The sequence below is a fragment of the Gimesia algae genome (assembly GCF_007746795.1).
In the GTDB taxonomy this organism is placed as follows: Bacteria; Planctomycetota; Planctomycetia; order Planctomycetales; family Planctomycetaceae; genus Gimesia; species Gimesia algae.
Genome location: NZ_CP036343.1, coordinates 544,480 through 602,150 on the forward strand (window position 1 = coordinate 544,480; position 57,671 = coordinate 602,150).

Consider the following 57,671-nt stretch of genomic DNA (forward strand, 5'->3'; position numbering starts at 1 on the left):
CAAAAAAGCCTGAGTCGCTTCCACACTTTGGCATACTGACCACCACGTTACCCCACGTGGTTAACCCAACCCCAGGTGGGTCCCATTTCCGCGCCAAAGTGGGTCCGCTTTACACGCCAATCTCCACCCTTATATTTCAACTACTTACGATAACACTGATCGGCGAAAGATGTTGTGGAAAAACTATATTCTTACGATTCGAGCTCATTATTTTAACCAGGCTTCCCCTATTTTAACGATTCACTATTTCTGTGAAACATCCGCATTTTAATTAAGTACGGTTACCATTGCTACTGACGAATAAAAGTATTTTGATTTCGCTGTCAGCGATAACGAACGGGCGTGTTGAAAAAGTCTGTTTGATATGTTCGGTTCAACGGGTGATTGATCTTGATCTGTGATGCGGTTTGGCAGTATGAGTAGACTCGCTATGTTATACAATTTTCCTTTTTTCCATCATAGGGACGCTTATCCAAGGATTGCATCTTTTTGAGCCCAGGACAGTTATTCGTCTGGAGTCATTCATCCCACAAGTTCACTTGCTTCGGCAGATCGACTGAATTGTCGAACCGGACCTTCTGCTGTTCTTATGTAGTTACTTTATCGTTGAAGATCGTGTCGCATGAATTCTCGACCAAGAAAGTCAAACTTTCGTTCAAATAGTGAAGCAAGCTTGTCATTTGCCGTAGCGAAGACGATCTGGCGTTCGCCTGTGAGGGCCACTTCCCGCAGGTAGTCGAGAAATGACAAACAGTTTAGATCGTCGACATGAGCAATCGGATCATCAATCAGCATTAGCGGTGGAGCTGAACGAAGTTGTGCGTTTTGTGCAAGAAATAGAGACAGTGCCAACGCTGCACGTTGCCCAGTGCTGATCTGTTGCAACTTTGCTTCTTCGCCTGTCTTGCGAACCAATGTTGTCATGTTCTTTAAGTGTGAGAACTCAGCTGGGCTGTGAATGCGTCGGAATATTTCGTCAATCGCCTCCTTGTTTTTCTGAAGAGCCGCTTCCATCGCACTCTCCAGCGAATTTTTTTCAAGAATCTCCTGAAACACGGCTTGGGCATCACGCAACCGTTTTATGCGTGGCTTCCAGCCACTCAGTTGATCCAAAATCTCTTCCTTGCGTTTAGCTGATTCGAACACTACCACTACAGCTTGCTGCTCGTTTGTCATTGCGATCTGGACGTCAGAAAGTACCTTCCGGATCAGCTGTATTGTTGTCAGAAGCTCAGGAAGCGGTTGATCTTCCTGGAAGATGAAATGAGTATTCTTTTCGTCGAGGCGTTTGAGGATGGCTTGCGTTTGGGCTATTTGGCCCTTTTGTTTGGTAATACTCGACTGACATTCATCTAAACTGAGGCTTTCTTCTCCAAGGAGTTTGGATAGCTCATCAAGTTTCGCTGAAATCTGCTTTTGGGTCGTAGTGAGCGACGCCGACAATTCCTTTTGACTCTCTACGAGTTCGGTAAGCAAAGAGTTCAGCAAAGCGGGGGTAGGCCGTTCTAACGTTTCGTCCACAAAGAGAGACGAAGTCAGCGAATCGTATCGCTCAATTGTGAGTCCTTTCTGCTGGAGAAACTGAAAGTCGGTTTGAGTAATTTTTAATTGGAGCTGGAGATTTTCCTCCTGCTCAATCAGCTCATTCAGTGCCTTCTTGATCAAAATCAGTTCATCATTCCGATTCATGCCGATACGGTCGACAAAACCGAGCAGCCATTCCGAGACAGCAACTGTATCCTTGGACTTGGCATAATTGTCCTCTGCTTCTCTTACGTTGTCCCGCAGTTTGAGAGACTGAGTTTCGAGTTGAGCATTAACATCCTGATAAATCCGATCGTTCAATTTGCCATCGGGATACTCCGCATGGCAGAGAGGGCAGGCATCTTTCACCTCTGCTTGAGCTAGAATCTGTTTAGCGATGTCACGAAGTTGCTGCGAAAGAGCCTGGGCCTGATCTCGCAACTTTATAAAATTCGCGAGCTGTTCACGAAATTGGATAATTTCGGCATCGGATTTCTTGAATTTCTCAAGATTTTCGTCGTGGAATTGAAAGAGTGGCAAAGCGAATTCTGGTATAATGTCTAGAGAAGAAGGTCCTTTGGTCTGCCCGGACAACGTTTGTTGTACTTCTCGCAATTTCTGCTCAATAGCAAGAAGACTCTCATGCTTTTGGACGAATTCGAGTTGGACATACGGTGAGAGTTCACGAATTGATGTTACTCGCCTATCCAAGTGTTGCACGGCCCGTTGATTCTCTTTGACTTTTCGCAGCAACTGCTGAATGCCAGTAAACATAGCTTCGATCTCTACGATGAGGTTGCCAGATTCGGAGACGTATTTCCGAAGTTTTTCAATTGTGACCGGGGTGCCAGTCCATTCACACCTCAATGCTTCTTCCACGATTGGAGAGCGCGTGCCAAAAGACGAAATTAGCTCCGAGACGTTTTCTGGAAGTGTCTCCGACGGTTCCTTCCAACCAGCCTCTGCAAGAGTGGTTGCAAGCGATTTCAGCAATGCATCTGATTCTTTGGGAACAGAGGTTGCGGCTGAGAGTTGTCGCTCTACTGCATGCAATTCCAGTTCTATCTGTTGCTCAACAGAAGTGAGTTCTTTGAGCTCCTTATCTAATTGTCCAACAGTTCGTTCAATTTCTCGCCAAGTCTTCGAAGCTTCCGGGCCGACCAAAAGCTTTGACAAATCTTCTTCAAAGTCCTTTTTTGAATCAGCAAGACCCACAGCAGCATCCGTATCGAGAAAATTGTACCTAGAAAAACTTTGGTAGAGCGTGTTGGTCCGAATGTCGGTTTGACTATACCAAGCAAGATTTCGTTCTCGCAGGCGGGAAGCTGTTGGTTGACCTAGTTTCGCTAATTCTTCAGTACCGTCTTGGAAGGATGCATTAATGGAATAGCGAGTCTTGGATTTGGGATCACGATTGTTAACCCCACAGTAAAGGAGTTCGATTGCCTCCAACAGTGAAGTTTTTCCGGTTCCGTTTGGACCGGTTAGCAATGTGACGCTTCCCAGATCGAAAAATCGTTGCCGGGGCCACGATCGGTATTCTTTGAGGGTCAAATTTTTGATAAAGGGGGGGGCTTCTGCTCGAGGAATTTTGACAGCTGAGGGTTTCGAGAGCCCTTTGTGGCCAAAGTCGGCCTCAATGAGTTTGATACGATTCGGCAATGATTCGTTGTTGAAAATGGCACGGTCGAGATTGGACTCCGCCAGAATTTCTGTCCACGTCGACATCACGCTGGTGTCAATGACACCCTCGGCAACCTGAAACCTTGGCGGAGTAAGAGCCGAAGTTAGTTCTTGTTCATTGACGACAAATTTCCGAGCATATTTGCGGTCCCGTTCTACAAGCGTTCGTAGCTCGGGTGCAACTTCTTCCGAAATCACGAAGTACAGATATTGGCTCCACTGTAAACTTTTGGAGCCATCGAAGTATCGCGAAGCGACAATACGGTCCTGGTAGGCATTGAGCTCATCGACAGAACCGGGAATCGTTTCAGAAATATCGATATAATAAACAGCGAAATCACGTCCCTGCGTACTCCGAATGCATCTGACCACAGAATCTTCGATCGGCTCAAGACTAGTAAAGTGTTCCGAGAACTGAGTTGTAATGGCGTCGAGTGAAAGAATCAGTATGCCCTCCCAATGTCAAAAGAGGATTCAGCAGGGGTTTGGTCATAGTGAGTATATCGGTGGGGATCATACAAAATGTCACCCTTCTCGTCATCCTGATACCAGACATGCAGACGCTGCTGGGCCTCAAGAGAGTCGTTTTCAGTCTCTGCCTTTCTTCTCATATATTCTGCCAACGTGTCCCGTATTTTTTGAGCATCTTCACGGGTGCGGGTGTTATCCAGAGCGATGACGGTTGCGCAGCGCCCGCTCGTCGATGTGATGTTGGCATGTGGATAACGCTCATTCCATTCGAACCGATAACCAGTCTGCAAATCGGAAAGCGATGGTGGAAGGGATTGACTGATTATGCGTGCTGCACGTTGACATGCTCGAACTCGTGCCTGACGAAATTGGTCTGCTTCTATTATCGTATCGTGGCAAAATGTCACTCTTTTGATGATTTCCGTTGCTTCGATCCTACAAGAATCCAGTTTTGTGACCCTGTACCAATCTTCTTCCGTTATTGATGACCCATCACACAATGCCAAAAGACGTTCAACAGCAAGTGGATTCGTCTGTACAAGAGCCTTCAGGTCTCCCTCTGCATTACCAGCGTTTGAGACAATTCTCACGAAGCCGTCGTCAACCTGAGGTGTTTCCTCCCAGGACAGAGATTTAGAGTTCCATCTCAGAGTTGCCTCCATCTTAGGGCCGATTCGTCGTGAGAGAGACGCAGTTACTGCGACGTGCGCGACTTTCGTTGCCGTCAGTAGGAAGACCGCAGGTTCATATGAAAAGAAAAGTGCGTGGCATTTCTCCGGATCGAGCCAGGTATAGTAAAGCCCCAGCCTGTGATTGTGTTGAAGTTTTTGATCACCCGTATCGAACCTATTTGGCCGCAAATACCACCCAGTACCGGCGATGTTTTGCCAGCACTTTGGACCTTCTCCAATGTCGGCGTAAATATCACGCGCCCAGTTGAGCGTAATCAACTCAGTTTCGTGACCATCATATTGGAAAAGATGAGTCCGATAGGTCCGAAACTGATGCTGTCTTGGGTTCTGATTGAGCTGGATATGAATAATGAGCGTTCGGTCGTAGAGCTCCCGAGCATGCTTATCCGTGAAGTCAAAGGCATCCGAACAGATCAGAGTAATGAGCCGCAATTGATTTTTCGCTCCTCCGAAAAAATAGAGGCGGGTACCCAAGAGTAGGTGATCGACTTCATAATTCTGGTTGTCCCCCAAGGCGCAGGTCTTGAATTGAATCAGCGCGACCGTCTGCGAGTCGGAGGTGCCATCAATTGATGGTACCTGAAACAGGTACACGACAGGATTCAGAAACCTTGATTGGTCTCCGTCGCATTTTTCATATATGAAGGTTACTTGCCCTGACAGTCTGTCGGCCAAAGCAGCGAGTTCATTGGGTTTGAGGCTTTCGCATCCCAGCACCCAAAGTTTGCCGTCTGCTGGTTTTGTTCCTCCTCGAACTGCATCTTCCAAGACCTTCCAAGGAAGCGAATATTCCGGAGTAACGGCCAGGTCAACGTCATTCTCAACCGCAATATGGAGGTATGCAGAAAATTGCTGTTGTGCAATGTCTGGATCACTATTGCGTACACCATCCGAATCAGTAGTGATATTTGCTCCTGGCTGACAAAGCAAGACTTTGTAATTTTCTCGATTGGGGATCAACGCTCGAAACTGGGGCGGCGCAAGCCCACGTTCTCTTAGAATGTCATCTACGGAAGCAATATCCATTGAATATTTGGCCCAAATTGCTGTTCACCTCTACAGAATTCATAAATCATTCAATCGCATCGGTTGGTTTACGTTTGATCTCGTTTATTTACATATACATTCTTATTTATGCTACAGAAATTGGAGTCCTGCAACCAGCCTGTGAACATCCGCACCAATCTTAATTTCACACCAAATTTTCCTTTACAATCACTTCAAAGGTGTTCGATTGATCCAACATAGACTGAGCATTATCTACATTGTTATATATAGTGAAAAAGCCTTTTATTATCATATCCGGTTGTCGTTCATCAGGTTCTTCTTCTGTCGCTTTCCGAACTTTGGGAATTAACTGGTTTCCAAAGTAACAAAATATCTCGGAACGACTCCTAGTAAAAGATTCTCACACGATATATGACGGTATTGAATGATTCCTTTAATTTCTTCAGGTTTTGCATTCACCGAAAATACTCTTTTTTTAAAAAACAGTTTAGATTCCGGGAGACGATTTTGCTCTTAGTTGAAACTAATATGGAAAACAACACGATCAACAATATTTGAAGAATGATCTTCCCGTTGGTTCTGTTTGATCGGATCAGCTGAGAAAGCAGAAAAGGAATATGGAAGGCTTATTATTTTGAATCACGGTGAAATCCAAATAGAAGGTGGAAAGCCTGTATTAGCTGAGATGTATTCTCCAGCTGCAGCGAGCACGGATTCAACGGGTTGGCTTAGTTTTGATGCTGACAATCCAGGTTGAACCAAACAGATTCGATACTCAAATTGCTTATTGGCTGCGTTATTCATAATTAATTCAAACTGCTCGACTGTTCCCCGTATCAGCTTTGAGCCGGTACCTATACGCCGAATCAGTTCTCTTTTGAGATCCTCTGGATGGCGGTTAAAAGGAAGGCATTTTACAACCTGCCCAGCGACTTCATACACATCATCAACGCGTGTTGCGGCCTTCTTCGGTTTAGACGTCTTCTTGCCGCTCGCTCCTTTGCAATGGGCTAGTGTACAGACAACTGTGTCATCAGTTTCAAACAGAGATATATAGTCAGCAACTTCACCAGTCCGGTGATCGTAGATAACGACATCAGGTCCCTGCGACAATAATTCGGATTCCGTAAATGCATGGATAGTCTTCATGCCAGGTTTGGCATTCTCAAATTCTCGTTCGATATCAACCGTCACCCCAAACTCATCAAAAGTTCGTATCCATTCATGATTAAGTGGCTTAATAGACAAGCAACGATACCAATCATTTCCGGTAATTGTTGAAAAATCAGCGAGAAAGAAAGTAGGAGGGCGGATTTTGAGAAAATCTTGGAGGGTTCCATCAGCAATTGAACCACGGATCACCACTTCTGGTCCTGAGTCTATGCGATCAATTATATTAGGTGTCCCAGGAGAGAAAATGAATCTTCCGATCAAAGAATCGTTTAGTAGTATATCAAACTCAACTTTCTGTAAGTCGTATGAGCTTCTATCAATAACTAGTTCCAGTTCCGTTAGATCATATTCATCGGAGTTGCCATCAACCAGAATTCGCTGTGGATATTGGAACACATGCTCATGCCATACCATCGAGATTGGTGGAGAGGGAATTTCTGAAACCTGCTTTCCAGTATCCAAGTTGTCAATGTTAGAATTGGTAACAACTGGATTTGAGTTTGAGATCTCTATTGCTAGACGATTGCACCAATCTACCAAGCGCGGCACAAGACCATTTTTATTACTCCAGAGTTTTGAAAGCGTACTCACGCCAAGGGTGACCGATTCTTCTTCACCGCTACTCCCACCAAAGACGTGACCACGTGATCGTGTGTTTCCATCTGACCTACTGACGTGTCGATCTGCTTTTGGACCAGTTAAGGTTCGATAGCTTTCATATTGCCCGCCAAGCTCCCGATTCCTCATTCCGACATTGTAAAAACTCGGTTTTTTCAAGATTCTAAGTGCCCGACTGACATCTCCATGTGAGAGCGGAGTACATACGACCTCTAATTCGTCAGAATAAAGTCCCTCAAGAATGCTTTCGTATAGATTCTCGCCGTGTTCTTGAGAGTTGATAAACAATAATTGGTGCGAACGGTTGTAGTGTGAGATGATTAAAAGATTCTTTGTGTCTAGTAAGGATGAATTTTGTAACCATTTTGGTTTTGTCCGACGCTGACAGACCATTACTGAGGAAGCGAGATCATTTGACACTGCATGAAAGATCAGTTCGCAACCTTGAGGTACAAACGGCTTCAATTCCCAATCGGGCTCTCGGTCTGACCGAAATACTTTTACATGGAAATTTGGGGCTAACGAATCAATTGTTACATCAATTTCACCCACTTCGGTTGAGTGTTCTGTATTAAATGATGAAAGTCCATCACGAACCATTTCCTCCTCTTCAACACGTGCATCGGCGAGATTTGCGACAAGCTCTTGCCAATTTGCCCCACTCTTAAAGAGCTCACGAACTTCCGCATCGATTTCCTGAGGTACAGCGATGAATTTGGCCGATCCAATGTCACACGCGTTGGTGCGTGCAAATCTTCCAATAAATTGTAAAGTCACGGACAATGATTTATGTGGAGCATGAAGGGCAGCCAATTTGAGTCGAGGAAAATCTACTCCCTCGCCAAACATGTCAACACAAATAATTCCATCAAGTTTTCCTTGATTGAGTTTATTTATCACCGAAGAGACGTGCCTTATTGAGTGTCGCCCGGTCACAAGGCGCAAACGTAATTTGGTTTCTGTTTTGTAAATTTTAACTAATTCCTCTGCGCGCGTGACTGAGTCAGTACGGATCATCATTCGATGATCTAATCCTTGTTCAACATCTTTTAAATATTCATACTCGGCCATTTTTGCAATTGCGATGTCGTGGCTCACCCCGTCGTTTGGAACGCATGGTAAATACTCAACCTTTCCGTAGGTTCCATCTTCAATCGCGGCACGGAGTGGATAGTTATAGATAAGTCTTCCAGTAATGGTTCTCTTGTCTCTTCGAAATGGTGTTGCTGTAAAAAAGGCTTTTCGGGCATTGGGAAAAGAGTCAAGCAAGGCTGCATAAGAGATAGCAGGAGAATGATGTGCCTCATCCACCATTATTAGAGCAAATAGGTCGGATGGAGGAATTGCAATTCCTTCAATTGAAGGCGACGCACTCATAGGTGTGGTAACCACGACATCAAATTCACGCAATTCTTCCCACTCTTCTGGTAGTGCGATGCGTTTCTGGACTACTTTGACGGATGGCGTTTCGAGACTTTCTGGTACGACTCCTAGTTCTTTTAGCAATCTCAGCTTAACGAATCCTTCGGCGATTTGATCTCGTACAAGTCGGCTTGGAGTTAGTACCAAGACTCGACCGCTAGCCCATAGAAACGGAGTCAGCTGCAGTACTGCAGTTTTTCCAGTCCCTGTTGGTAATGCTACTACAGCAGGTTCATCACGCCGAGTAGCGTGTGATAACAATGAACTCGCAGCACCGATTTGAGGGAGTCGAAAGCCCGGCTTACCATCTGGTAATAGATCAATCTTCCTGTGATTTGATTTAAAATATGTGGACATCCTTTACCTCGTACGGCTGGGCTGCCTGGGGCGATTTCATAAGTTCGTGTATCGCTAGGGAATCCCATGTTAACATGTAGAATAAATGGAAAAGTAGTTATGAAATTCAATGACGAATCTAGGATTGAGAACCCAACGCCCTCACAATTCTCATAATCAGGAACCAACTTGTACAGCATTACTCATGCCGATTAAAAATAAGTACATTGAGAGGTTTTAGTTAAGGTGTGGGCGGTATGGCAGGCTAACTTAAAGCAAAGTTGACAGGTTGCAATACTTATAAATGAGAATCAGGTGTCATATTGGCAGTAGTGAATATTTAGAATATGTTCTCGATTGTTGACCTAAAACTTATCAACTTTACTTTTGACCACAAGTAGATTGCTCTTTAGGTTCCATAATACTATGAATAGTAGCATCAAGACTGCAATGATGATCTCTTCATCCGTTTGGTGTTGATGGATTATAGACATGCAAATTCGATGTCTCGGACCTGAGCAAACCACATCTTGTGATCGTTACGAGCCATCTTGGTGAAAACACTAACAGGTATATGCATAAACCCCATGCTAATACTGGGGTTATAGCCTACTTGATATGATTGGAGGTGTTTTTTGTCGAAGCTGGATAGTTCCGTAAAAGTTACTCTTGGTCCTGCAAGCCAAGTTTATGACACCAATTGGAACGGTGAAATAATTAAAGATTCTAAGGAAGTTCTTGCCCAGTTAAATTCCACTATCGACATTGATAGTGAGCGTCGAGTTGCATTTAGTATCGTCTCTTCATTACCTAAGCAAAAACTAAGAATGCCTGATGAAAAACACATTGGCGATAGGATCGGGTTTCTTACCAGAAAAGCCATTTCCTATTATTTATCAGATTGCTACAGCATTGAGTTGTTTCAGATTCATAGAATCTCACTCATAGATTATTTTGGGAATCGCCTTCCCCAAACGCCCAAAAATCCATCCAAATATCTTGATCCATTTCGCTCTACTATTTCTACAGAAGGATTCAACTCTTTAAGCAGTCAGTATATCGAATATTCCGCAGCTCGCGAGTCGTTTAATCATGCTGTTAAAGAGCTTCGTTCTCTGGCCGATCTTTCGCCTGCCGGACTGAAGCACCATAAGTCCAAAGTATACTCACTTCTTGATTTTATTGGAGAATCATTAGCTTCCGCTGAAGTTGGTCATATGGGAGGGTGGTACAAAGAAAAACAGTCTGGTATTTGCAGTTCATTTGAAGACATGTTTCGTCGAAAACAAGCCAATCACCCTGGTTACAAAAGCTCCCAAGATTATATCTCTAGAACTTTATTCTCATATCGTGCTCCAGAGGTTTAGCGTGATCATCCACCAAGATTAAACGCGATTGATGATTAACCTAAAGCATGACCTTGTAGAATTCGAAATACACAATCGATAAATTCAAAATGCTATATCGTTAGAGATGGTCGTTTAAATTTACAAGGAGATCAAATGCAAGAAGTTTATGAACGTGTTTTTGTGACAAATGAAGAATCATGCCAATCCGGCTCGGCTAAGTTTGCAGTGATACATGCATGCAAGACCCCATGTCATCAACTCGCAGTCGGGTATAAGGGAAGTTTGCCAAAAACTCATCCTAACTATTTGGTTTTGGAACAGGAATATGATTTATACCTAAATATTATTGACCCTCCTGTGCCACTGTTTAAGCCTGGCTTGTTTAGCAGCTTTATGACATTTGCAAATAAGCATTGGACTGAACAGAGAACAATTATTATTCACTGTAATCAGGGACAGTCCAGAGCACCATCTCTTGCGTTATTGTTTCTCGCTAAATGTTTATGCGTAATCAACAATGACTCCTATCATACGGCCCGGACTGAGTTTGAGGCAATCTACCCAACCTATAGACCGGGCAAAGGTATTGAAACTTACTTTGAAAAGAACTGGAAAAAGCTAGGAGGTGCTTTTTAACAAGAACTAGCATTGAAGCAACCACTTCAAAGGATTATTGGATACGGTCTAGATACTCCCAAAGTCCCAGCACCTGACATTGCCTTTCTGTCGTCCTCATCAAACAGGACGCTAACAACCTTCAAATCAACTTAACCAGTTTTTGAAAAGCAGGTCTCCTTTACCACTATATTTAATTTGCAGCATTCATCACACGGAGGTCAATTGAAATTAGGTAGCAGCATTAAATCCACCTAAAGATGGATTCTAATGGCATATGACTGGCCATTCACATGATTAAAGCAAGTTCACCGATGAAACCTATAATTTCTTCTTGAGGAATCCTCTCTTGCTCGAGACGCAGTTTTTTATGAAGTAGAAAATGGTAAATCTCTTGCTCTGAATTTGACAGCTTTGTTGGAATAGAACCTGGTTTATTTGGCCATGTAATTGCCAAGTCGGAATGCGTATTAAATGTTGTCATATCCATCAGCATACTCTCAGTATGTTCAAACACCTCTCTAAACTGGCTAAGTATTTCAAATCCTTCAACATCCAGATCCCCCCAGTAGTAAATATTGGATCGATGAAGCCAATCAACATCGCGAAACAATGAAATCGACTTACCCAAGCCTCCGATTGCAATCGAATTTGAGATTGGAGGTAGTGTTAACAGGTTGACTTTATTTTCAACCACAAAAACATTTACTGGAGGTGGTTGAAGTTCGTTGATTGAATTAACAGGTAGTGAAAGTTCGGAGAATCTTAGGCCCAGTCGCTGTTGAAGTATGGGGTCGAGGACTCGAAATAGTAGATGTTGCTGAATGAACCGGAGACCATACCTGCGTTCAAATTCGGTTCGACTAAATTTGAAATCAATTTTGTCTCGTGGCAGGAGTAGATCGAGCCATGACGCCAGCAACTTTTTATTTTCTTCAATTAGTTTTGTGGAGACGGGCAGGGCAATCTCCCGAGCAAAACAATTCGGACGCGGATGGTCTACTAGATATTGTGTCAATAATAGCAACTCATCAAGCTTCCCAGCAGCTATAAGTAGATCCTTCCAGTGAGTTGATTCTAGAAGCCAAGGTTCAAGGCTGGGTTGAAACCGTCTTAATTTCTCAACAGAATTTTGTAGAGTGCGAAATTCTTCAACAGCATTCACTAAACGGAGAAGATCCATTTGTGTTTGTAAAACAATAGCTACTGGAAAATCGTTAAGACCGTGTGAACGACTCTTTATCGGTTCCCAATCAATACTATAACCATAGCCACGATTCTGCTTGGAACTCGCACGTAATAATTCAATCGCTTGCTTTGCTTTACTAAGTTCCTTTGGTAACTTCAAATTAGCAGGCACACGGCGAGGAAAGAACTGTTGACCGGTAAGCCATGACTTTACGAACTGAGGATATACCCGAAGCGATTTCTTTCTGATTTCTGATGGTGTGATCATTTATTATTTCTGAGTCATGCTTGCATGCGAATGTACAAATTCTTCATTGTGCTCGGATGAGTAGCTCAGGATTTCGCTTCGATTCGTCTCTCCATCTTTGACAACATGCGCATGTAAACCGACATAAGACTCACAAACACGTGCTTTCGCATCAAGCGGCGCTACGATTAATAATTGCAAACCAAATTGTTCAAATAATTCTAGAGCGTACTTGGCATATTTTGAAGCGGTTCGTGAAAACATTTCGTCGACCATAACAAAGTGGTACTTATCACTACGTGATGCATCTGGGTCGATATCATATTGATAAACTATAGCCGCAACTAGAACTAAAAAAGCAAGCTTTGCTTTCTCACCTCCGGATTTTCCAGCGCCTCCATCATAATAGCTGCGTGGTTCCCCGGTTTCTTTCACCAATTCACGGGCAGAGAAGCTAAACCATCGCCTGACATCAATTACTTTTTCACGCCAACGAATATTACTATCATCACTCAGCTTGTTGACCAGTTTCTGAATCCGTAGGAATGTTTCTTCGTCTGCTTGCATCGTCCCATCAAGATATCCGGTAAGACACGCAGCCAGATCTCTTCTGAAATCGCGGATTTCTGCATCTTTACCATCTTCTGGTTCAAGTCTTATGTAAGTTCCAGGGTTCCATTCAATTCGACGCAATCCATAATTAATTTCTTCAATCTTTCCAATAATTTCTTCCCGTTCATTTTCCAGGTGTGAGTTCAGCACTCCAACTTCATGTAGTACCTTTTCGTTGAGCCGTTCTTTGAATCTATTCTCATGTCGAGGAAGATCATCTTGTTCAATTTTTTTATGCAATTCAATAAATTCAAGCAAAGAGTCTATGCTACCGCTCATATCACTTTGGAATTCTGGAAATTTAGACAAGAAACGTGACATCTTTGTCATTATTGGTTTAGCAATAGAATTCGACTCTTTCTCAAGACTGTCTACTTCTTCAATACGGTCTTGCGTGAAATTTTGTGGTAATGTAGTGATATTATCAAGTGTTAATGGTTCATCAACGAGTAATGACTCTATTGATTCAAAATGAACTTCAAGACTATCGTATCGCCCATCTTGTTTCGCTTCATTTATTGCTCCTACTGCGTTTTTACAACATTTAATTCCATTCTCTAATTCATTTTCTTTTTTTGAACATTCATCTGAAAGAGTCTTAGATTGCAAACGGTCTCCTTCTTGCTTTACTTCTAGATCTTTCTTTTTACTTTCAAGTTCACGTATTTTGTCATTGGAATCTTTAAGTTTATGCAACTCCACTTGATATTCAGCTATTTGTTTTCGATGCTTGGGTTCATCGATTAAATCATAATCATTGAATTCAGAGATTCGATTCAGGTAACTAATTTGATTTGTGGCCTTATTTATTTTATTGTTTAATTCGGTCTCTTTTAATTCTAACTGATCTAAAAGAAGTTCTGTATCTGCGATAGAAGTTTTGAGCGCGAGGATTTTATCACGATTCTCCCATCCTAATACGAACTGTTTTCGATCACCGAATCGACCACGATCGTCCTTACTATGTTGTTCCTTCGTACGTTTGATGTGACGATTCTTTGTCATTGCTGCATGATTCGCCTGTTGAAACTGATCAATCTTATCACATGCTAGAAAGTCAAATCTATCAGCGATCTTGCCCCTTACCCATGCTGCAAGATCATGACCCTCACGGAATTTGAGCATAGAGAACAATGTTTTGCTATCTTGATTAAAATGTTTTCCCGGCGTCGCAACATTTGTAGTTTTCTCAGCTACCACGCGAGTATAATTGAGTCGTTGCCCTCGTCCGTCTTTGCCAGATAAACGTTTATGATCGATGTATCCTGATACTTTGGCATAGTGTTGATCCTTGACTAAAAGATCTCGAGCAAAACCACTAAGAACCTGTTCAATCGATGCTTCCCATTCACGATGCTCAGGCACTATAGCAATCAATTCTGCTGCAAATGGAAGATCTTTTACCGGGATCTTTAATGCACGGCATATTTCATCTCGTACAAAGACGAGTTCACGTGGCATATTACCTTTGCGAGTTTGTAGAGATGTAAGTTCTTCTTGGTCATCAGAAATACGTTGACGAAGCAGCCCAATTTCGTACTGGATTCGAGCTGCGTTTTTTTGCGCATCTTTTCTCTTAGTTTCTATTGCCGATATTTTATGAGTCACCTTGCTTTGTATTTTGGTGATTTCATTTGCTGAATTAACAATGGCTTCGATATCTGCTTCGTGGAGCAGTGATTCGAACTCGATTCTCGCTTTCTGCTTAGTATCTGCCCTTTCTTGCTCGATAGAAATCAAGCCAGGTAATCGGCTCATTCGCTCCCCACCCGCACCGATAATTTCAAGATCGATTTGAGCAATTTCACGAGTAGTTTCAAAAATGTGTTTATCTAATTCATTTATTTTCGATTTGAATGAAGTGATCTTATTTGCCCACAAGTCGCACAACGGTTCCAACAATCTCTCAGTAGCAAAGTTGAAGTATAGTGAAGTTGCTTTAAGTTGGTTCTTCGCCAGTATGAGTTTTGCATTTAACTCACGAAACTGCATCCCTTCTTCAACGATCGGTGTAAGCATTTTGGCCTGATCACGAATGATCACAAGCGAACGATGTGCCTCATTAAGTTCAGAAAAGTGTTTGAGTAACTGAGAGACTTTCTCGTCCCAAGGGCGTTTTTCGAGCATCTGGTCTCGTACAAACGAGTCTAGCTGACTGACATCTTTTACCCACGCTGCCTGATTGAACATATCCATAGCTTTGGGAAGGCAACTCACTTTACGACGTAACCATTCAAAGTATTGTGTATACGTCTCAGTCGCTTTGAAGTTTCTGTTTTTTAGTGTTGTCAATACACTGGAATATTCAGATATATTTCCGAAATCTTCTGCAATGCCTCGTTCCTTCTTGTCATCAAATGCGTAGAACTTCTTCGGCTTATTATTGGAATCCAGGTAGAGAATTTGACCGACCGTAAACACCTTCCCCGTTTGATAATTCTCAAAACAAGCGAGCAGTGCCGAATAATGCTTGTTTCCTGGTCGTAGATATTTTAGTTGAGGAGTTCCGGTAGGTCCTAGGACTTTGTCATAAGCTCCTTGGATATAAGTACGCTCATCGCGTTCCGTTTTTGCCGCACCTGATGCGAAGTTATATTTTCGTGTGTTTGGACGAACAAGTAGTGTCAGTAACGCATCGACTATTGTAGACTTACCTGTGCCGTTTTCTCCAACAAGTAGAGTCCATTCACCGCGCGGATGAAAGCCGTGGATCGTATCATCGAAAGTCCCCCAGTTATACAGTTCCATCTTTGATAGGCGATAGCCTGCGGTTTGTTGAATCCCAGTCAATATGTTCATGCTCCACCTCTTCTGCGCTTAGCCATTTCGACTTCTAGTTCGTTACGGATCGTTTTAAGTGCCTCTAGTGGCAAACGCGCTTTCAGGATTCGTCGAATTTCCCAAGAAGGTGGATTCTTTTCAAATCGTCGCACATATTTCATTTTTTCAAGACGAATTAGATGTGTTGAAAGTGCATCATTCAAACGAACTTCATCTGAGTTTTCAGGAAAGAACATTTGCCAAGTCATAAATAATTCAGATTGTTTTACTACGCAGCGATCATTTTGAAGGTCTTCTTCCTCGCTCCGACGTAACTCATCACGCAACACTACGCACAGTAAAGTACCTTCAAACCCCAATGTTTTTTTGTGAAATAACTTGGGGATCGTCTCGTAATCGGAGGGCAATTCATCATCCTCAGGTTGGTGAAGCCAAGCCATGCCATCCTCTTCATTGATGATTAGAACGACTCCCAGTCGACCAAATAAATCAGTGAGTGGTGATACATTTGCCAGAATTTCGTCCCAAGTGTTTCCCTTGTCATCGTGATACACTATTCCTTTGAGCAACTTAATGGCAGCAGAACTCCAAGGTTCCCGTTTGGGAAACTCAAACACACTAGTGGATTGTGTTATTTCTAGCTCATCAGTCTCACTCATAGTGAATTACTCTCATATTTCATAAAACTAACCTTTCGAAACACAACTTGAGGGATTCGTACTCGTATTTGATTACTAGTTGCAGCGTCAGTGATGACAACTACACAGTGATTTTCACGATTAATAATGTGACCATCTTCAAATGCAATTTGAAAATAGCCTACCAGTTCCAATACTCCTGATTCTGGTGGAATGGCCACAATGATGTTTTCAAGTGTCAGATGTTCGTTTGTTTGCAACATCATTTGCACGTTTTGACGCAACTGTTCTAAATCTAGATATTCTAAATTCGCAAGCGATGTGCGTTCACGTGCAGTTCGTTCGAGGTCTATAACATGCTCTTCTGGTTGATCCGCAAACGTTTGTGGAGTAGTCCAAAATGTGCGAGTAAAAGGTGAAAACAAGTCGAGTGACGTTTGGACTACTGCTTCACAGGTGAAATCCGAAATAGTTTTATCACGCATTGACACAGCCAATTGCTTAATTTCATGAAGGACTTCAGAAACTTGCCTTCGATTTTCTGCGGCTTCGACGTTGAGTAGTTTTCGCAATGACGTTGAAAGATGAGCATTTTTTGATTGTACTTTGTCCGCCTCATTCAAGAGTAATTTGACCATTGATCTTAAACGCATGATTGAATCTCGTTCGTCCTGAACTGCTTCAAGTCGAATCACTTCATCAATCGTTTGACGTAATGCTTGCTGGCTATCCGGAGTGAACAAAAATGCGATAAATGCATAAAAACTGATACCTTCATCCTCAGTTTTCAATAGATCCTCTGAGTCCATCGCATTACCTAGTATCTGCCCACGCGTTTCCAGAGATTTTTGTTGATCTTGTTGGACTTGTAGAGCGATTTCATGGAATCGTTCCTCAACTGCGCGGAAATCACTCTGTAATGTTTTTAACAGATTAACTGCCATCTGAAATCGTTCACGGATTTGAGATGGTTTATAAACCGCAACAGGAAGACCATGTTTCAAAGCGTCAATTTCATCCAGAATGTTTTTTTTCTGGTCTTCAAGATAAGCAAGTCGTTTGTCTGGGTCGCTTGAAGATCCTTGTACAAGGTCTGAAAGAGTATCAATGATCAATCGCAGACGGCTTTCCGTCCCAACCAACCCAGTTCTTTGGGAAATTAGAAGATCTACAAATTGAATTACATCTTCAGAATGCCTCGTCAATTGATATTGAGGGTCATTCGAGGATGACTTGAGATGACGGTTTAGCCAACCACTGTCAGACCAGTTGACCAAATATCGATCCATGGCCCCCTTCAAACACTCCGGATCGGTTTCGTGCAATTGTTCCGTATAAATCAGTAATTTCTGTTTTAGATCCTCTTGTCCAAGTGTTAGAATTCCTGCTTTTTTGAACGTTAGATTAAGAAAATCTAGAATGAAAGGAGCAGAGTCTGATCGCAACAATCGTATCGCTGCTGAAGAGTCAAATAAGGTGCGAATTTGCTCAAGATGCATATATGACTCACGTTGATACGAACTGATTCATTAATAATTGGTGTAAAATCTCCAGAATATGTACATATTGTATGACATGATGACCGAAATTCGAGTTTTATTATCGAATGTAAGATGAAATGTCCATCATCGGGTTCGAAGACATAGGACAGATAATGGAGCCAATCTTCACAAAGAAATCAGGTCATATCGATAAAAGTTAGAATAATGGCATTTGAAATGAGTTATACTCTTATGATATTAGGAGTTACTGAAATCAATAATTTATGAAACTGATCTATCTAATCATTTTTTTCTTCTTTAGCAATGATTCAAGTGTGCGAACAAAATTACTCAATGTTGTTCCCAAAACTTCACAAACATCATAAAGCTCCAGAATGTCCAGTCGGCGTTCGCCAGATTCATATTTACTGACGAATGATTGGGGGCGTCTCAGGCGTTCCGCCACATCATCCTGCCGCAGGCCTGCTTCTTCCCTGGTTTTCCGCAACAAATCGAGCAGAATCCGCTGTCGTTGCGTGTATAGATTCTTCTTCAAACTCCCTGTACCTCCTAAAAAAAGTACAGGGAGATTACATCCCACTTGAGGATATCCCATTACAGGATATAATGAGATGATCAAAGTAACCTTTTACTCAAGGGGAATTAATGTTTGGAGTACTAAAACCGCAACGTAAACTATTGAGTCCGACTGAAAGCAGACGCCATATGTCGGCGTACTGTAGCCTTTGTGGGCTTTTGCGCAACCAATATGGGCTGAAATCACGCATGCTGGTTGTACATGACATTGCCACCCTGTGGTGGTTACTGGAAGCACCTTCCAGTGAAAACGAGCAAAAACTGCCCATTGGGAATTGTGTAAGAGGTGGGGCTGTTAAGTTAAGAAAGAGAGGAGTTTCTGAACTGCAGAAGTTTTTAGCTTCGATGAGTACTTACACCATCGGCATAAAGGTGAAGGACGACATTACTGACGACGGTAATTGGAAAACACGGATGGTAAGTTGGGTGTATTCAGGTCAATTCGTGAAAGCCAGGGCTGATCTGATAGCTGTGGGTTTCGATGTCGAGTATTTAGAACAGATTCTGAGTACTCAGTTTGATTTGGAAAGAAAGGGAGAGAAAGATTTCAAGGTCGCATCAGCACCCACGTCTCAGGCCTATGGTCTGGTTGCCAGAGAAATCGTCAAAAGATGCCATTCTCATTTTACCGAAGAGCAGGCACAGCAGGTAGGAGAATCTCTGGGCCGTGCTGTTTACCTAACGGATGCGATTCGAGATTTCTCTCAAGACCAGGAAATATCGTTTAATCCTCTTTGTATCGAGGCAGGTCCGAAGAACCATACGTTGCCACCTGATCTAAAAGACAAGGTTTTGACCTATGTCGGTTCGCACTTGAGTGAAGCTGGCATCTTTGTAGCCCAGGTTGGTGAAGAACTGAAGCGATCTTGGCATGCTGTAGAGCGTTCACTCTTGGCAGCTGCTGGTATCAATGACCAGAAGAGTGTCACACTCTATTCCAGTTGTTGTATTCCATGTGGTGATGGCGCCATCATTGTTGATGGTGATGAATGTGGTAAAGCGATTTCTGGTTGTATTTGCGGCAGTATTTGCTGCTGCTTCGCTTGTAACTGTATGTGAATCAATATTGGCACAAAGAATCACCTAAATTTTGGGCAAAAACGTGTCATAATAAATAGGATTATATGCAGCGTGTTAGCATTCAGGTGGAGCGGTTTTTCGGGGTACTCAACACGCGGCATATGATCTATTGGACTGAACCGCAGGGGCGTTTTCGACTATGGGGATTGAATGACCGCAGGGTGAAAACAGCGTTCTGTTTTTTCTGTGATTGCGGACGTTTTTTCCCGACGAACTCGTTCGCTCGTGTTTCGTGACAAGTAGCCAGGACAGGTTGTAGTTGCGAGGACGGTTGTGCGGGGACTCCCGGAGGCGGTGCCCGCTACCGGCGCAGACCTCGACCGAAACACTCCGCGAAAAGAGATCGAAACAACGAACAGATTCTCTTCCTGAGAGTTCATGATGTGTCACAGACCTCCCAGAGTTCGGAAGCCGGCAGCGAGGCACGTACCGCAATGGGAGCAGGAAGTCGCTCCCAGCGGGAGGGCAGTTCCTGCGACCTGTGGAGCGCGGCCTGGCCACAGGATGGACAGATTGCAGGCAACTCCCCCGCCACCGGGGAATCTTCAAGGGAATGTTTTTCGGTCGGAGACGCCGCTCCTTCCAGCAGTTCGCGGCACAGCGCGGTCTTTTCTGTCCGGAAGCGGTTGGCCAGAAAACCGTAATGCCGAATCCGCATCAGTCCGTCCGGAAGCACGTGCTGCAGGAACCGGCGGAGAAACTCTGTGGCGGCGAGCGTCATGGTCCGCTTCCGACTGCCTTGGGCATAGTCTTTATAGCGAAACGTGACCTGGCCGTCTGCGACGTTCAACAGCCGGCTGTTCGAGATCGCCACGCGGTGCGTGTAACGTGCCAGGTATTTGAGTACCGACTCGGGGCCGCCGAACGGCGGCCGGGCATACACGACCCATTCGGTCTGCACGGACCGGTTGAGAAGACGCTTGAAGTCCGCAGAATCGGCGGCGGAAGCCAGCCGCCCGGGGAATTCCAGTTTCCCCGCAGCAAATGCCTGCTTGAGCAGATCCAGAAACTTGCCGCGAAACAGCCGACTGAGTACGCGCACGGGCAGGAAGAAATCGGCCCGTCCCGCGACCCAGCGTGTGCGGTCGGGCGCCAGTCCGCCGGAAGGGACCACGCAATGCAGATGGGGATGCGGCATCAGGGTTTGTCCCCAGGTATGCAACACGGCCAGGAACCCGATCTCCGCCCCCAGGTGCCTGGGATCGGCGGCGACTTCCAGTAACGTCTGGCTGGCCGCGCGGAACAGCATCCCGTACATCAGCCGCGGGTTGGCAAGCGTCAGGTCCACCAGCAGGTTCGGCAGCGTGAACACCACGTGGAAGTAGGGCACGGGCAGTAGTTCGGTTGCCCTCCGCTGCATCCACTGTGCACAGGCAGAACCCTGGCACTTGGGGCAGTGGCGATTCCGGCAGGAATTGTAACTGATCTGTCGATGGTCGCAGGAGCGGCACGTTTCCACATGCCCGCCCAGAACCGCAGTCCGGCAGTTCTGCAGCGCCCGCATGACGCGGCGCTGGGCGACGGACGTGGTGTATCGCTTCAGATACTCCATTCCGTACTGCCGCACGACGTCAGCGAGTTCCCACCGGGGACGCGTCATGAGTCCTCCTGTAGCGTGTCTGTCTGGTCCTGCTCGTGGAGCAGTTCCAGTGGACTGCGGGTGCGGCCGATCAGGTGCGTGGAAACGTGCGTGTAGATCGCGGTGGTCCGCAGGCTGGCATGGCCCAGAAGTTCCTGGATGACCCGCAGTTCCGTGCCGGCTTCCAGCAGATGCGTGGCGAAACTATGGCGGAGTATGTGTGGCGTGACGGCTTTGTCCAGGCCGGCTTCACTGCGTGCGTCCCGGCAGACCCGTTGTACCGTTCCCACAGTGATCGGTTTGATCCGTGAAGGACCGAGAAACAGCCAGTCGACCGGACGGGCGGCCCACCAGTAGTACCGCAGCATTTGCAGTAACAGAGGTGAGAGCAGCGTATAACGATCTTTTTTTCCCTTCCCCTGCACGATGCGGATCACCATCCGCTGGCTGTCGATGTCACAGATCCGTAAACGCACTGCCTCGGAAATCCGCAATCCTGACGCATAGGCCGTCATCAGGATGGTGCGGTGCTTGAAGGAGTGCACCGCCTGAAAGAAACGGCGCACCTCGTCAAAACTCAGCACCTCCGGTAAATGCCGCTCGGGCCGGGGGCAGCGAATGTCGTGCACGATCTCTCCGCGATGGAGCGTGTTCCGATACAGGAACCGCAGCGAGGCCAGCACCTGCTTGTAGGTTCCCCAGGCGACTTGCCGGTCCTGGACCAGGTACAGCAGGTAAGTTCGGATGGCCTCCGGTCCCAGGGCTTCCGGGCTTTTACCGAAGTGCCGGGCAAAACGGGACACGTTGTCGACATAAAGAATGATCGTTTTCGGGGACAGGTTCCGTAGTTCCATATCCTCGATCATGCGCTGCCGGAGTGGAGTCATCACTGGACCTTTCGTGAAACAGAGATTTCAGAGACCGGGAAGGTACTGAAACTATGCCTCACAAAAGGCGGAAGCGCAAATCGGAATATTCGGAACAGGCCGTACAGACGGACCGGGGTGCCTACCTGTACTTTGCAGTCCGGGGGTACGAGCCCTCAGCGGAGCGATCAATCACGGCTGCCGGTCCCAAGCCTACCGCGAAGCGGTTTAGTTCAATACTAAGGATGAGGAGTGTTAGCTATTGTTAAGAACATGAAAGCTAATAATACCCGGCTGAATACTCGTTATCATCGGGGTTACCAGCTGGCTATTCTCATAAACAATCACTCCGTTTCTGGAAGTGGACTATCGATATCGACGGCCTTAATGCAGCGATTCAATCGGCGTTTAAGTTCTAGTCTGATTTTTTTGGTACTTTCGAATTTTCGATCCAACACAGTACCATCGAGCGCTTTCCCTTCCAGAAATTCTGTAAACGCCATATCAATTTTTTTAACCTTCCAATTCAGGCGTCCTTTGTATCTGGCGTTCAAACCACATTCTAAGAAAGTAAACATCTTCAACATCGTCGCAAATCTTTCGTACCCCCATTTCTTTCTATCCTTGCTGTTTTTGTCCAACCAACCATTAAGATGTTTTTTATGACCATACAACAAATGATATTTTGCAATATCATGTAGCTTCAGATCTTGATCTGCTAGAAGATACCAGGGAACGAAAAGAGTGACTCCCGATCCAGCAAAAACATCCTGTCTATACTGAGAATATCCAACTGGATTTGAATGCATTGGCAATGGTAGATAAGGGGTAGTTAATGTCTCCAGGCTCCAATCGTAATAAAACCGTGTGTATTCTGCATAAAACGGTCTTTGATTTGTTGGGACGGGAGTCGAGTCATTTATCATGTCCATAGTTGGAATATCTGGAAAGTTGCCTCGCAATTCAATCTGATCCCGCCACTCACAAATAAACTCCGACTTTCGAAGCTGGAATTCTGGACTCGTTACTAGCCAGCCTGCATAGCCTCTTTGCCGCTCCAGAGCTTGTAGCTTATACCTTTCCTGTTCTTTGAAATACCTTTCGATCATTAGATCAGAGCAGCCATAACTTTTCATATCCTCAATAGTTGCTTCTTGTAATTTCTGATTGACTCGGTCATGTTCCTCTTGGAGTTTAATTACAGCTTCACTCACTGGAGGAAAATACTCTTGGAGTAGTGGATAATGGAAAGGCTGTTTTAAATAGAGCCCCATACCAGCAATCTCATTCAAATCATACTCAAACTTGAGATCTTCTTTAGACCAGAGACCAGGAAGATGTTTTTTGATAGCTTTGATAAGGCCAGTTGGTAAAGAGTAAACGGTATCATCATCTAAGCAAAGCTGTTTAGGATAGCGATTTTTTAACTCTTCCCATGCTATAATATTTTCTACTGTGTTAACAGATTTTTGAGCCACGTAATATCTCCTTTGACTAAACTGCTAAAGTATAAAGGAAAAAGAACGGAATCTAATAGTTTAGTCAGTATTCATAATCACAGAACCCTATTTACATCAAAATGAGGGAAACGAATTCCAAAACGTTTCCCTCGATTATATTCAATGTGCTTGCGATAGTTTTACCAGATCAAATAATTCCTTTTTAATTATCTGGTAAGTTTGATGCATACTGATAAACACAGCGATCGCGACAAGACGCACGAAACTGACGAAAGTCAGATAATAGATTCCCCTGACACCCAGGAAGCGACCATTCAAAAGTCTCAGTCCGATGGTCGATCAATGGTCAGATCGGCACTCATGGGAGGCCACACGCATGAAACCGGTGTCGGAGTCAACGTCCATATATGGGAACGAAATGGCAATAAAATAGCGCGTGGGCGTTATGAAGGAAGGGCTTTTGGAGAAACGCTCGGAGCAGATCCACAGGAAGCCAAATCAAAACTAATACAACTGATACATAAGCTTGAGTCAGGATCATTCGTGCCCCCTAGTGAAGCGCGAAAGCAGATATTAAAAACAAAAAAAATCCCCAATCTGATCCTACGCGAGCTAATGAATCGATTTTTGTCTGAAAAACGGAAACTCCGTGGAAAAAAAACTGCTAACACCTATCTAAATCGACTTACCCCCGTACTGGATTTTGTAGAATTAATTCGATCCCGTAAAAAGTGGCCCACAGCGCAATCTCTCGATAGGGATTTTGCTATTGAGTTACGCGAATTTCTGATAAACCGTCAGGTAACAAGAAATGGTAGTGCAAATGCTTCCACAAAACCGATGTCCTTACGGCAAATTCAAAATTGCCTGGAGACACTAAGAATGGCTCTCAAATGGGCATGTAGAGCTGATGTACGCAATCTTCCACCAGAATTTGTCAATCCGATCTCCCCGGACATTATCGGAAGTACGCCCCCAAAAGACCCTCTTCGAAAGAGTAAAATTCCCCTTAATCGTAGGATTGAACTTTTAAATGCTATGGATGACTGGCAATTCATGTCACTATGCATACTTTTAGTTTTACCGATCCGTTTTGAAGACGTCTCTGGTCTAATCATCAGCGATGTAGACTTCGAAAAACAGCAGATTCGGTTTGGCAGCCGATTTGGTGGTTCTGATTTTAACAAAGGAAAAGTTACTGTTGAGATTCCTTTACCAAAAGAACTAATGCCTCTATTACGGATGTCAAAATATAGGCGGAGTGAAGGGCCATTTTTTCTGAACCGGAAATATTGGAAAAGAAAACTTTCAAACAAGCACCTGTTTAATACAGCCTCTGAGTTGGAACGACGATTCCAGGAAAAATTGTTGAATGCTCCTAAGGGAACAGTTCAAAATGAACAGGATCAAAAACAGATCTTTCGCGACCTTCTGAAAGAATCAGGCGGTATCTCCAGTGCCTATATTGGAAAACAACTGCGTCAGGTGATAGGAAAAGATGAGTCAAGTAGACCTTATGACCTCCGCGGTTCGATTACACAGGAGATGAAAGAGGCAGGGGTGTCATTTTTAGATTTACGGTACCTGACGGAACATACTGTGAAAGATATTTTGAATGACTATGCTGGACTGAACCCTGAGCAGGAGATAGTGAAGTATTACAACAAGATCAGTCCCCTCCTGCAAGCGATTAAGGCACGCACGGAACAACTTAATTTATCTGAAATAAGTACTTGTCAGAGTTGTTCTAATGCAGTACAAGATACATTACCTGAAGGTGGTCAGGATGTTTAAATTCGGTTGGTGCACCGCTGGTGCACAATTGGTGCAAACACCAAACAGCTGAATGAAGTGTGTGGTTGCAGAACCGATAAAACATCGAAGTAAGCAACTGTTTTATATTCAATGAGTTACGCACCATTAGGTTTATTTTCGTCGCGTTGAAATCAGGTTTGAAACCACCCAGGCGGAGAGTCCCCCCCTCTCCGTTTATTTGATTGCCGTTGAGTTGTAAGCCTATAACTCAACGGCATTTGCTTTATCTGGACCGCTCCAGAGCTTCCCATTTGTGGTCCATTTTGTGGCACGGGGATTCTCTGAAAGGTCTTGTTGGTAGAGCAATCATCAACAACAAAATCGTATGACAACGTTCCGGATCGGCAAAGTTCGTCGTGATCTCAGAGAAAAAATCTGGTTCCTCGCCTACTACGAAAATGGCAAGCGTTTGCGACCCCAAATTGGTCAGGAAGAAGAGGGGAAGGTCATGTTCCAGGTAGATGGTCGTTATTGCTCGACTTGAATGCGGATCGTGCTCGAAACAGCTGTCGTTCCATCGCCGTCCATGACGTGGCACTGGAGACTGTTTACTCCCGCGACGGGGTAAGTCACACTGACATGGGGACGGGGAGAAAACTCGGTATCCAGCTTTCCATCTCCCTCGAAGTCCCACGCATACCGAAGTGCTGACGAATCGCCGTCGGGATCCTTCGTTTTCTCTGCAGAGACGGAGAGAGGTTCACCTGCTTTGAGTCGCATCTTTGGGCATGTAACGTAAGGATGAGCGGCTCGTTTTGAGGTAGCAGGCACAAAGGCAGTGCCAGGCAGTATCCTGACATTCCCACTGCGATCGAATACCCGTAACTGCCATCGGTTGTCACCAATTTCATATCTCCAGAATCGAAGTTCAACCTGTGCGTTCTTTCCAGAAACATCCTGGGAAGCGACAACGCAGTCATTATTCATCAGCATCACGTAGGCGAGTTCGTCATCGTCACGAATCGATACGGAACATACCAGAAGACCTTCGACCGACTGAGTCGAAAACTTCGCCTGCTCAATTGAAGGCGCTTTTGTATCTTTAAATTCTTCCTGGGGGCGGAAGAATCGATTGAGTCGCAATAAGTTAGACGTATTGGCGCTGAGGTGGGTATACTCGTTTTGAAATTTCTCGGGATACAGCCAGGCTCGAAAACCTCTCAGGCCGTTCCCCATCAAATTCCCCGCAGCATTGTCATCGTTCCTGAAGTCGTGAGTTAACAGGAAGCAGTGCCCCAGTTCGTGCAGCCAACTACCCAGATTTGAGGAGACAACGGTCCCTACGGTGTTTCCACGACTTGGCGGAAAACTCACGCCTCGCTTCAGGGGATAACGACCGAGACTTGGCACAACCATTCCGTGGTACAGATTATCAGTCGTCAAGGCAGTTAAGGATAACTCTCCTAAGGTGCCCGTATCGCAGACCGTTGCACCTGTATGAAAAGTCTTCCCGCCCCCCTGTCGATGGAGGCCAACAACTTTCCCGTCCGGAAGAATTTCCTGCATATCGATAAACAGAATCCAGACCTGGCCACTTTCCTCCACCGGAATCCCGACGTCTTTCGCAGCGGTAACAACGCGGCTATAAACTTTGTCTCCCTGACCTGGCTCATTCGTTCGGTAATAAACACTAGGACGTGGCAGACGAATGTTGTGCACTCGAGGCCAGGAAGAACCCGTTTCCGATTCGTAAGAAAACGTCATCTTGCCATGCCCGTTTTGGGCCATCTGGTCGGCAAACCAGCGTTGATACCAAAGCAACAGTTCCGCAGCGCGATGTGCTGCCGCTGCATTCGGGGTTCGGTCGGCTGGTGTTAGACAGGCAATACGAACACGATAAGAATTGGATTTCTTCTCGATCTCAGTTGGTTTCTCGAATCGATCGGTGACGGGAAGATCGAGTCCCGCACATAGCATGGCCAGACTGTCCGAAGCGTTGGTATAGAGACGATTCAGTGGGGCTCCTGTAAGGTTGGCGAATGCAAGGGCATTTTTGAGCGGGGCGATCTTAGTCAGAACCTCTGCTTGGGAAAGGCTTTTTCCCCGACGTTTTAAGAGAGTCGCCTGTTTCTGGATATCACGAAGTGACGTCGTTTTGGTTTGCGACTCATCTGCACGCGCATACTGTATTGGCAGCATCACGACCATCAAAACCCAAGTAAAAATTTTAGCAGACATAGTTCGCACCATGTACTTTCTCAATCGTACCCCAAGCAGGCGATTGAATCCAAAGGTTAAATAATATCGCAAATATGATCTCTTTGTCGTAGTCTGTTCGTAACATCGAAGATTGTGTTGTTAAGTGAACGGTACAAATGGTACCTGCCTCGTCGGTGCCAAGCAATCTCATTATTTTAATTATGTATTTTTTGAGTAAGATCCCATAATAAATTCTCATAATCCAAACTTGCATTGGGTCGCTTCAGACGTTTGCTCTTCTTCTCTTATCCTGCCTGGCGATTATTCGTGGCATATGGTAGAAAATCGCCTCTGGTACAGGTTTTAAGACAGGTCACCTGTACTCAGGAGGGTTCCTGTTGCGGTTCGCCGAACGGCAGTTACAATATATATATATATATCCGATGCGCATTACCGGGCCGACGATAAAAGACTCGAACTTGGTCCCCGGACCAGTCATCCTGAAGCCGCCTTCGAGTGATTATTACAGGTCCTCTTCCCAGACCGTTGATTCCGGCCGCGCAGTACCTTCGATATGCAGCGGGCTTGAAAGGTTATAATGAGGCGGCCAGGGAAATGATCTGTCATCACAGTCGTTAATGGTTCAATCCAGAGCGCATCACATTTAACCATAGCGTCTCTCAATCTAGTATACTCGGTCCAAATGGCCTTGGAGACGCTACAGTAAAACTGGACACAGTCTAAATTTGAAAAGGAATATATTTTTGGTCGACTCCGAAACCGAAGCCACACCTGCGCCCGAACTGCCCTCGAATAAGGAACTTAAATTGGCCATGAAGGCGTTTCGCAAACGCCTCAAGCTAACTTGCCTGGATGACGAATCTCGAATGGGCTACGGTGCCACGTCCTCTGGTCAGCGTTCCAGCGTCGTTGCCATTGAACCGCCAAACCAGTATTCCCCAGCCGTTTGGCAGGAACTGGCAAATCAAGGAAGACTGAAGCACGATGGCGGAGGGCTTTATTCACTCGGTGATTCGTAAGCTGGCCGAAGCATCGCCGAGCAAACGGGGGCGACTATCTCTGATGGATTGAGCTGGGTAAAATCTGATCGTCCCTCCGAGTTGTTCCTTGCAGTGGAACTCATGGAGCTTGATTGTCTCGAAATCCAGTGGCGACTCGACAGAGCAGGGCGGCAGATATTCTCACAAGAATGCACTCAATGTTTGTTGTAATAATCAACCAATTCCGCAACTCGATAATCGAGATAGCTCGTATCGAAAGCGATGATATAGTTCAAGGCTTCGTAATTCTTCATTTGCCCAAACCTTTCGCTCCGGGAACTACCAATAGTGACATGATTTCATTGACGGGCGTCGATTCGAATGTGTCCTGATCCGCGCAGATTTCAAGAATTCGATCTGCATTCGTTTTCGAAACACCGCCGCGCAGATACCTCTCAAACTTTTCCTTCAACAATGGAATTCCTTCGGTTCGACGACGGTGATGTCCGACCGGGTAATCAACTACGACCTTTTCTGTCTGAGTACCATCTTTGAAGAAGACTTGTACCGAGTTGCCGATGGCGCGTTTCTCAGATTCGAGGTATTCACGGGTGAAACGTTCGTTTTCCTGGCAGTGCATTCTGTCTCTGAGTGCATCAATTCGAGGGTCGGCAGCGACCGAGTCTTCATAGTCCTCGGCTGTCAGTCGACCGAAGATCAACGGGACGGCGACCATATATTGCAGGCAATGGTCCCGGTCGGCTGGATTATCAAGCGGCCCTGTTTTGTTGATGATGCGATTCCCTGACTCATGTGTTTCAATCACGATTCGTTCAATATCATCAAGGCGATCTTTCACTTCCTCATGCAAAGTCAACGCGGCTTCGACTGCTGTCTGGGCATGAAATTCGGCGGGGAACGAAATCTTGAACAGGATGTTTTGCATCACATAGGTTCCGAATTTCTGGCCGAACTCCAGTTTGTTGCCTCTGAATGAAACATCTTGAAATCCCCAGCCTGGTGCGGTAATGGCGGTGGGATACCCCATTTCTCCACGCTGGGCAAGCATGGCCAGAAAAAGACCTCGCGCGGTCGCGTCGCCGGCTGCCCACGATTTTCGCGAACCCGTATTGGGGGCGTGCCGATAGGTTCGCAGTGACGAACCGTCCAGCCAGGCATGGGAAATGGCGTTCAGCGTTTGTTCGCGGTTGCAGCCCAATATCTGGGCGGAGACCGCCGCTGAGGCAATGCGTACCAGCATGACATGATCCAGCCCCACGCGATTGAATGAGTTCTTCAAGGCAATGACCCCCTGGATTTCATGTGCCTTAATCATGGCGACGAGCACTTCTTTCATCGACAAAGAGGCTGTCCCCATTCGAGACTGGTAATCGGCCAATGCCAGAATGGCTCCCAGATTATCGGATGGATGCCCCCATTCTGCAGCCAGCCAGGTGTCGTTGTAATCGAGCCAGCGAATGGTGGCACCGATATTCCATGCCGCCCGGATGGGATCAAGCTCATACGATGTCCCGGGCACCCGTGAACCGCCTGGAAGTTCCGCGCCCGGGACAATGGGGCCGAGCAGCTTCGTACAGGCGGGATAGTTCAGCGCATACAGTCCACAGCCGATGGTGTCCATCCAGCAGTAACGAGCCGTTTCCATGGCTTCTTTGGATAGCTCAACTGCTGGTTGCCCTGTGTTGAGGTCCAATACATAATCGGCGATGTCCTGAATCACCTGATCGAATTCGGGACGTGCGGCGCTATTAATATCAGTTTCACTCATCGATTAACGGTTCTCCAGTGCAATCCATTCAAGATTTTCGGGGCCGGTATAGTGGGCTCCAGGGCGTATGATTTTACCGTCTTCGCGTTGTTCGATCACGTGTGCGCCCCAGCCAGCGATTCGGGACATCACAAACAATGGCGTAAACATGGCCGTGGGGATGTTCATTCGATGATACGAGACCGCCGAAAACCAATCGAGGTTGGGAAACATATTTTTGACTTCCCACATCACCGATTCCAGTCGTTCGGCAATGTCAAACAAGTTGGTCTTATTTGCTTCTTCTGACAGTTGCCTGGCTACAGATTTAATCACTGTGTTGCGAGGGTCTCCTGTTGTGTAAACCGGGTGGCCAAAACCAATGATAATTTCCTTACGGCTCACCCGTTCACGGATGTCTGATTCCGCTGAATCGGGGTCTGCGTACCGGTTCTGAATCTCAAAAGCGACTTCATTCGCGCCGCCATGTTTAGGCCCCCGGAGTGCTCCGATTGCTCCTGTGATAGATGAGTAAAGATCGGACCCTGTGCCGGCAATTACACGTGCGGTGAAGGTCGAGGCATTAAATTCGTGTTCGGCATAAAGGATCAGCGAGGTGTGCATCGCACGAATCCAGGAGTCGCTGGGTTGCTTGTCATGCAGGAGTTGCAGAAAGTGTTCGCCGATTGAATCGGCGTCCGTTTCTACTTCAATCCGACGGCCCTCATTCGCGAAATGATACCAGTACAGCAGCATCGATCCAAAACTCGCCATCAATCGGTCAATCAGATCACGTGCTGTTTCAGGTGAATGCTCGTTGGGTTCGGGCTCGCAGGCTCCCAGCATCGAGCAGCCTGTCCGCAAGACATCCATCGGGTGGGCCGAGGCTGGAATGGTTTCCAATGTCGTTTTGACAGGTTCTGGAAGTATTCGTAACGACTTCAATTTCGCTTTATAAGCAGAGAGTTCTGATTGGGTTGGCAGTGAGCCATGAATCAGCAGGTGAGCAATTTCTTCGAATTCCGCCGTCTCGGCGAAGTCGAGTATGTCGTAGCCGCGGTAGTGCAGGTCGTTACCTGTGCGGCCAACTGTGCAAATGGCCGTGTTGCCCGCTTCCACTCCAGACAGTGCGACCGATTTTTTGGGTTTTCTGACATCGGTTGGTGGCTCGTTCATTGTTGTACGTCCTCCTGATTGTTCTCTGCAAAAAGCTGGTCGAGTTTTTTTTCGAACTCGTGGTAGCCTAGATAGTCATAAAGTTCTTCGCGCGTTTGCATCGTGTCGAGGACTCCTTGTTGAGTACCCTCTTTTCGGAGAGTCTGATAAACGTTGAGAGCCGCCTTGTTGGCAGCGCGAAACGCAGACAGTGGGTATAGAGCGATACTAACTCCTACGTCTGCCAATTGTTGCGTGGTAAACAATGGCGTGGCACCAAACTCAGTAATATTGGCCAGGACAGGAACCTGTACCGCGTCGACAAATTCTCGGAATTGCTCAAGCTGGGTCATCGCTTCGGGGAAAATCATATCGGCACCAGCTTCCACACAGGCACACGCCCGGTCGATGGCTGATTGTATGCCTTCCACAGCCAGGGCATCGGTGCGGCCCATGATTACAAAATCGTCGTCAAGTCTGGCGTCAACGGCAGCCTTGATGCGATCCACCATTTCTGCCTGAGGTACGATGGCCTTGTTAGGCCGATGCCCACAGCGTTTTTGCTGAACCTGGTCCTCAATGTGTATGCCTGCGGCACCTGTTTTATTCATCGCCCGAACCGTGCGAGCGATATTCAAAGCGCCCCCCCAGCCAGTATCAATGTCGACCAATATCGGTAAATTTGTTGCATCAGTCATCCGCCTGAGGTCAATCAGGACATCGTCCATCGTCGTGATACCCAAATCGGGGAGACCACAAGATCCTGCTGACACACCTCCGCCGGAAAGATACAAGGCTCGATACCCAGAGGCTTCCGCCATGCGTGCGTGATACGCATTAATGGCTCCCACACACTGTAAGGGTTGTTCTTCTTCAATGGCTTTGCGAAACCTGCTGCCTGCCGTGATCACAGTTTAGTTCCTTCTTTTTCTTTAAATGCTTCCGAATTCTTAAAACCCAAACAACCAGAGAGATCTACTCCGAGGAGACTTTATATAACGAGCATGAGACTACCTTAATTAAATACCGCATTCACAAGAAGTAAAGCAAGCCCATGACGAAATAACAGGCTGGACTATTACCCAATTCGGCTGAAGAACAGCCAGGATCTCTTTTTTGCAATGTTCGTGACCTTGCAACCCAATCGCTGAATTCTCGGGATAAATTCAAAATCTCTCAAGAAATATGAATATACCCACCCGTGAGTTCTGTCTTAGTAAATAAGTAAAGCAGAGGTTGCTGAAATATCTTTGATGAGAGAAGTCACATTATTTCCTAAGTCGTTGTAGTCAAAGTATTCCTGTTCATCGCTGATGACAATCTCTGAAAAATGGCTGAAGACTGTTTGACTATCAGTTAAAATGCAATATTATACGCATGTATAATTTGAGTTGACCATCAAACAATTCCCGGGGAATTCTCTCTCACAGGTATTTTTTCTGATCTGGAACAGTATGAGTTCCGTTATTTCAAGATCGTACTGTCGCAGACGAATTCATTTAAACTGGAATGCCATTTTTGAATAGCGGTAATATAGTGGGATTGCGTCGAGAAAAGTTCAAATGCAATCCCTGATCCAATTCTCTTTCGCTATCGGAGGTCAGCGATGCACGGCACTCAATCTTCCCGCCTGATGTGGCGGTCAGTCGTTCTGAGTTGTAGTTTTAGTCTGGTTGTGATCACTTCGGGAGAATCGGCTGAACCCAAAATTCAAATTGAAAAAACAACGTCTCAAACGATTCCACTACAGAAGCCGCAAAACTCGTCGCCCACGATCGGGATACTCCAGAATATAACCGAGTCGGTTAAGGTCCCCGAGGGGACCCACGAGCAGATCGCCATTATTGAAGTTGGCAGTAAATTCCTGGCTGGCATGCGGATCAATTCATTTTGTCTAAACCCGTCAGGGCAGTTGCTGGCCGCTTGTGGCGGTGAGCGGGGCGAAATTCGGGTGTTTGATCCGGATGGAAAACGGCTGGAAACCTGGAAAGTTCCCATCGTACCGGATGCCATCAATGTCGATCAGGATGGCATGGTCTACGTCGCGGGCAGCGGCAAACTACTCAAACTGGATAGTCATGGCAAAATTCTCATGACCAGGGAGGCACCTCATGCCAAAGCGGTTAAAGCCAGCAATGCGAAACTCCGCGAGCAGGTCGTTCAGCAGATGAAGTCCCGCTCAAGTACAGTGTCCAGCATGGTTCCCCGTCTGGAAAATATGATTAAACAGATCAAAGATAAAGACAAGACGTTGACCGAACAGGATCAGAAACGAGTTCTGTCGTACGAACGTATTCTCGAACAATATAAACAGATGGCCAAAGCTGAGAACAACAAGAAAGCGCCAACCGATGCCCAGATAGATGCGCAAGTGGAAGCGATGTCGAATCAGAAATTGCGCGTCTCCTCTCTGTCCGCCAACGAAAAAGAGATTTTCATTGCCTGCTCTGCAATCAAAGGATATGGATACGATGTCTGGCGGATGGATAAAAACTTCGATAGCCCGAGTGTGGTTGTCGAGGGGCTTCGCGGCTGTTGTGGTCAAATGGATGTTCAATGTTGCACAGACGGGATTTTCGTTGCAGAGAACTCGCGGCACCGCGTGAACCATTATGATCGCAATGGCAAACTGATCAAACATTGGGGAAAACGGGACCGAAACGGCGTGGAAGGCTTTGGCAGTTGCTGCAATCCGATGAATGTCGCTGTCGGTAGAGCAGGGGAAGTGTATACCGCGGAATCAAATCTGGGATATATCAAACGCTATTCTGCCGATGGAAAATATCTCGGATTTGTCGGCAAAGTGAAACTGGTTCCCGGGTGCAAAAATGTTTCGATTCTGGTCTCTCCGGATGGAGACCGGGTTTACATGATGGATCTCACCCGCAATCACATCATTGTCATGGCCCGTAAATCCATCGTTCCAACGGAAACCTCCGACAAAAAAAGTTGAGACAGGCTGGCTCGCAGGAAACGGCTACGCCTCAATCGGGGTGATCAACCGCTTGTCACTCAAATGGATGAGGAGAGAACAGTGACTTTCAAACAGAATTCATGTTTACTGTTGTGTCTGATGTGTTGTCTGTCTTTCAGCGGTCTGTCTGTTTTGGCAGAACAAAAATCGTCAGACAATGCAGGCAGTCCGCAACCCTTGACGCTGATTATCATGGACCCGTTGGCTGCACCGCTTTCCTGTCCCTGTGTGAAAGGTTATGCCCAGCGCAAATATGAAACACTGGGCGAGTACCTGGAGACTCAACTGGGACGAAAAGTTGAGGTTCAATTCACGGAGTCGCTGGCAAAAGCGTTGCCGAAAAACGGTAATGATCAGGCCTGTCTGATCATTGGTAAACAGTCTGTGGTTCTCGCTGATGCAACTGCTTTAAAACTGAAAGTGCAGGGAATCGCCCGGCTCTCTGATCTTCAGGGGGAAACGACGCAAACCGGGCTGATTGTCGTGTCTGCGCAGGATCCCGCGCAACATGCTAAAGACCTGCAGGGCTATCGCATCTTCTTCGGGCCGTCCGAGTGTGATGAGAAACATCAGGCTGCCCTTTCTATTCTCAAAAATGCGCATGTCCCGATTCCAGACAAACTGGAAATTAGCCAGGCCTGCAGCGATGGCGCCTGTAAAATTCTGGAATTTGACAAGGACATTCGTGCGGCCGCAGTCATCTCCAGTTATGCCAAACCGCTCCTGCAAGGCTGTGGTACCATCAAAAAAGGAGACCTGCGTGTCGTTGCAGAAACGAAGCCGGTTCCATTCATCACGGCTTTCACAGGAGGAAATGTGAACCCCGCCGAGCAGAAGCAGATCACCGCTGCTCTGCTGAATGTGGTCACGCAACCCGAACTTTGCAAGGCTCTTGAATCACTCATGGGCTTCGTGCCTATTGAGACAGCCGAAGATACATCCAAGCCTGTATCAGCGTCTGGTAAAAAAAAAATACAAGATCCGCAGATTGAACAATCCTCGGCAGTCTGGCCGGGATGGCTGGGACCGCACCGCAATGGTTCTGTCACTCAACTACCAAAATCCTTGCCTGCGACCACCAGCCCTCTCTGGAACTTTAAGTTAGCCTATTCCGGACTGGGAGGGATTGCAGCAACACAAGACCGGGTAATCTTCGGCGACCGCGGACTGGATAACCAGAGTGACCTCTTCCGCTGTCTGTCAGCCAGCGATGGCAAAGTGCAGTGGGTTCTCGAATATCTGGCTCCGGGTGAGTTGGATTATGGCACCTCTCCTCGTGCCACCCCTCTGGTTTATGGTGATCTGGTCTTCCTGCTCGGGGCTTTTGGTGATCTGCACTGTGTGGAAATCAAATCAGGAAAAGTGTTCTGGAAAAAAAATCTGTATCGCGATTTCGGGCAGAATACCAGGCCTACCTGGGGAGCCTGTTCCTCGCCCCTGATTGTAGAGAACCGATTAATCGTGAATCCCGGCGCGAAAGCTGCCTCGCTGGTAGCCCTTGATCCCCGGACCGGGAAGACTTTGTGGCAGACACCGGGAAACGAAGCCGCCTACGGTTCCTTTATCGCTGGAAAATTTGGCGGACGACTGCAGGTCGTAGGCCATGATGCTGTTTCACTGGGAGGCTGGGATGTCAAAACCGGTCAGCGGTTATGGACTGTCATCCCCGCGTATTCCGGGGACTTTAATGTACCTACTCCTCTGGCGATAAACGGTCAACTGCTGGTCACCACAGAAAATAATGGCACCCGCCTGTACGGTTTTGACTCAGACGGAATCGTCATTCCCCGGGCTGTTGCCATAAATGAAGATCTGAATCCCGATATGAGTTCTCCGATCCAGATTGGGGATCATGTATATTGCATCTGGAACGACATGTACTGTCTGAACTGGAAAAACGGATTGAAAACCGCCTGGAATGGACCGGACAAAGCATTCGGCGATTATGCAGCTCTGATTACCGATTCCCAACGAATTCTCGTGATTGGCAAAGGAGGGCGTCTGGTTTTAGTAGACGCCAATACAGAGCAGTTCAAGGTGAATTCGCGTCTGAATCTGTTTATCGATCCGGGCAACGAAAATATCTTCTCCCACTGCGCGCTCGTCGGCAATCGACTCTACCTCCGCGGCGAAAGCGAGTTGATTTGCGTCGATCTGTCAGTTCATTAATAGAAATATTTCATCTCCGAATGAGGGAGGTCACTCTGAATTCGCTTTCGTGTCGCTTTTTCTGAGTCTCTCAAGTTCCAGCTCAACTGCTATTCGGAATGCTCTTGCACTGCATTTTTCAATCTCGCGAAGCGCTTCGTACTCTGCTTTGGACTTGCCTTTTGCAGTTTGCGCTTCGATAGTTTTGGCGAACGCAAGTTTCTGTTCGACGAATTTTCGCTTGTCCGCTTTGCCTTCAATCTCGAGGCGAATCAAGTGAAAGCGTTTGACTGAATCAAGCAACCCCGAAATTTCGCCGACGCCTTGAAGCCAATAGTTGTAACGAGTGCGAATTTCAGTGTGAGTTGCGTTGTAGCTTTCTTTCATCAACATGATCGTCCTGTCGTCGGTGTCACTACGTTCAATCTCAGACGGCGACTGAAGGATTGTGGAGTACGGGTCGGCTTGTTGGCCCATCGAAGGACTGGCGGCGAGGATTACGATGACTATTGCAAACGGAAATCGCATGTGAGTTCTCCTTAAATCATGTTTTGTATCAGATAATTTGTTATTCACCTGCACAAGGTTATGTATAAAACATACTGGGCAACAAATCATGCAAAAAACATTGATGTGTTCAAATATGATGTCAAAAGAGTTGATACAGGTTTTTAATACGGGGCACTGCAAGAGACATAACTAACGTCAATTATAGACACAACCTGTCATGAACGAGAACAGGTCAAGTGGCGCAAAAAAGTGTCCGGAAAACGATGCATTGTCGAAGCAGAATTGAACTGTCGGATGGAAGCCGGGCACTTTAAAAATAGATCAAAGTCAAGCGAAAACCTTTGATGGTCGAATCACAAAGCACACGGAAATAGATCAATTCATAATATTTATGAGTATTAATCCACCAGTCAGATTGTTCCTGTAAAAAGGAAAGTTGCCGAATAGGATTTGTATGCACAGAAAAACAACGTCTTTGCAGGGCACGTCATCTTTTGCCACAAGCGGACAACTGATTTGCGACGTGCTAGGTAAATGACACCAGTTCCTCTTGACAGGTCTCCTACTCAGGTAGTAGAGTTCCACTACTCAGGTAGTAGACAAGGATGAGGTAATCGTCATGAGTCAAAAACATCAACTCGCCAGACTGCAATTGGCGATCATGCAAGTCCTGTGGGACCAGGAGGAAGCGACTGTTGCTGCGGTCCGAGATGCGCTAGAAGATGACCGGCCACTGGCCTACACCACGGTCGCCACCATGCTGACCAAAATGGAACGCAACGGTCAAGTAGCCCACCGCACAGAAGGCCGCGTTCACATCTATCGTCCGATCCTGCGCCGCGAAAGCGTGAGTCAGTCGATGGTAACAGACCTGGCTGGACGCTTATTTCGAGACGATGTGACCGAAATGGTGAGCCATTTGCTGGATGGCTGTGACGTTTCGCGGGAAGAACTTAATCGGCTGAAAATGCTCATCCGCAAGAAAGAACGTGAGGTGAAAGATGCCGAGTGAATTCCTCACCCCAGCGATCGTAACCGTTCTCGACATGCTGACGACGTATCTACTGCATTCCACACTGCTGCTAACCTTCGCGGCAGTGGTTACCTGGTGTTGTCGCAGACCAAGCTACACCCTGACCGAGTGGTTGTGGAAGTCCGCCGCCGTGATTCCGTTGCTGACCGTGCCGCTACAATTATTGTGTGGCGTTGGAAATTCTGTGTTCTCACCCCGCTGGAACGAGCCTGCGGTAGAAGTCGCCGTGCCTGAACCGTCAAATATATTCGTGCCGGAAAATATTCCTGTAGTCGATGTTAAACCGACACACACTCCATTGGATGTTGGCGGTGAACCACTGAGGGCGGAAATCGATTTGACCTCAATGACACCCTCCTCATCACGAGAGCCTGTTACTGATCCAGCCAGGCCATTATCCATTCAGGACTCCGCAACAAAACAAATTGAGCGGACGCCGCTTCCCGACACCTCGACAACAAACGTTGCACTACCGATTCCTACAGTGACTCCTTTAGTCACAAAGCCGACCTCAATGATAACAGCGTCCATTTTGCCGTGGTTTGCAAAGTGGTTGGCCGGATTCGTGGTTGTCATAGTGACTGCTGGTTCGTTCCGATTCTTCATCGTTGGGCAAAGGTTTCGACGTAAAGTTCAGAAATTCCGTACAATTAATGCCGGTGATGTTTATGGGATACTGACTAACCTCGTTCGGCGGGCAGCATTACGGCGCCGTGTTCGGCTGCTGGAAGCAGACGATGTCAGCGAGCCGATCGCCTTCGGTATCTGGTGCTGGACCATCGTCGTTCCCCGGGGCATTGAATCGCGGTTGGACCGGAAAGAACTGGAAGCGCTGCTGGCACATGAGTTGGCTCATCTCGTTCGCGGTGACGCCTGGTGGTTGCTGGCGGGACGGCTACTGTGTGGCTGCCTTCCATTTCAACCGTTGAATTTCCTCGCTCGCAAACACTGGAAACAGGCTGCCGAGTTTCAATGCGATGACTGGGCCGCCACCCGCACCGGCAACCCGCTTTCTCTGGCCCACGGTTTGACGCGTGTGGCAGAATGGCGATTGAACGTCGCAGGCTGTGCGCAAGCGCTGTCCGCGGGAGGCTCAGGTTCGACGTTGTCTCGCCGCGTGGAACGTCTACTGACTGACCGTCCCGCAGTTGATCTCTGGGAGCGTGTAAGACGACGACGGTTGTTGACGGCATTTCTCTTGATGGTCGCGATAGTGCTTTGCTGGCAAGGACCACGGACGACGCTGTTGGCCAGATTCAGCGAGCAACATGATAAGCTGACGTTAAAAGAGGCGGCAGCGCTAGAATATGATGACAGTTCTCTATCAGACGAAATCAATTCACTCAACACCGATTTACAGCAACTGGAAGTCGATTTTCGGAAGGTTGAAATCCTGCTGCGGAAAAACGAATCACCATCCGAAATACGCGCGCTCAGCGAACGCTTGTCGTTACGACTGGCTGATTTACGCCTGCACCGCCGTGAACTACTGACCCGCGCCAACCCTGCTTTTAAAATCCCTGTGAATGCCCCCAATACCAAAACACAGCCCACCACATTGACCGCAGAATCGAGCCGATAACGAATGGAACTACTCACCTCGAAGATTCGGCCTGTCCGTCGAGAAAGGAATCAAACCATGAAACGTTATTTACCCATCATCCTGTTAATACTGACGATGACCAGTCGATTGTCAGTAGCCGCTGATCCTGCTGCGCAAGCATCTCCGGTTTCCTCCCTTGATCAGCTTGGCCTTGGAACGGACAGTCAACGAATTCAAGCAATCATCGCGAATAATTCACAACCCGCTGACCCCGGCTACACACAGATTGGTTCATTGGTCAAACTTAACCTGGACCGCCCAAAAACGAAGTTGAGACTGGATGAAAACTCCACCTACAGCGTCTATACAGATCGAGATCAATTCGAAATTGTGGATCCTCCCAGTAATCACTCAATCAAGATTGAACTCGCCTATAGCAATGGCATCGCGTTTCGTACGCTTGAGCCGGGTAGCGTGACATTGACATTTATTGATAAAGAAACGGAGAAGAAGCAGTATCTCGTCGAAGTCACCATTCTCGGCGATACGCGACAACTGCAGGCGCAGTTGGAAAAGCTTTATCCAGAGGCATCGATTGAGACGATCAAAGTGGGCGATAGTGTATTATTGCGGGGAAACGTTGCGAAGACGGAGAACATTAACGAGATTATCGAGATCGCTGAGCAGTTCTATCCGAGGGCGCTCAACCAATTGAAGGTCGCAAATGCAGCGGTTGGCCAGGTCTTACCCGGTCAGTCACAGGTGATACAGGGTTATGCACCCGTTCCGTTTTCGCGTGGCACTGTCTCTTCACCCAAGCCAATACCAGCGCCTCCCGTGAGTACGATCGAACCACAGATTACTGTTCAGGCGGTCGTACTTGAAATTGATTGGGGAAAACTGAAAGAGACAAAAATCAATCTTGAAAATACCATCCGCGCCTTTGCAACCGACCCCAAGCAGCGCGGTCAGAGCGTACAGGCCACGAAGAAATCTTTGTTCACCCCCGTGGTCGTCCCGTGGCATGCGACGGACGGTATTGTCCAACTCTTGACTACCACCAAGGCCGTCAAAGTCATCAGCCGACCGGTGATCCGCACGCTGGATGGCCAGTCAGCCGAAATTACTATTGGAGAAAAGATTGCCATTTCTGAGAAAAAAGAGATCCGGAATGGTAAGCAGGTTCTTGAGACTGGTTTCCACGACATCGGCACTTCCCTCAAGTTGACGCCGAAACTGGCTTCTCATGGCGGAACGAAACTGTCAGTCGTTGTTGAGCATAAGCAGCGGGTAGACAGTCCCGCTGCTCATATTCCTGGAGGAAGTGAAGAAACAACTATTGTAGCACACAAATTCAATGCAGTCGTCGAGTTGAAGGTGGGACAGTCGGCCATCCTCACTGAATTCACTCCCCTATCCACAAAACAGAAAACGCCATCCGTCGGCAAAGGGCTGATAGTCATTCTCGCTCCGCCAGTGATTGGAATGACATCAAAAGGTATCGAATGGATTCCAGAAACGACTTTCAAATGGATCCCGGAAAAAAACGGATTTGTAAAAGTGATTCGCATGGTAGCAAAATCAATTGCCACAAAGCCCGGCATTGATAATGGCTTCAGCTCTGACTGGCACGATCCAAATTCTCTCCCCGTGCCCCCGCCGATTCGAGCACCGGATTACGCTGATCCCACTCCAGCCATTCCAGCTAAGCCACAGGACTTAAATCAATCAGTTCGTGAACTTCGTAGCGATGTGCGGGCATTGAGAAAAGACGTCAAGAAATTACTTCGATTGCTGGAAGACCAGGCATCGGCTAAACCAACGATGGGCGACATTCAGCGGCGAATCAAGGAGTCGAAGACCGACCTGCTGGTATTCCACGCGTCCTGGAGTCGTCCCTGCCAAAAGATGGCGTCATTACTTGACGAACACTCTGATCGCGGTTATTCCATCCGTCGGCTGAACGTCGACAAGAATCGAGATCTCGTCAAAGAATTTGGTGTATCATCAGTACCGACAATCATTGCGTTTGCAAACGGCAAGGAAGACGAACGCTGGGTTCGCAGTATGGGGAAGGATGCATTGACCAGAATCGTTGACAAGTATGCACCGCGCCAGACTACGATCCTGAAAGGTAGCCGCCAATCGTCTGCGACATCGGCTGAACACAGACTCCATCAAGCTCTAATGAAAGAAGTTTCTCTGAATTCCGAGAAGATTCCGTTGGTCGACGTGTTGCGATCGCTCCAGCAGAGCGAGGGCATTAACCTTTTCATCCATTCACGCGGATTGGAAGAGGAAGGTGTAGAACTCAAGACTCCCGTCACCATCCACGTCGACGGGGTCACACTGAAGAGTGCTCTCAATTTAATATTAGAACCACTGCAACTCGCGTATCAGGTCCGCGATAATACGCTCGTCATCACCAGCCATACGCGGGCACAGGGAAAGAAGGTCGTCATCAGCTACCCAGTGGCCGACTTAGCGATTCCCATTCCCCCTGGCGGTCCGGTACCATTTGACGAAAAAGCACTATCAGCGCGCTCTTCCGCTAACGACCTCGACAAGTTAACCAAAATTATTCAAACGACAGTGCAGCCGAACAGTTGGGATAAGGTCGGCGGAACAGCTTCGATTCGCCCCCACGATTCCACATTGAGTCTGGTCATACGCCAGTCGTCACAGGCGCATCAGGAAATCGCTGAAGTCCTCGCGCAACTCCGCCGGTTGCAGGACTTGCAGGTTACGGTGGAATCTCGTTTTCTTGATAAGCTGCCGGAGGATTTCTTTAAAAAACTTGGCATCGATTTCGATTCCAACAAGGACGTCGCGAAAAATAACGCTAAGGGTCAGCACCCGGGCAACGACCCCTTGGGTGGAATCATCCTCACTGATCGGCAGGCCGAGTTGTTACTGCAAGCGGCGCAATACAATAACCGGATCAATTTGATCCAGGGGCCTAAGGTCACGTTGTTCAATGGTCAGGCGACTGGTGTGACGCACTATACAGTGGGAGGTAGGCAGCATCATCTAAAGCATTCATTGCATATGCAGCCGGTTATCTCCGCAGATCGTCGTGACGTCCGTCTCAACTTGCGGGTCAGTGATCTGAAATCACCAGAAGTTGAGACGCGGGCCTACGTCAACACGGTTCCCGATGGCAAGACGCTGCTCATTGAAATCGTTCAACCAGATGCGAACGAAGCAGGAGTGCCAATGTCGGAGCAGGGGCTTAACGCCTCCAAGATATCTCAGAGCACCGGCGTTCATGGAACCAGTAACCGGCGTTTCCTGTTGATCCGCCCGCGCATCATTGTTCAAGAGGAAGAGGAAGAACTGTTATTTCCTCCCGCCTCGAAATTGCCATTAATGCTGACACCCCAGGGAGTCATGCCAGAGGAAGAAGAGTCATTATTGGGGTTCGAGTAGCCAGAGTAATCTAGCGGGCAGCATGCGATTATTCCAGAAAAACGCAGCCGCGCAGAGCATGTCCGCCTTGCGCGACGAGGAGACCACGTTCGCTTCTCTGTTTCTCTTAGACTGTGCCCAGATTTACTGTAGCGTCTCCAAGGCCATTTGGACCGAGTATAATCGATTGAGAGACGCTATGGTTAAATCTGATGCTCTTAGTACGAGCTTTAGCAAATTTACTAGTGGAGTGTCATTTTTAAAATTTGGGTTGATAGATATCACGAGAGTGCGACAACGGAGCACGTAAACAACACCCCCCAACCCTCAATTTGTAGCTTGACAAAGCACTAGTGAAACCAATTCAAAGAATTATGTTTAATCGGTCTCATTCTGTTTGAGTTTGCGGTAGATGGTTTTTCGGTCGAGGCCGAGGATGCGGGCGGCCTGGGTTTGGTTGCCGCCGGTGGCTTCCAGCACATGGGTGATGTAGCGGCGTTCGAGTTCTTCCAGCGAGACGAGTCCGTCAGGATCGAGGCCATCAATCAGGATTTGATTACTGTGATAGTTCGTGATCTTTTCAGGCAAGTCGGCTACGGTAATCTTATCGTGCCGTGTTAATGCGACCGCGCGTTCCATCACATTTCGTAATTCGCGAATGTTTCCCGGCCAGTGATACTGGAGTAACTTCTCTGCCACTCCCTCTGCCAGATCTGTGACAAGTTTATTTTCGGCTGTAGAAAACTGTTTGAGAAAGTGTTCCGCTAAGCGTAACACGTCGGTCCCGCGTGAGCGAAGGGGGGGCAAATGCAAGCCGATCACGTTAATGCGGTAGTACAGATCTTCCCGAAATATTCCGTCGGCAACTGACGCTTCGAGATCGCGATTGGTAGCACAAATGACACGGACATCAAATGGTATTTCTTTGTCTGATCCGACTGGTCGCAATACGCGTTCTTCTAACGTTCGCAGTAGTTTGACTTGCATCGACATTGGCATTTCGCCCATTTCATCAAGCAGCAAGGTGCCACCGCTTGCTTCCAGAAATAAGCCGCGACGTTCACTTCGGGCATCCGTGAAGGCCCCTTTGACATGACCGAACAATTCACTCTCTAGCAGGGATTCGGAAAGCGCAGCACAGTTGATCGCTACAAAAGGTTTTTCCGCTCGACGTGAATTTGCATGAATGGAACGCGAGACCAGTTCCTTGCCAGTACCACTTTCGCCGGTGATTAACACGCCCGCATCGGAAACTGCGACGCGTTCGAGTTGATCGTACAATTTCTGCATCGCCGGGCTACTGCCAATCATGCCTCCGAAAGACCGGACGGCTTGATTAGACTCTTTTAACAATCGTACCTGTTCGGTGAGTCGATGGTGATCAATCGCGCGGCGAACCGTAATTGCTAACAGGTCCATTTCAATCGGCTTGGTGATGAAATCATAAGCACCCGCCCGCATCGCCGAGACGGCGGTTTCCAGACTTCCGAAAGCCGTCATCAGGACCACTGGTATGTCCGGTCGAAATCCGGTGAGTTGCTGGCAGAGTTGTAAGCCCGTCGTGCCCGGCATGCGAACATCGGTCAGCACAACATCATAGTTATTCTGATCGATCGCAGTCATGGCCTGCGCGGCATCGGTGAACCAGTCGACCTGCAGGCTTCGCAGTCGCAAATCGGTTTCGATGAGTTCGCACATCGACTGCTCATCATCGATTACCAGAATTCGCGAATTGTCAGAGTTTTCGTTCATAGCGACTCTTTCTGATTGTCTAACGGCAACCACACCCGAAATGTTGTCCCCTGATCTTTCTCGCTAGCGACATCAATCCAGCCACCATGTTCGCGCACGATCCCATAAGCAATCGAAAGTCCCAGGCCCGTTCCTTCGCCGACATCTTTCGTTGTATAGAATGGTTCAAACACATGTTCGGTTTCAGTATCGGTCATACCGGTTCCAGTATCGATGACTTCCAGGCAGGCAAAGTGATTGCACTGTGATTCGATCATCGCCGGTGGTTGAATCTGCTCTGAATGTACTGTGATCATTATTTTGCCGCCGTCGGAAATCGCCTGGATTGCATTACTGATGAGGTTGGTGATGACCTGTTGCAGTTGCCCGGGATCTCCCACCGTTGTTACTGGTAAGTTCTCATGAGCGTCTACTGTTAAATCCACATCTGCTTTCTTTGCGAGTGGTTGCATTAGCTCACATGTTTGCTGGGCTAGTTGAATGAGGTTGATCGACGCATGCTCTGTCCCTGTGCGGCGGGCAAAGTCGAGTAGTTGACGGATGATGGTTGTCATGCGTTCGGCTTCATTTTGAATGGTCTGTGCGCTCGAGCGGATATCTGCAGGAGAAAGTTGTCCTCCGGAAATTAAGCCTGCGCGCCCTGAAACCACATTCAGTGGTGTGCCCAACTCATGCGCTACTCCGGCAGCGAGTGTGCCGACCGTTCCCAGTCGATCAATGTGGCGAAGTTGTTGTTGGGTTTGCAGCCGCGTTTCGGTTTCGGCTTCAATCGTCTCCCGTTGCTGCTTCAAACGATAACTCATCTCACTGATTGCGAATGCAAGTTGCCCAAATTCATCATTTGATGTCAGTGCGGGAGGTTGTCCGAATTCTCCCTCGCCAATCTGTTCGACCTGTTTGATTAACTTTCGTAACGGGCTGGCCACGAGCTTCAGACCGCCCCAATAGATCACGAAACCGGAAAGCAGTGTAACTCCGATTAACGATAATACCGAGGCTTGAAATGAACGGCGAACATTCGCCTCGGAATCCAACAGTGGTTTGGCGACTTCGACTGCTCCTGGAACTTCGCCGGCAAGATTGAGTGGCACAGTAGTCAACTGCTTCGTATTGCCGTCTTTATCGGAAATCGAAATGCTCGAAATACTGCGAGAAAGTGTTTCGGTGTCTGAGGAAAGACCGCCTGCCTCCTGTTGGACATCGTCAGATTTCTCCGGAGCGATCCAACGCATCGCAGGTCCTGAGGTCGTTCGACGAGTTACTTCAATCGCCTGTTGAATTCGCACCGTACCACCGTCTCGATATGCCTGTTCAATGGTAGGTTTGAGCGCATTCACTAGATCGACAGCGCTCTCTTCATTCGATTGGTGAGACCACTCTCGCTGCTGTTTCACGGTTTGCCAGGAGAATAACGCGACAATTCCCAAGACCCCCACCATGAATATCAGAATCAATTTGGCTGCCAGTTTCATTCATGTCTTTCCTTGCATGAAACGTTCAATAGACGGGCTAACAGGTCAGTGAACTCTCGGTCCTGCAAGCATCATAGCAGTTCAAGTACATGGTCGGGAACCCAGCCGATATGACCTCGGTTAGTTTGAATTTGTGTCCACGATCCTCGGTGGGCCAGGGTTTGAACTCGATGACCTTCCGCGGAATCCAATACGGCGACTTCGGCGAATTGTTCTCCGTCTCCTGCATGCAATGGCAAATGTTGTTCAACAATGACCGCATTTCCCTGCTGAACGGTGTTTTCTGTATGTAAATACATCGAAACCAGGGAGGACATTAACAATAATCCGGGCAGTGTGGCAAATTTCCATAATGACAACTTGTGGCCCATTGTTCGCAAAATCACAAGACCCCAAAACGTGAGTGAAGCCAGGACGAGCACCATCAAAATAACCTGCTGACCAACCATTTTGGTCAAGACCGAATTTCCATTATTCAATTTTAACAGTAGACCTTTGTGGGGACTAGAGAGATCTTGTGGCTTGTCTGCTGTTTGAACCATTGCCTGAGCTGCGTTCAGATTTGCTTGAAACTGCCGATTGTCTGGTTGTAATTTCAAGGCACGTTCATAATTTGCAATTGCACGGCCGAGCTGATCGGATTGCAGGTACGCATTGCCAAGATTAAAGTACAGATCGGCATTCGAGATTCCAGAGTTGACAAGCAACTGATACTTATTCGCAGCTTGCAGAAATTGATCTTTCGCATCGACCACATTTGTATCTGCAAGAGAGAGCCCATCTCGATATGACTCATTCGCATCGCTGAAAATGATCTCCCGCTGTTCCTGATTGAGCAAAACTTGCGGCGTAGGGACAGGGCCTGTCGCAGTGCTGTCGTTTGCCATCACTGTGGAGGTCATCAATGCCAACCCCAGTCCCAGCAGCAATGCAACAGGCTGAGAGATTTTAGCACGTTTCGACTTCTGGCCCATGTTCGCATGAGGACGACGAATATGACGATTTGACAATGACTTCATGCGGGCGGCAAGTCGGTTTACAAGATCGAGTGCATCCGCTCTTTGCTGTTCAAAATCAACATGGGTACCATAGCCAACATGGTTATGGTTGAGCCCCTCGATCAACGCTTCTGCTTCCGCTGCCAGTTCGTATAATCCTGCAGAACGCATCGCTCCGATGATGGAAGAAGACTCGTTTATACTCTCGTCGATTACTGTTGTTCGTCTCGCAGGAAACAATTTACGCATGTATCTCAATAAAGCAGCAGCGACCGCTGATTGATCCTGCGCATTTGAGATTTGTGTGAGACAGCGATTCTGTGGTGATCGCAGAGAAGGCAAGCGTTCGGCAAACCAATGACGATACCTGGTGACCAAGGTCATGAGCCAGGCCATCGGTGGCAGAATAACAAACAGCAACCACCAGTTCCAGGCAGCTTGTGGTTCTTGCGAAGTGAGTACACTCGGTGTATCGAGATTGATAAAACTCGGTTCCAGCGTAAGCGTACTCTGTGTTTTATTTTGTTCTTTCGAAACAGTGCTCTTCGCTCCCACAATGGCATCCATCGCCAGTGATTCTGCTTTTTCTACAGTGATCGAAATGGGGGCCGAGTGTACGGTTTCAAACTGTTCGGTTTCTGGATTGAAGAAACTGAATGGAATCGCGGGGATCTCGGTGATGCCTGCCTGGCGAGGACGAATTGTTGTCGAGAAGACTTTACTGTCATCTTTGACGTAGCCTGCCAGGGGCTGATTCGAAACCTTGAACTTATCTAACTCTGGCAACTCTGACAAAGGTGGCGCCTGTACCAGTTCCATGGGACCAGTGCCGACGATGCCAAGATTGAGTGTGATAGAATCGCCTGCATGCACGTTGACTGGTGACGCCTGGGTCACGATGTTGTATTGACCGACGGCGCCGCGATAATCTGCAGGACGACCTTTCGTGGGAACCGGTAACACTTCGGTAGTATCAACGATGGCCTCTGCTACGACTGGCCTTGAAGACGTAACTGATAATCGATTGCTGGATGGCATTGACATCAAACTGCCTCCAAATGGACTATCGTCAAAGAAACTACCGAACGGATCACGTGAGCGGCCAAGGGCGGTCGGATAGTTCACCACGATCTGGATATCATCGCCAGAAATTTTGCCAGACTTGGTGGGGTAGACATTTGCATTAATCTCGTACATGAAATAAGCCCGTTCCTCACCCTGGCCGTTATCGTGCAATACCTCTTTTCCGCCAGGACGTTGACGGTTGTTTGCCAATTCCTCAATACGACTCTGGAATGAACCCCATGAGGTTTGATCGGAGATCATGTTCCACATGTTTCCTTCTGAGAGGGTCAGCTTGTGTTCTTGATCACGATAGGGCTTGATATAAATCCTGAGTGTCATGTCGAGCGGTTGTCCCACAAAAACTTTTTCTTTTTTTCCTGCAAGCTCTACAAATAACAGGTCGCCGGTTTCACTTTTTGTGGCGATGATCTTAATTGCTTCCGTTTCGACACTTTTTCCATCGACTTTGAATGTCAGTGCGGGGATCTCGAACGTGCCTGCGCGGCGTGGGGTGATTAAATAACGCAGTGTCACACTACGACTTTCGCTGCGGCGTCCGTTGATGATCGTCACTTGCGAACTTTGCGATGGTGTTCCCGCGGAACGCATTTCGATTCCGTCAACGTGTGGCAAGGTGGGTTGTTCGTAATCATTGGCATTGTTGATGGATATCTGCAATTGAATCGGCGAGCCAACATAGGCTTCACGAGAAGAGAGACTCAGCGACACATCACCGGCGAATGCAGAAGTCCCTGCGATTCCGATAATGAGTGCAGGCAGTATGGATCGAATAGAAATTATTGAATGAGACATGATTCTTCCAGTATATATGCAGTTCGAATATTACCAGTTACGGTCAACGTGGACTTGTCGTGATTTTTCGAGTTGTTGTTGTCGTAAGCGACGCAGCATGTTGCGATCACGCACTGATTGCAGCAACTTCAGGGCTTCTTCTTTATTCATTAAACCCGGTTTTTCATTGGGGTCAGCGATCCCGTATCCACTTTTGGGATTCTCTTCTGTTGGCTGAGCTTGATCAGAAGTGAGTTCTCCAGTGGGAACCGGATTCTCCCCTGGATCTTCTTTGTCTTCGGGCTTATTTTGCTCGGGTGGCTGCGGTGACTGTTCTGCATCTTTTGATTGTTGTGATTGAGGTTGCATTTGTTTGTTCTCAGAACCGGATTTCTCAGACGGGTTTTGTTCTTCGCCAGGTTGTGGCTCTTGAGACTTCTCTTGAGGCTCTCCCTTTGAGCTTTGTTGTTGTTGTTCCGATTCAGATTCAGATTTCTGTTCTTCGGATTGTTTCTGGTTCTGCTCTGATTGCTGATCCTGTTTCTGTTGCTCATCTGACTTTTGTTCCTGGTTTTCGTTCGGCTTCTGTTGGTCTTGCGACTGCTGCTGCTGATCTTTCTGTTGTTCTTTATCTTGTTGTTGCTGCTGTTCTTCTTTTTGCTGTTCTTGAAGGTCTTTGATGAACTGAGCGGCAAGCTCAATGTTGGCGCGAGCATCGGCGTTGTTCGGGTTGCCTCGCAATGCACCGCGGTAGTGCTCGATCGCGGTTTTGAATTGTTCAATGGCAGCAGGCTTGTCCTGTTCTGCAAGCTGCATACCATTTGTGTAATGACAATTCCCGAGGTTATACCGAGCGCGGGCCGCGATGTTGGTTTCGCTGTCACCCGCGACGGCGGTAAACATGTGGGCTGCCTGTTCCATATTCCCTTGACGGTACATGGTGACAGCTTCGTTGTAGTTCAACTCTGCCTGATGGTGGGGAGTTGGTTCAATCTGTTGATACTCCTCTAATGCTTCAGCAAACTTTCCCTCTCTCACGAACTGATTCGCAGTATTAATCTGTTTAGCACTGATTATATTAGAAGGGACGTCGGTTTCAGCAGCGTTGAGTCTACCTGTTGACATCGACAAAGTGACCAATACCAGGAGGGCAGCTACTGCGCTCTTGGGAACGGAAGACTTTTCAGTTGTCGAATTATTCTTTGCCACTTGATTTGCCATTGGAGTTAATGATTTCTTTTTTCGCCGGGCTGTCGAATAGAGTACTTCCAACAATAAAAGCAAGCAGGCTGGCAGTGCAAACCACTGGAACCGTGGTGTGTAGGCACTGATTGTTGCTGTCTCAAACTCGGTTTGTTCGATGTTCGCCACGTAGTTGTGATAGACATCTGCCATGTCGACTTGTTTGGTGCCGGCTGGGATGTAAGCACCGTTTGTATCAGTGGCTATCTGACTGAGAATGGTTCCGTTCATTTTTGACCAGACCGCTTGACCTTGATACTCAACGAATTCTTGACCACCTTGATCGATATCCGGGATACGTGCTCCCTGATCCATGTCTCCCAGACCCACGGTGAAGAAGCGGATGCCATCCTTTGTGAATGCCTCTTTCGCAGCTTCCACCGGTTTGCTCTCCTGGTCTTCACCATCGGTAAAGACGACAATGGCTTTATGGTCGTTCGTTTTGTTAATGAACCCTGCGGTAGCCGCACGGATCGCATCGCCGAGTAATGAGCCACCGCGTCGGACACTGTGAGGGCCGACAGTATCCAGTGTCTGTTTAAAATCTTCATAGTGACTCGTCAGCGGCACCGATTGCCGTGTCTCACCCGCGAAAACAACCAGCCCGACACGGTCTCCGGACATTTCATCGACCATGTCTTTGATCTGTTGTTTCGCTCGATCAAGTCGACTGGGCGAAACATCTTCCGCGAGCATGCTGCGTGACACATCGAGTAGAAACATCACTTCAATTCCTTTTTGAGGAACTTCGCGTTCGGTCTTTCCCCAACGAATGTCACACAACGCAACTGCCAGCAAACACAAGCTACTGACAACCAGAATCGAAGAAATCCAGTGTTTTTGAAAACGAGGCGCTAAGAACAATTTGTCAGACATGTTCGCTGAGGCAAATTGTCTCGCAGCGCGGTGTTTTGCCACAGCTGCATAACCAGCGAGTAACAGGCTGCCTGCGGCAACAATCAGCAGAATGATATTAGTGGGATTACCGAATTGAATGTCCATGATCTATTTTCTCTCTTGAGCTTGGGCTAGTCCGTTTTATTCAGTTCAACTCTCGTAACCATGTCTGTTCAAGCACAAATCGTGCCAATAACAGTCCGAAGGCAATCAACAATAGTGGGGGCACATTGATGAGACCGGCCCGGTACGGCTGCACTGCGAGTTCGCGGTAATCGGTATAATGTTGCGCTTCCACTTTTGTCTTTTCCAAGGCATCGATCTCTTCGTAAATATTTTGCAGCGAGTCGGTGTCGGTCGCACGAAAATATTTACCGTGTGTCAGGTCAGCCACTTTCTGAAGTGTTTCTTCATCAATATTGACCGGCATCCATTGGACGACTTGCTTGCCGCTGAATGGATCTGTTACCGGCACTGGCGCTTCTCCTTTGGTTCCGACTCCGATGGTGTAGACTTTGATTCCCAGGGTCTCAGCGAGCTCCGCTGCCTGAATTGGTTCGACCTCACCAGCGTTATTTTCGCCGTCTGTGAGCAAGATAATCACTTTGCTTTTCACCTTTTCGTCACGTCGTGCATCGAGGGCATTCAGCTTCTCAACGGCCAGTGAAATGGCGTCGCCGATCGCGGTGCCATCTTCACTACGATTGGTGACAATTTGGGCAGTATTCAGTTGCGAGACAAGATGGGCATGGTCCAAAGTCGGCGGTGTGATGCCATCGGCATAACCCGCGAATGTAATCAGACCTACGAGATCGTTGAATCGACCAGCCAGTTCCTCTTTTCCTTCGACAAACTTCCCCGCCACATTTTTAATGGCAGTCAGGCGATCGACATGCTCACCATTGATCTTGAAATCCATGGCTTGCATACTACCGCTGCGGTCAACGACCATTTCGATAGCAATGCCTTCGCTCGTCGTGACCTGTTGTTCACGTCCTTCGCGTGGTCTGGCTAGTCCCAGAATCATGAATAAGATAGCAGCCAGAGTCAGCAGGCGAGGCAACCAGTTGAGTCGTTGCCGGATTGTCGGTGAAAGGTCTTTCGCCATTTTCAGTGAACTAAATGGAACCGCTGATTTTCGTTGTGGCGCAAACAAACGCCACGCCAGGACTGGTAATGTGAGCAGCAGTAAAAAATACCAGGGTGAGTCAAACATTAGGATACCTCCGGAATCGCTGTCTCAGGGACTAACGGTTTTGATAACTCAGTTACACTTCGACGGACGGATTGAATCGCGGCTTGCAACTCATCCACGCTCAAGTCAAGGCCAGCGAATTTCACTTCATCTGCGAGTGACAAAACATTGTTTAAATCGTCTCGCACTAACTTGGAACCAATGTGCCGATCTGCCAGCATCTGAGATAATTCGTGCGTCGTTTGTTGACTGGCGGGGATCTCATATTGCAGGGCCAGAAAATGCTTCACTAGATCTGACAGTTCGGTGATTTGTTGATGGTTTTCGGCGGGGTTTTCTTCAACACTTTCCGAGAGTGCATCAAGTTGTTGGAACACCCAGTTCGCAGGGGTAATGGAACGATTTCGTACAGCCACGATCATAAAGGCAACACAAGCCAGTGCGATGACGCCGAGACCGGTCGTTCCCCAGATTGTCCATTGAGAAGTTTCCTCAACTGGAACCTCGACATCGACTACGGACTGAATGTCGCGAAACTGCGTTGGGTCCGCGCGACCTTCGAGAACGCTGGTAATGGTAACGGGTTGTGCAGCAATCTTGATGACTTCCATCGGTTCTGCCTGTGCATGCTTCGGATCTGAAGATACGATATTCACGGCCAGCGATGGGACTTCCAGATCGCCGGATTGAATACTTTCCAATGTCAATGTGCGTCTCCACATTCGTCCCGCATCGACCGGGATTTCAAATAAGTCTTGCGAGTCAATGACATCGAACGCGCCAAGTTGGTCTGCAACAGCAGGCCAGACCAGAGTCTTCTCCGACGGTGAGATCAGTTCGTAGGTCACTGTGAATGGTTCCGCGACGCGGACGCTGGTCGTCGACATGCGGACAGAGACTTCAACCCCTTGTTGATTGTATGTTGTTTTGTTTGGTTCCGCCTGGGCAAATCCCGTGATCAGAAAGCCTAAAACTCCTGTCACGATCAATTTGAGTACCCAGGATGAATAGCCGTGTGATGAGCAGCAACTGTCTCTGCCTGAGCATCCACGAATGATTCGATGTGCGTTCATGTTCGGCTCTCCCGTTTATGAAAATATCGTCGTAGAGGCTCTACGATATCGACACCGGTTTCGATATGAAGTGGCTCTAATCTCAGTCGTCGAAACATGGCATCGCGCGCTTCTGATCGCTCCTGGTACAAGCGAGCATATGCTTTGCGATTGCTGCGGCTGGCAGTATCGAGAGTGATGACTTCTCCGCTCTCGGCATCTTGCAGTCGTACCAGGCCCACGTTCGGCATGCTGGCTTCCCGCTGATCAGAAATGACCACTGGGATAATATCATGTTGTCGGCGAGCGACCTTCAGTGTGGACTCATAGTTCTCGTCCTGGAAATCGCTAATCAGGAACAGCACGGACTTACGGTTCGATGTACGGTTGAGGTGTTCCAATGCCTGTCGTATATCGGTTCCGGTTCCTATCGGTTCACAGTACAGCATCTCGCGAATCAGACGCAGCACGTGCCGCGAACCTTTGCGAGCCGGGATGCTCTTTTCAATATGGTCAGTAAAAAGTGTAAGTCCGACCTTATCGTTATTCTTGATGGCAGACATTGCGAGTGTCGCTCCCAGTTCTGTCACAACTTCTCGCTTGGTCTGTTGATTGGTTCCGAAGCTTTGTGACCCACTTAGATCGACTAGTAACATCACCGACAGTTCGCGTTCTTCACGGAATAACTTCACGTATGGTTCACCGCTACGAGCAGTGACATTCCAGTCAATCGTGCGGACATCGTCGCCTACCTGATACGGACGAACTTCTTCGAACTCAATGCCGCGACCTTTAAATGCAGAGTGCCATGTACCCGCCAGCATTTCGTCGACTTTGTGCGAAGTGCGGATCTGCACGCGGCGAATTTTCTGAATCACTTCTCGAGGAATCATGAATAGATCCATTCTTGGATAGGGCAGGGCGCAGGCCATCCACTGACGGTACTGACCTTCGCTTGCTACCGGATAACATTCACTGTTTTGCGATGAAACTAGTGGAGTGTCATTTTTAAAAATGGGTTGATAGATATCAGGAGAGTGCGACAACGGAGCACGTAAGCAACACCCTCAACCCTCAATTTGCAGCTTGACAAAGCACTAGGGAGTGGGGACGTGTGCGAGGATCTCATTGACGATCGATTCGCTGGTACGGTCTTCCGCTTCTGCTTCATAAGTGATCATCACGCGATGGCGTAATACATCAAGAGCGATCTCTTTGACATCTTCCGGTTTCACATATCCGCGCCCAGCCAGGAAGGCATTCGCCTTCGCTGCCAAAGCCAGGTTGATTGTTGCTCGGGGAGAACCACCGAACTGAATCAAGCCATCCAGGTTTAACCCATAGGCTTCCGGCTTGCGTGTTGCCATGACAAGGTCGACGATGTAGTGTTCTACTTTCGAGTCCACATAGATCTCATCAATCAATTTGCGAGCATGCATGATCTCGGCAGGTGAGGTGACCGACTCGATCTCGACGTTCGTCGCGGTTTTACTCATGCGGCGCAAAATCTGTAACTCTTCATCCCGATTCGGATAGTCGACTACCACCTTCAACATGAAGCGATCGCTTTGCGCTTCCGGCAAGGGATATGTCCCTTCCTGTTCGACGGGATTCTGAGTCGCCATAATCAGAAACGGCTCTTCGAGTGGAAATGTTTCTCCACCAATGGTGACCTGTCGCTCCTGCATCGCTTCCAGCAATGCACTCTGTACTTTGGCCGGGGCACGGTTGATTTCATCCGCGAGGATCAAGTTTGAAAAGATCGGCCCCTTCTGAACCACAAACGATTGATCCTGTGGACGGTATACTTGTGTGCCAATGAGGTCGGCTGGCAGTAAATCCGGAGTAAACTGTAGACGTTGAAAACCGGTATTAATCGCTTTCGCCAAGCTTGCCACCGCGGTGGTTTTGGCGAGTCCCGGGACTCCTTCAATCAAGAGATGACCGCGTGTCAATAAACCGATCAGCATGCGGTGCACTAACTTCTCCTGGCCCACAAGCACGTGATTGACTTGTCCCACAATCCGTCGAAACGGTTCGCTGTGAGCTTCGATTTCCTCAGTCAGATGCTTGATCTGATTTTTAGTATCAGAATGATTCTTGTTCGTTGTTGATGGACTCGTCATGCTCAAACTCCTCTAATCCTGGAAAATGAAAACGTGCCTGCTTGTCTGCGGCTAGTAAACAAGAAGCATCTTGCGTGCCAAATGTTTTGATTCCATAAACTTGAATATTTCACTGGATTTGAGATGATATTTCAATACGAGAACACAAATCTCTTTCCTGTTAACGTGACAGTCTGCCCCTGTGGGGCATATTGCCCCATCGCAGAGTCTTGGGGCGCGGTTCATTTTCAACTGCAATGCCCATGGCTGAATCAGGGCTTGCGACTGAAAATGAGATTAAACACAAGGTTGACGACGATCGTCAGGACGATACTGCCAAAGATGGAAATATGCAGTTGAAAGAAGAAATTCAACAACACCAGCACGGCAACGAAGATTAATAGTGAGAGCAAGTAGTTTTGTTTCATTTGGAATACTCGTTGCGAGGATTGTGTTGACAGGTAATAATTAAACTGGAGCGAAGTAATTAAAAGTGGAATTATTTTCGGGGGTGGAGCCTGAAACTTATCTTAGTATCGTTCGTCTTTTATCTTAACACCCAGCCCGTTTTAAACACATCGTAAGTTCTCTGAAAATTCTTGCCGTTGCGGATATTAGACACTTTACTCGAATCTCCAAACTGCGCGGGTAGACTGTGTCCCGTTTTACTGTAGCGTCTCCAGAGGTATTTGAACTGAGTCTGACAGATTGAGTGACGCTATGATTAAATGGGACGCCCTCTTGAGTGTGGAAGAAGACCGTATTGAGGGAGGGGAGCCTGTTTCCGTCGATCAGCAGCATAAGCCTGGTTCCTTTTTCTCGTTTGGTCTTTCCAGCATCGGCTTTCTCAACTGGAATTATGGTTAGTGGCTGTAGCGAGCAAACAGGGAACCAGTGCCAGGCGTCGGTAATCGAAAACGTCGTTTTTAATTTACCTGCGATGGTCGATTTGTGTGAATGCCTTGACCGGGTAAAGCCATAAGTGGCTGAATTTATTAAGAGTTGGTCTGTTGGTTGCTTTTCGTGGGAATTCCTATTAGACATGAATGATGGGAATGAAATTCGCAATTAGAGTAACAGAAGCGTAATTCTGGTGCCGCGATATTGATTCCTGTGCAGGAAAGCAATATTCTTGCGCACGTCCTGCAAAATTATCGGGCATGCCTGCCTCTGCCTGAACGTTAACAAAGTATATACATTTATGTCTGAAGTAGAATGGGATCGTCTTGTCACCGAATCGGAGCGTGAATCTGGTGCCAACTGGAAACGCTGGGGACCGTATCTGGCTGAGCGTCAGTGGGGGACTGTGCGGGAAAGCACCGCAGATAGTGATCCGTGGCTGAATTTCACCCATGAAGGAGCCACCTGGCGCACCTATCGCTGGGGGGAAGATGGTCTGCTGGGAATTTGCGACCGTCAGTGCCGGCTCTGTTTCGGGCTGACTTTGTGGAACGGCAAAGACCCGATTCTTAAAGAGCGACTGTTCGGGCTCACCGGGCCGGAAGGCAACCATGGGGAAGACGTCAAAGAGGCCTATTACTACCTGGACTCGACTCCCTCTCATTCGTATCTGAAGGCACTCTACAAATATCCGCAGGCTGAATTCCCGTATGCGAAGCTCCGCGAAGAAAACGCAAAACGTTCGCGGCAAGAGCCTGAATACGAATTAACCAATACCGGCATCTTTGATGAAGCACGTTATTTCGATATTGAAATTGAATATGCCAAGGCGGCTGACGAAGACATTCTGATTCGTATCACCGTTTTTAATCGCGGGCCGGAAGAAGCACCGCTGCACTTACTGCCGACCTGGTGGTTTCGTAATACATGGAGCTGGGGGGAAACTCAGGAGCGGCCCAAGCAAAAGCCAAGCCTGGCGAAACTGAAAGCGGACCGGTTGCTGGCGAAACATGAATCACTGGGCGATTTTCAGCTGATTGCAGATGCGGGACCCGACGGAGAACTTCCGCAGTGGATGTTTACCGAGAACGAAACAAATACCTGGCGGTTTGATGATCCTGACAGCAAACGACCTTCCTGCAAGGATGCATTTCATCTGGCAGTGGTGGAAGGGGTCCAGGGTGTGGTCAATCCACGACCCAAGGGGACCAAATCAGCCGCCCATTATCAGTGCACGGTTCCTGCTGGCGCGTCCGTCGAGTTTCGCTTTCGCATGTCGGCAGTGGA

Annotated in this window: 38 protein-coding genes (1 of these 38 running past the window's edge); 13 read left to right on the forward strand and 25 right to left on the reverse strand. The window is 47.5% G+C overall.

Going from position 1 to position 57,671, the window contains the following annotated elements; translation table 11 throughout:
* Positions 1-600 precede the first annotated feature (600 nt).
* From Pan161_RS02010 to Pan161_RS02020, 3 genes are all read right to left on the reverse strand, one after another.
* The gene (locus tag Pan161_RS02010; protein WP_145223930.1) at positions 601-3,579 is read right to left on the reverse strand and encodes an AAA family ATPase; all 2,979 of its coding nucleotides are present in this window, start codon (positions 3,577-3,579) and stop codon (positions 601-603) included.
* Between the two features lie 71 nt (positions 3,580-3,650).
* A complete protein-coding gene (locus tag Pan161_RS02015; protein WP_145223931.1) occupies positions 3,651-5,396 on the reverse strand; it encodes a hypothetical protein in 1,746 nt (581 codons plus the stop codon).
* Positions 5,397-6,017: 621 nt separating this feature from the next.
* Entirely contained in the window at positions 6,018-8,948 is a 2,931-nt protein-coding gene (locus tag Pan161_RS02020; protein ID WP_145223932.1) for a DEAD/DEAH box helicase, read from the reverse strand.
* Between the two features lie 614 nt (positions 8,949-9,562).
* On the opposite strand from Pan161_RS02020, the gene Pan161_RS02025 reads away from it, so the two are divergent.
* Entirely contained in the window at positions 9,563-10,294 is a 732-nt protein-coding gene (locus tag Pan161_RS02025) for a hypothetical protein (RefSeq protein ID WP_145223933.1), read from the forward strand.
* 135 nt (positions 10,295-10,429) lie between these two features.
* Positions 10,430-10,912, forward strand: coding sequence for a dual specificity protein phosphatase family protein (locus Pan161_RS02030; protein WP_145223934.1), 483 nt, complete (start codon positions 10,430-10,432; stop codon positions 10,910-10,912).
* A gap of 268 nt (positions 10,913-11,180) precedes the next feature.
* Here the strand turns inward: Pan161_RS02030 and Pan161_RS02035 are convergent, their stop codons facing one another.
* The 5 genes from Pan161_RS02035 to Pan161_RS02055 all read right to left on the reverse strand — a co-directional run bounded on the left by Pan161_RS02035 (position 11,181) and on the right by Pan161_RS02055 (position 18,394).
* The gene (locus tag Pan161_RS02035) at positions 11,181-12,347 is read right to left on the reverse strand and encodes a Wadjet anti-phage system protein JetD domain-containing protein (RefSeq protein WP_145223935.1); all 1,167 of its coding nucleotides are present in this window, start codon (positions 12,345-12,347) and stop codon (positions 11,181-11,183) included.
* Positions 12,348-12,350: 3 nt separating this feature from the next.
* Positions 12,351-15,737, reverse strand: a complete 3,387-nt coding sequence (locus Pan161_RS02040) for an ATP-binding protein (protein WP_145223936.1) — start codon at positions 15,735-15,737, stop codon at positions 12,351-12,353.
* A complete protein-coding gene (locus tag Pan161_RS02045) occupies positions 15,734-16,378 on the reverse strand; it encodes a DUF4194 domain-containing protein (protein ID WP_145223937.1) in 645 nt (214 codons plus the stop codon). Before Pan161_RS02045 ends, Pan161_RS02040 begins: the two co-directional genes overlap by 4 nt.
* On the reverse strand, positions 16,375-17,856 hold the full coding sequence (locus tag Pan161_RS02050; RefSeq protein WP_145223938.1) for a DUF3375 family protein: 1,482 nt from the start codon (positions 17,854-17,856) through the stop codon (positions 16,375-16,377). The genes Pan161_RS02045 and Pan161_RS02050 overlap by 4 nt, the downstream gene beginning before the upstream one ends.
* A 277-nt stretch (positions 17,857-18,133) precedes the next feature.
* Positions 18,134-18,394 carry a helix-turn-helix domain-containing protein gene (locus tag Pan161_RS02055; protein ID WP_145223939.1) on the reverse strand — a complete coding sequence of 87 codons (261 nt, stop codon included), beginning with the start codon at positions 18,392-18,394 and terminating at the stop codon, positions 18,134-18,136.
* Positions 18,395-18,504: 110 nt separating this feature from the next.
* Here Pan161_RS02055 and Pan161_RS02060 point away from each other — a divergent pair, with 110 nt between their 5' ends.
* A complete protein-coding gene (locus Pan161_RS02060) occupies positions 18,505-19,494 on the forward strand; it encodes a DUF5685 family protein (protein WP_261342937.1) in 990 nt (329 codons plus the stop codon).
* 397 nt (positions 19,495-19,891) lie between these two features.
* Here the strand turns inward: Pan161_RS02060 and Pan161_RS02065 are convergent, their stop codons facing one another.
* From Pan161_RS02065 to Pan161_RS02075, 3 genes are all read right to left on the reverse strand, one after another.
* Complete coding sequence (locus tag Pan161_RS02065) at positions 19,892-21,115, reverse strand: IS91 family transposase (RefSeq protein ID WP_145223941.1); 1,224 nt, start codon at positions 21,113-21,115, stop codon at positions 19,892-19,894.
* Positions 21,112-21,981 (reverse strand): tyrosine-type recombinase/integrase, encoded by an 870-nt coding sequence (locus Pan161_RS30875; protein WP_145223942.1) that lies wholly within the window; start codon positions 21,979-21,981, stop codon positions 21,112-21,114. The genes Pan161_RS02065 and Pan161_RS30875 overlap by 4 nt, the downstream gene beginning before the upstream one ends.
* A gap of 323 nt (positions 21,982-22,304) precedes the next feature.
* On the reverse strand, positions 22,305-23,438 hold the full coding sequence (locus Pan161_RS02075) for a hypothetical protein (protein ID WP_145223943.1): 1,134 nt from the start codon (positions 23,436-23,438) through the stop codon (positions 22,305-22,307).
* Positions 23,439-23,642: 204 nt separating this feature from the next.
* Here Pan161_RS02075 and Pan161_RS02080 point away from each other — a divergent pair, with 204 nt between their 5' ends.
* Both Pan161_RS02080 and Pan161_RS30370 read left to right on the forward strand, forming a co-directional pair.
* A complete protein-coding gene (locus tag Pan161_RS02080) occupies positions 23,643-25,214 on the forward strand; it encodes a tyrosine-type recombinase/integrase (protein WP_145223944.1) in 1,572 nt (523 codons plus the stop codon).
* Positions 25,215-25,560: 346 nt separating this feature from the next.
* Entirely contained in the window at positions 25,561-25,719 is a 159-nt protein-coding gene (locus Pan161_RS30370; protein WP_197995654.1) for a hypothetical protein, read from the forward strand.
* On the opposite strand, the gene Pan161_RS02085 is transcribed toward Pan161_RS30370, so the two are convergent.
* Complete coding sequence (locus Pan161_RS02085) at positions 25,704-27,413, reverse strand: PKD domain-containing protein (RefSeq protein WP_145223945.1); 1,710 nt, start codon at positions 27,411-27,413, stop codon at positions 25,704-25,706. The two genes, Pan161_RS30370 and Pan161_RS02085, sit on opposite strands and share 16 nt — an antisense overlap.
* 725 nt (positions 27,414-28,138) lie before the next feature.
* On the opposite strand from Pan161_RS02085, the gene Pan161_RS02090 reads away from it, so the two are divergent.
* Positions 28,139-28,414 carry a hypothetical protein gene (locus Pan161_RS02090; RefSeq protein ID WP_232103590.1) on the forward strand — a complete coding sequence of 92 codons (276 nt, stop codon included), beginning with the start codon at positions 28,139-28,141 and terminating at the stop codon, positions 28,412-28,414.
* Positions 28,415-28,685: 271 nt separating this feature from the next.
* On the opposite strand, the gene Pan161_RS02095 is transcribed toward Pan161_RS02090, so the two are convergent.
* From Pan161_RS02095 to prpB, 3 genes are read right to left on the reverse strand one after another with little or no spacing between them, the layout of a single operon-like run.
* Positions 28,686-30,164, reverse strand: a complete 1,479-nt coding sequence (locus Pan161_RS02095) for a bifunctional 2-methylcitrate dehydratase/aconitate hydratase (protein ID WP_145223946.1) — start codon at positions 30,162-30,164, stop codon at positions 28,686-28,688.
* Between the two features lie 3 nt (positions 30,165-30,167).
* Positions 30,168-31,319, reverse strand: a complete 1,152-nt coding sequence (prpC, locus tag Pan161_RS02100) for a bifunctional 2-methylcitrate synthase/citrate synthase (protein WP_145223947.1) — start codon at positions 31,317-31,319, stop codon at positions 30,168-30,170.
* Positions 31,316-32,209: a methylisocitrate lyase gene (gene prpB, locus Pan161_RS02105; protein ID WP_145223948.1), complete on the reverse strand. Its 894-nt coding sequence runs from the start codon at positions 32,207-32,209 to the stop codon at positions 31,316-31,318. The genes prpC and prpB overlap by 4 nt, the downstream gene beginning before the upstream one ends.
* Positions 32,210-32,904: 695 nt before the next feature.
* Between prpB and Pan161_RS02110 the strand changes: the two genes are divergently transcribed.
* Positions 32,905-34,251, forward strand: coding sequence for an NHL repeat-containing protein (locus Pan161_RS02110; protein ID WP_145223949.1), 1,347 nt, complete (start codon positions 32,905-32,907; stop codon positions 34,249-34,251).
* A gap of 81 nt (positions 34,252-34,332) precedes the next feature.
* Entirely contained in the window at positions 34,333-36,441 is a 2,109-nt protein-coding gene (locus Pan161_RS02115; protein ID WP_197995655.1) for an outer membrane protein assembly factor BamB family protein, read from the forward strand.
* Between the two features lie 30 nt (positions 36,442-36,471).
* Here Pan161_RS02115 and Pan161_RS02120 read toward each other — a convergent pair whose 3' ends face one another.
* On the reverse strand, positions 36,472-36,948 hold the full coding sequence (locus tag Pan161_RS02120) for a hypothetical protein (RefSeq protein ID WP_145223951.1): 477 nt from the start codon (positions 36,946-36,948) through the stop codon (positions 36,472-36,474).
* A 601-nt stretch (positions 36,949-37,549) separates the two neighbouring features.
* On the opposite strand from Pan161_RS02120, the gene Pan161_RS02125 reads away from it, so the two are divergent.
* The 3 genes from Pan161_RS02125 to Pan161_RS02135 are packed head-to-tail and all read left to right on the forward strand — an operon-like array spanning position 37,550 to position 42,935.
* Positions 37,550-37,942 (forward strand): BlaI/MecI/CopY family transcriptional regulator, encoded by a 393-nt coding sequence (locus Pan161_RS02125; protein ID WP_145223952.1) that lies wholly within the window; start codon positions 37,550-37,552, stop codon positions 37,940-37,942.
* Complete coding sequence (locus Pan161_RS02130; protein ID WP_145223953.1) at positions 37,932-39,545, forward strand: M56 family metallopeptidase; 1,614 nt, start codon at positions 37,932-37,934, stop codon at positions 39,543-39,545. Before Pan161_RS02125 ends, Pan161_RS02130 begins: the two co-directional genes overlap by 11 nt.
* A gap of 57 nt (positions 39,546-39,602) precedes the next feature.
* A complete protein-coding gene (locus Pan161_RS02135) occupies positions 39,603-42,935 on the forward strand; it encodes a thioredoxin domain-containing protein (protein ID WP_197995656.1) in 3,333 nt (1,110 codons plus the stop codon).
* Between the two features lie 357 nt (positions 42,936-43,292).
* On the opposite strand, the gene Pan161_RS02140 is transcribed toward Pan161_RS02135, so the two are convergent.
* The 9 genes from Pan161_RS02140 to Pan161_RS30375 all read right to left on the reverse strand — a co-directional run bounded on the left by Pan161_RS02140 (position 43,293) and on the right by Pan161_RS30375 (position 55,912).
* Entirely contained in the window at positions 43,293-44,666 is a 1,374-nt protein-coding gene (locus tag Pan161_RS02140) for a sigma-54-dependent transcriptional regulator (protein WP_145223955.1), read from the reverse strand.
* Positions 44,663-46,138 carry a sensor histidine kinase gene (locus Pan161_RS02145; RefSeq protein WP_145223956.1) on the reverse strand — a complete coding sequence of 492 codons (1,476 nt, stop codon included), beginning with the start codon at positions 46,136-46,138 and terminating at the stop codon, positions 44,663-44,665. The genes Pan161_RS02140 and Pan161_RS02145 overlap by 4 nt, the downstream gene beginning before the upstream one ends.
* A 71-nt stretch (positions 46,139-46,209) precedes the next feature.
* Entirely contained in the window at positions 46,210-49,014 is a 2,805-nt protein-coding gene (locus Pan161_RS02150) for a BatD family protein (protein WP_145223957.1), read from the reverse strand.
* Positions 49,015-49,044: 30 nt separating this feature from the next.
* Complete coding sequence (locus tag Pan161_RS02155; protein ID WP_145223958.1) at positions 49,045-51,237, reverse strand: VWA domain-containing protein; 2,193 nt, start codon at positions 51,235-51,237, stop codon at positions 49,045-49,047.
* Between the two features lie 40 nt (positions 51,238-51,277).
* The gene (locus Pan161_RS02160) at positions 51,278-52,348 is read right to left on the reverse strand and encodes a vWA domain-containing protein (protein ID WP_145223959.1); all 1,071 of its coding nucleotides are present in this window, start codon (positions 52,346-52,348) and stop codon (positions 51,278-51,280) included.
* The gene (locus Pan161_RS02165; RefSeq protein ID WP_145223960.1) at positions 52,348-53,400 is read right to left on the reverse strand and encodes a hypothetical protein; all 1,053 of its coding nucleotides are present in this window, start codon (positions 53,398-53,400) and stop codon (positions 52,348-52,350) included. The genes Pan161_RS02160 and Pan161_RS02165 overlap by 1 nt, the downstream gene beginning before the upstream one ends.
* Positions 53,397-54,272 carry a DUF58 domain-containing protein gene (locus Pan161_RS02170; RefSeq protein WP_145223961.1) on the reverse strand — a complete coding sequence of 292 codons (876 nt, stop codon included), beginning with the start codon at positions 54,270-54,272 and terminating at the stop codon, positions 53,397-53,399. The genes Pan161_RS02165 and Pan161_RS02170 overlap by 4 nt, the downstream gene beginning before the upstream one ends.
* 204 nt (positions 54,273-54,476) lie before the next feature.
* Entirely contained in the window at positions 54,477-55,505 is a 1,029-nt protein-coding gene (locus Pan161_RS02175) for an AAA family ATPase (protein ID WP_145223962.1), read from the reverse strand.
* A gap of 251 nt (positions 55,506-55,756) precedes the next feature.
* The gene (locus Pan161_RS30375) at positions 55,757-55,912 is read right to left on the reverse strand and encodes a hypothetical protein (protein WP_197995657.1); all 156 of its coding nucleotides are present in this window, start codon (positions 55,910-55,912) and stop codon (positions 55,757-55,759) included.
* Positions 55,913-56,204: 292 nt separating this feature from the next.
* Here Pan161_RS30375 and Pan161_RS30380 point away from each other — a divergent pair, with 292 nt between their 5' ends.
* Positions 56,205-56,351 carry a hypothetical protein gene (locus Pan161_RS30380; protein ID WP_197995658.1) on the forward strand — a complete coding sequence of 49 codons (147 nt, stop codon included), beginning with the start codon at positions 56,205-56,207 and terminating at the stop codon, positions 56,349-56,351.
* Positions 56,352-56,685: 334 nt separating this feature from the next.
* Positions 56,686-57,671, forward strand: partial view of an MGH1-like glycoside hydrolase domain-containing protein gene (locus tag Pan161_RS02180; protein WP_145223963.1) — the 5' end (the start) only. The gene runs 1,759 nt beyond the window's last position; the window shows 986 of its 2,745 coding nt (coding positions 1-986); its start codon is at positions 56,686-56,688; its stop codon lies off the right edge, out of view.

Bases quoted from the DNA above. Each gene is read 5' to 3' on its own strand.
- Pan161_RS30375 (WP_197995657.1), bottom strand. From the start codon at position 55,912: ATGAAACAAAACTACTTGCTCTCACTATTAATCTTCGTTGCCGTGCTG.
- Pan161_RS02085 (WP_145223945.1), bottom strand. From the start codon at position 27,413: ATGTCTGCTAAAATTTTTACTTGGGTTTTGATGGTCGTGATGCTGCCA.
- Pan161_RS02165 (WP_145223960.1), bottom strand. From the start codon at position 53,400: ATGAACGCACATCGAATCATTCGTGGATGCTCAGGCAGAGACAGTTGC.
- Pan161_RS02140 (WP_145223955.1), bottom strand. From the start codon at position 44,666: ATGAACGAAAACTCTGACAATTCGCGAATTCTGGTAATCGATGATGAG.
- Pan161_RS02150 (WP_145223957.1), bottom strand. From the start codon at position 49,014: ATGTCTCATTCAATAATTTCTATTCGATCCATACTGCCTGCACTCATT.
- Pan161_RS02035 (WP_145223935.1), bottom strand. From the start codon at position 12,347: ATGATCACACCATCAGAAATCAGAAAGAAATCGCTTCGGGTATATCCT.
- Pan161_RS02040 (WP_145223936.1), bottom strand. From the start codon at position 15,737: ATGAACATATTGACTGGGATTCAACAAACCGCAGGCTATCGCCTATCA.
- Pan161_RS02155 (WP_145223958.1), bottom strand. From the start codon at position 51,237: ATGGACATTCAATTCGGTAATCCCACTAATATCATTCTGCTGATTGTT.
- Pan161_RS02045 (WP_145223937.1), bottom strand. From the start codon at position 16,378: ATGAGTGAGACTGATGAGCTAGAAATAACACAATCCACTAGTGTGTTT.
- Pan161_RS30380 (WP_197995658.1), top strand. From the start codon at position 56,205: ATGATTAAATGGGACGCCCTCTTGAGTGTGGAAGAAGACCGTATTGAG.
- Pan161_RS02145 (WP_145223956.1), bottom strand. From the start codon at position 46,138: ATGAAACTGGCAGCCAAATTGATTCTGATATTCATGGTGGGGGTCTTG.
- Pan161_RS02080 (WP_145223944.1), top strand. From the start codon at position 23,643: ATGCATACTGATAAACACAGCGATCGCGACAAGACGCACGAAACTGAC.
- Pan161_RS02160 (WP_145223959.1), bottom strand. From the start codon at position 52,348: ATGTTTGACTCACCCTGGTATTTTTTACTGCTGCTCACATTACCAGTC.
- Pan161_RS02065 (WP_145223941.1), bottom strand. From the start codon at position 21,115: ATGACGCGTCCCCGGTGGGAACTCGCTGACGTCGTGCGGCAGTACGGA.
- Pan161_RS02130 (WP_145223953.1), top strand. From the start codon at position 37,932: ATGCCGAGTGAATTCCTCACCCCAGCGATCGTAACCGTTCTCGACATG.
- Pan161_RS02125 (WP_145223952.1), top strand. From the start codon at position 37,550: ATGAGTCAAAAACATCAACTCGCCAGACTGCAATTGGCGATCATGCAA.
- Pan161_RS02120 (WP_145223951.1), bottom strand. From the start codon at position 36,948: ATGCGATTTCCGTTTGCAATAGTCATCGTAATCCTCGCCGCCAGTCCT.
- Pan161_RS02170 (WP_145223961.1), bottom strand. From the start codon at position 54,272: ATGATTCCTCGAGAAGTGATTCAGAAAATTCGCCGCGTGCAGATCCGC.
- Pan161_RS30370 (WP_197995654.1), top strand. From the start codon at position 25,561: ATGACAACGTTCCGGATCGGCAAAGTTCGTCGTGATCTCAGAGAAAAA.
- Pan161_RS02060 (WP_261342937.1), top strand. From the start codon at position 18,505: ATGTTTGGAGTACTAAAACCGCAACGTAAACTATTGAGTCCGACTGAA.
- Pan161_RS02020 (WP_145223932.1), bottom strand. From the start codon at position 8,948: ATGTCCACATATTTTAAATCAAATCACAGGAAGATTGATCTATTACCA.
- Pan161_RS30875 (WP_145223942.1), bottom strand. From the start codon at position 21,981: ATGACTCCACTCCGGCAGCGCATGATCGAGGATATGGAACTACGGAAC.
- Pan161_RS02135 (WP_197995656.1), top strand. From the start codon at position 39,603: ATGAAACGTTATTTACCCATCATCCTGTTAATACTGACGATGACCAGT.
- Pan161_RS02175 (WP_145223962.1), bottom strand. From the start codon at position 55,505: ATGACGAGTCCATCAACAACGAACAAGAATCATTCTGATACTAAAAAT.
- Pan161_RS02030 (WP_145223934.1), top strand. From the start codon at position 10,430: ATGCAAGAAGTTTATGAACGTGTTTTTGTGACAAATGAAGAATCATGC.
- Pan161_RS02110 (WP_145223949.1), top strand. From the start codon at position 32,905: ATGCACGGCACTCAATCTTCCCGCCTGATGTGGCGGTCAGTCGTTCTG.
- Pan161_RS02095 (WP_145223946.1), bottom strand. From the start codon at position 30,164: ATGAGTGAAACTGATATTAATAGCGCCGCACGTCCCGAATTCGATCAG.
- prpC (WP_145223947.1), bottom strand. From the start codon at position 31,319: ATGAACGAGCCACCAACCGATGTCAGAAAACCCAAAAAATCGGTCGCA.
- Pan161_RS02050 (WP_145223938.1), bottom strand. From the start codon at position 17,856: ATGCATCTTGAGCAAATTCGCACCTTATTTGACTCTTCAGCAGCGATA.
- Pan161_RS02015 (WP_145223931.1), bottom strand. From the start codon at position 5,396: ATGGATATTGCTTCCGTAGATGACATTCTAAGAGAACGTGGGCTTGCG.